At 37.7% G+C, this 57671-nt stretch carries 59 protein-coding genes (2 of these 59 running past the window's edge); 45 read left to right on the top strand and 14 right to left on the bottom strand.

Going from position 1 to position 57671, the window contains the following annotated elements:
* Nucleotides 1–195 carry the 3' portion of a YidB family protein gene (locus tag RMA95_RS13390; RefSeq protein ID WP_311071231.1) on the top strand. It extends 396 nt beyond the left edge of the window, so the window shows 195 of its 591 coding nt (coding positions 397–591); the start codon falls outside the window, past its left edge; the stop codon is at nucleotides 193–195.
* A 109-nt stretch (nucleotides 196–304) separates the two neighbouring features.
* Here the strand turns inward: RMA95_RS13390 and RMA95_RS13385 are convergent, their stop codons facing one another.
* From RMA95_RS13385 to RMA95_RS13375, 3 genes are all read right to left on the bottom strand, one after another.
* Nucleotides 305–1411 (bottom strand): porin, encoded by a 1107-nt coding sequence (locus RMA95_RS13385; RefSeq protein WP_311071229.1) that lies wholly within the window; start codon nucleotides 1409–1411, stop codon nucleotides 305–307.
* A gap of 254 nt (nucleotides 1412–1665) precedes the next feature.
* Complete coding sequence (locus RMA95_RS13380; protein ID WP_000312749.1) at nucleotides 1666–2079, bottom strand: HIT family protein; 414 nt, start codon at nucleotides 2077–2079, stop codon at nucleotides 1666–1668.
* 18 nt (nucleotides 2080–2097) lie between these two features.
* Nucleotides 2098–2367, bottom strand: coding sequence for a YARHG domain-containing protein (locus RMA95_RS13375; protein WP_002049864.1), 270 nt, complete (start codon nucleotides 2365–2367; stop codon nucleotides 2098–2100).
* A gap of 264 nt (nucleotides 2368–2631) precedes the next feature.
* On the opposite strand from RMA95_RS13375, the gene RMA95_RS13370 reads away from it, so the two are divergent.
* The 6 genes from RMA95_RS13370 to RMA95_RS13345 all read left to right on the top strand — a co-directional run bounded on the left by RMA95_RS13370 (nucleotide 2632) and on the right by RMA95_RS13345 (nucleotide 6364).
* Nucleotides 2632–3057 (top strand): GFA family protein, encoded by a 426-nt coding sequence (locus RMA95_RS13370; RefSeq protein WP_311071225.1) that lies wholly within the window; start codon nucleotides 2632–2634, stop codon nucleotides 3055–3057.
* A gap of 131 nt (nucleotides 3058–3188) precedes the next feature.
* A complete protein-coding gene (locus tag RMA95_RS13365) occupies nucleotides 3189–3389 on the top strand; it encodes a hypothetical protein (RefSeq protein ID WP_002049802.1) in 201 nt (66 codons plus the stop codon).
* A gap of 503 nt (nucleotides 3390–3892) precedes the next feature.
* Complete coding sequence (locus RMA95_RS13360; RefSeq protein ID WP_311071222.1) at nucleotides 3893–4117, top strand: hypothetical protein; 225 nt, start codon at nucleotides 3893–3895, stop codon at nucleotides 4115–4117.
* 177 nt (nucleotides 4118–4294) lie between these two features.
* Nucleotides 4295–4669 carry a TonB C-terminal domain-containing protein gene (locus tag RMA95_RS13355; protein ID WP_311071221.1) on the top strand — a complete coding sequence of 125 codons (375 nt, stop codon included), beginning with the start codon at nucleotides 4295–4297 and terminating at the stop codon, nucleotides 4667–4669.
* Between the two features lie 234 nt (nucleotides 4670–4903).
* Nucleotides 4904–5671, top strand: coding sequence for a class I SAM-dependent methyltransferase (locus RMA95_RS13350; protein WP_311071219.1), 768 nt, complete (start codon nucleotides 4904–4906; stop codon nucleotides 5669–5671).
* Nucleotides 5672–5791: 120 nt separating this feature from the next.
* The gene (locus tag RMA95_RS13345) at nucleotides 5792–6364 is read left to right on the top strand and encodes an isochorismatase family protein (protein WP_311072279.1); all 573 of its coding nucleotides are present in this window, start codon (nucleotides 5792–5794) and stop codon (nucleotides 6362–6364) included.
* A gap of 34 nt (nucleotides 6365–6398) precedes the next feature.
* Here the strand turns inward: RMA95_RS13345 and RMA95_RS13340 are convergent, their stop codons facing one another.
* Nucleotides 6399–7484, bottom strand: coding sequence for an alpha/beta fold hydrolase (locus tag RMA95_RS13340; RefSeq protein ID WP_311071217.1), 1086 nt, complete (start codon nucleotides 7482–7484; stop codon nucleotides 6399–6401).
* Between the two features lie 135 nt (nucleotides 7485–7619).
* Here RMA95_RS13340 and RMA95_RS13335 point away from each other — a divergent pair, with 135 nt between their 5' ends.
* The 7 genes from RMA95_RS13335 (at nucleotide 7620) to RMA95_RS13305 (ending at nucleotide 13083) form a co-directional block, all read left to right on the top strand.
* A complete protein-coding gene (locus RMA95_RS13335; protein ID WP_311071215.1) occupies nucleotides 7620–8807 on the top strand; it encodes an O-succinylhomoserine sulfhydrylase in 1188 nt (395 codons plus the stop codon).
* Between the two features lie 178 nt (nucleotides 8808–8985).
* Nucleotides 8986–9222, top strand: a complete 237-nt coding sequence (locus RMA95_RS13330; RefSeq protein ID WP_004887361.1) for a hypothetical protein — start codon at nucleotides 8986–8988, stop codon at nucleotides 9220–9222.
* Between the two features lie 256 nt (nucleotides 9223–9478).
* On the top strand, nucleotides 9479–9808 hold the full coding sequence (locus RMA95_RS13325) for a YbaB/EbfC family nucleoid-associated protein (protein WP_001024697.1): 330 nt from the start codon (nucleotides 9479–9481) through the stop codon (nucleotides 9806–9808).
* Between the two features lie 9 nt (nucleotides 9809–9817).
* Complete coding sequence (gene recR, locus RMA95_RS13320; RefSeq protein WP_000490551.1) at nucleotides 9818–10414, top strand: recombination mediator RecR; 597 nt, start codon at nucleotides 9818–9820, stop codon at nucleotides 10412–10414.
* A gap of 309 nt (nucleotides 10415–10723) precedes the next feature.
* The gene (locus RMA95_RS13315; protein WP_311071212.1) at nucleotides 10724–11848 is read left to right on the top strand and encodes an HRDC domain-containing protein; all 1125 of its coding nucleotides are present in this window, start codon (nucleotides 10724–10726) and stop codon (nucleotides 11846–11848) included.
* A 497-nt stretch (nucleotides 11849–12345) separates the two neighbouring features.
* Nucleotides 12346–12612, top strand: a complete 267-nt coding sequence (locus tag RMA95_RS13310) for a hypothetical protein (RefSeq protein WP_263613656.1) — start codon at nucleotides 12346–12348, stop codon at nucleotides 12610–12612.
* 135 nt (nucleotides 12613–12747) lie between these two features.
* Nucleotides 12748–13083, top strand: coding sequence for a hypothetical protein (locus tag RMA95_RS13305; protein WP_311071209.1), 336 nt, complete (start codon nucleotides 12748–12750; stop codon nucleotides 13081–13083).
* Between the two features lie 73 nt (nucleotides 13084–13156).
* On the opposite strand, the gene RMA95_RS13300 is transcribed toward RMA95_RS13305, so the two are convergent.
* Nucleotides 13157–13321, bottom strand: a complete 165-nt coding sequence (locus RMA95_RS13300; RefSeq protein ID WP_000086294.1) for a hypothetical protein — start codon at nucleotides 13319–13321, stop codon at nucleotides 13157–13159.
* Between the two features lie 442 nt (nucleotides 13322–13763).
* Here RMA95_RS13300 and RMA95_RS13295 point away from each other — a divergent pair, with 442 nt between their 5' ends.
* The 7 genes from RMA95_RS13295 to aroC all read left to right on the top strand — a co-directional run bounded on the left by RMA95_RS13295 (nucleotide 13764) and on the right by aroC (nucleotide 20120).
* Nucleotides 13764–14069 (top strand): YcgL domain-containing protein, encoded by a 306-nt coding sequence (locus tag RMA95_RS13295; protein ID WP_004701812.1) that lies wholly within the window; start codon nucleotides 13764–13766, stop codon nucleotides 14067–14069.
* Complete coding sequence (locus RMA95_RS13290; RefSeq protein ID WP_249668227.1) at nucleotides 14062–14448, top strand: hypothetical protein; 387 nt, start codon at nucleotides 14062–14064, stop codon at nucleotides 14446–14448. The genes RMA95_RS13295 and RMA95_RS13290 overlap by 8 nt, the downstream gene beginning before the upstream one ends.
* A 29-nt stretch (nucleotides 14449–14477) precedes the next feature.
* Complete coding sequence (locus tag RMA95_RS13285) at nucleotides 14478–15329, top strand: MoxR family ATPase (protein ID WP_001271636.1); 852 nt, start codon at nucleotides 14478–14480, stop codon at nucleotides 15327–15329.
* Between the two features lie 15 nt (nucleotides 15330–15344).
* The gene (locus tag RMA95_RS13280; RefSeq protein WP_000498060.1) at nucleotides 15345–16532 is read left to right on the top strand and encodes a VWA domain-containing protein; all 1188 of its coding nucleotides are present in this window, start codon (nucleotides 15345–15347) and stop codon (nucleotides 16530–16532) included.
* Between the two features lie 36 nt (nucleotides 16533–16568).
* Nucleotides 16569–17774 carry a tryptophan synthase subunit beta gene (gene trpB / locus RMA95_RS13275; RefSeq protein WP_311071202.1) on the top strand — a complete coding sequence of 402 codons (1206 nt, stop codon included), beginning with the start codon at nucleotides 16569–16571 and terminating at the stop codon, nucleotides 17772–17774.
* A gap of 237 nt (nucleotides 17775–18011) precedes the next feature.
* The gene (prmB, locus tag RMA95_RS13270; protein ID WP_311071201.1) at nucleotides 18012–19016 is read left to right on the top strand and encodes a 50S ribosomal protein L3 N(5)-glutamine methyltransferase; all 1005 of its coding nucleotides are present in this window, start codon (nucleotides 18012–18014) and stop codon (nucleotides 19014–19016) included.
* 12 nt (nucleotides 19017–19028) lie between these two features.
* Nucleotides 19029–20120, top strand: a complete 1092-nt coding sequence (gene aroC, locus RMA95_RS13265; protein WP_263613660.1) for a chorismate synthase — start codon at nucleotides 19029–19031, stop codon at nucleotides 20118–20120.
* A 96-nt stretch (nucleotides 20121–20216) separates the two neighbouring features.
* On the opposite strand, the gene RMA95_RS13260 is transcribed toward aroC, so the two are convergent.
* Nucleotides 20217–21446, bottom strand: a complete 1230-nt coding sequence (locus RMA95_RS13260) for a GGDEF domain-containing protein (RefSeq protein ID WP_311071200.1) — start codon at nucleotides 21444–21446, stop codon at nucleotides 20217–20219.
* A 320-nt stretch (nucleotides 21447–21766) separates the two neighbouring features.
* On the opposite strand from RMA95_RS13260, the gene RMA95_RS13255 reads away from it, so the two are divergent.
* Nucleotides 21767–22519, top strand: a complete 753-nt coding sequence (locus tag RMA95_RS13255) for an iron-containing redox enzyme family protein (RefSeq protein WP_311071198.1) — start codon at nucleotides 21767–21769, stop codon at nucleotides 22517–22519.
* A gap of 46 nt (nucleotides 22520–22565) precedes the next feature.
* Here RMA95_RS13255 and RMA95_RS13250 read toward each other — a convergent pair whose 3' ends face one another.
* On the bottom strand, nucleotides 22566–23705 hold the full coding sequence (locus RMA95_RS13250; protein ID WP_000367581.1) for a helix-turn-helix domain-containing protein: 1140 nt from the start codon (nucleotides 23703–23705) through the stop codon (nucleotides 22566–22568).
* Between the two features lie 157 nt (nucleotides 23706–23862).
* Nucleotides 23863–24849 carry a lipoyl synthase gene (gene lipA / locus RMA95_RS13245; protein ID WP_311071195.1) on the bottom strand — a complete coding sequence of 329 codons (987 nt, stop codon included), beginning with the start codon at nucleotides 24847–24849 and terminating at the stop codon, nucleotides 23863–23865.
* A 363-nt stretch (nucleotides 24850–25212) separates the two neighbouring features.
* Here lipA and RMA95_RS13240 point away from each other — a divergent pair, with 363 nt between their 5' ends.
* From RMA95_RS13240 to RMA95_RS13215, 6 genes are read left to right on the top strand one after another with little or no spacing between them, the layout of a single operon-like run.
* Nucleotides 25213–26175 carry a thiamine pyrophosphate-dependent dehydrogenase E1 component subunit alpha gene (locus RMA95_RS13240; RefSeq protein ID WP_191000137.1) on the top strand — a complete coding sequence of 321 codons (963 nt, stop codon included), beginning with the start codon at nucleotides 25213–25215 and terminating at the stop codon, nucleotides 26173–26175.
* Between the two features lie 13 nt (nucleotides 26176–26188).
* Nucleotides 26189–27208, top strand: coding sequence for an alpha-ketoacid dehydrogenase subunit beta (locus tag RMA95_RS13235; RefSeq protein WP_001133054.1), 1020 nt, complete (start codon nucleotides 26189–26191; stop codon nucleotides 27206–27208).
* A gap of 1 nt (nucleotide 27209) precedes the next feature.
* The gene (locus RMA95_RS13230; protein WP_311071191.1) at nucleotides 27210–28745 is read left to right on the top strand and encodes a 2-oxo acid dehydrogenase subunit E2; all 1536 of its coding nucleotides are present in this window, start codon (nucleotides 27210–27212) and stop codon (nucleotides 28743–28745) included.
* A gap of 10 nt (nucleotides 28746–28755) precedes the next feature.
* Nucleotides 28756–30159 (top strand): dihydrolipoyl dehydrogenase, encoded by a 1404-nt coding sequence (lpdA, locus tag RMA95_RS13225; protein ID WP_311071189.1) that lies wholly within the window; start codon nucleotides 28756–28758, stop codon nucleotides 30157–30159.
* A 26-nt stretch (nucleotides 30160–30185) separates the two neighbouring features.
* Nucleotides 30186–30971, top strand: a complete 786-nt coding sequence (locus tag RMA95_RS13220) for an acetoin reductase (RefSeq protein ID WP_311071186.1) — start codon at nucleotides 30186–30188, stop codon at nucleotides 30969–30971.
* 29 nt (nucleotides 30972–31000) lie between these two features.
* Entirely contained in the window at nucleotides 31001–32059 is a 1059-nt protein-coding gene (locus RMA95_RS13215; protein WP_311071184.1) for a 2,3-butanediol dehydrogenase, read from the top strand.
* 47 nt (nucleotides 32060–32106) lie between these two features.
* Here the strand turns inward: RMA95_RS13215 and RMA95_RS13210 are convergent, their stop codons facing one another.
* On the bottom strand, nucleotides 32107–33018 hold the full coding sequence (locus tag RMA95_RS13210) for a bestrophin family protein (RefSeq protein WP_311071182.1): 912 nt from the start codon (nucleotides 33016–33018) through the stop codon (nucleotides 32107–32109).
* 70 nt (nucleotides 33019–33088) lie between these two features.
* Complete coding sequence (locus RMA95_RS13205) at nucleotides 33089–34360, bottom strand: sigma-54 dependent transcriptional regulator (protein WP_311071180.1); 1272 nt, start codon at nucleotides 34358–34360, stop codon at nucleotides 33089–33091.
* 191 nt (nucleotides 34361–34551) lie between these two features.
* Between RMA95_RS13205 and RMA95_RS13200 the strand changes: the two genes are divergently transcribed.
* From RMA95_RS13200 to RMA95_RS13180, 4 genes are all read left to right on the top strand, one after another.
* Complete coding sequence (locus tag RMA95_RS13200) at nucleotides 34552–35247, top strand: MBL fold metallo-hydrolase (RefSeq protein ID WP_311071178.1); 696 nt, start codon at nucleotides 34552–34554, stop codon at nucleotides 35245–35247.
* 9 nt (nucleotides 35248–35256) lie between these two features.
* Nucleotides 35257–36912: a TIGR01244 family sulfur transferase gene (locus RMA95_RS13190; RefSeq protein ID WP_409187561.1), complete on the top strand. Its 1656-nt coding sequence runs from the start codon at nucleotides 35257–35259 to the stop codon at nucleotides 36910–36912.
* A 254-nt stretch (nucleotides 36913–37166) separates the two neighbouring features.
* Nucleotides 37167–37958, top strand: a complete 792-nt coding sequence (locus tag RMA95_RS13185; protein WP_311071176.1) for a sulfite exporter TauE/SafE family protein — start codon at nucleotides 37167–37169, stop codon at nucleotides 37956–37958.
* A gap of 109 nt (nucleotides 37959–38067) precedes the next feature.
* On the top strand, nucleotides 38068–39072 hold the full coding sequence (locus tag RMA95_RS13180; protein WP_311071174.1) for a homoserine dehydrogenase: 1005 nt from the start codon (nucleotides 38068–38070) through the stop codon (nucleotides 39070–39072).
* Between the two features lie 32 nt (nucleotides 39073–39104).
* On the opposite strand, the gene RMA95_RS13175 is transcribed toward RMA95_RS13180, so the two are convergent.
* Entirely contained in the window at nucleotides 39105–40022 is a 918-nt protein-coding gene (locus tag RMA95_RS13175) for an EamA family transporter (RefSeq protein ID WP_311071172.1), read from the bottom strand.
* Nucleotides 40023–40188: 166 nt separating this feature from the next.
* Between RMA95_RS13175 and RMA95_RS13170 the strand changes: the two genes are divergently transcribed.
* A complete protein-coding gene (locus RMA95_RS13170) occupies nucleotides 40189–41043 on the top strand; it encodes an AraC family transcriptional regulator (RefSeq protein ID WP_005305027.1) in 855 nt (284 codons plus the stop codon).
* An 18-nt stretch (nucleotides 41044–41061) separates the two neighbouring features.
* On the opposite strand, the gene chrA is transcribed toward RMA95_RS13170, so the two are convergent.
* The gene (chrA, locus tag RMA95_RS13165; protein ID WP_311071170.1) at nucleotides 41062–42411 is read right to left on the bottom strand and encodes a chromate efflux transporter; all 1350 of its coding nucleotides are present in this window, start codon (nucleotides 42409–42411) and stop codon (nucleotides 41062–41064) included.
* 241 nt (nucleotides 42412–42652) lie between these two features.
* Between chrA and RMA95_RS13160 the strand changes: the two genes are divergently transcribed.
* Genes RMA95_RS13160 through RMA95_RS13125 form a run of 8 tightly spaced genes read left to right on the top strand, consistent with a single transcriptional unit; the run spans nucleotide 42653 to nucleotide 49864 of the window.
* Complete coding sequence (locus RMA95_RS13160; protein ID WP_000080816.1) at nucleotides 42653–43396, top strand: GntR family transcriptional regulator; 744 nt, start codon at nucleotides 42653–42655, stop codon at nucleotides 43394–43396.
* A gap of 28 nt (nucleotides 43397–43424) precedes the next feature.
* Nucleotides 43425–45158: a fumarate reductase/succinate dehydrogenase flavoprotein subunit gene (locus RMA95_RS13155; protein ID WP_311071168.1), complete on the top strand. Its 1734-nt coding sequence runs from the start codon at nucleotides 43425–43427 to the stop codon at nucleotides 45156–45158.
* Nucleotides 45159–45178: 20 nt separating this feature from the next.
* Nucleotides 45179–45424, top strand: a complete 246-nt coding sequence (locus RMA95_RS13150) for a ferredoxin family protein (RefSeq protein WP_000864074.1) — start codon at nucleotides 45179–45181, stop codon at nucleotides 45422–45424.
* 19 nt (nucleotides 45425–45443) lie between these two features.
* The gene (locus RMA95_RS13145) at nucleotides 45444–46874 is read left to right on the top strand and encodes an ABC transporter substrate-binding protein (protein ID WP_311071166.1); all 1431 of its coding nucleotides are present in this window, start codon (nucleotides 45444–45446) and stop codon (nucleotides 46872–46874) included.
* 34 nt (nucleotides 46875–46908) lie between these two features.
* Entirely contained in the window at nucleotides 46909–47763 is an 855-nt protein-coding gene (locus tag RMA95_RS13140) for an ABC transporter permease (protein WP_311071164.1), read from the top strand.
* 1 nt (nucleotide 47764) lies between these two features.
* Nucleotides 47765–48604 carry an ABC transporter ATP-binding protein gene (locus RMA95_RS13135; RefSeq protein ID WP_311071162.1) on the top strand — a complete coding sequence of 280 codons (840 nt, stop codon included), beginning with the start codon at nucleotides 47765–47767 and terminating at the stop codon, nucleotides 48602–48604.
* A complete protein-coding gene (locus tag RMA95_RS13130) occupies nucleotides 48601–49599 on the top strand; it encodes a HEAT repeat domain-containing protein (protein ID WP_311071160.1) in 999 nt (332 codons plus the stop codon). The genes RMA95_RS13135 and RMA95_RS13130 overlap by 4 nt, the downstream gene beginning before the upstream one ends.
* On the top strand, nucleotides 49583–49864 hold the full coding sequence (locus RMA95_RS13125) for a gamma-butyrobetaine hydroxylase-like domain-containing protein (protein WP_311071158.1): 282 nt from the start codon (nucleotides 49583–49585) through the stop codon (nucleotides 49862–49864). The genes RMA95_RS13130 and RMA95_RS13125 overlap by 17 nt, the downstream gene beginning before the upstream one ends.
* A 39-nt stretch (nucleotides 49865–49903) precedes the next feature.
* On the opposite strand, the gene RMA95_RS13120 is transcribed toward RMA95_RS13125, so the two are convergent.
* Nucleotides 49904–51190 carry an MFS transporter gene (locus RMA95_RS13120; protein ID WP_017481182.1) on the bottom strand — a complete coding sequence of 429 codons (1287 nt, stop codon included), beginning with the start codon at nucleotides 51188–51190 and terminating at the stop codon, nucleotides 49904–49906.
* Nucleotides 51191–51705: 515 nt separating this feature from the next.
* Here RMA95_RS13120 and RMA95_RS13115 point away from each other — a divergent pair.
* Nucleotides 51706–53910: a TonB-dependent siderophore receptor gene (locus tag RMA95_RS13115; protein WP_311071156.1), complete on the top strand. Its 2205-nt coding sequence runs from the start codon at nucleotides 51706–51708 to the stop codon at nucleotides 53908–53910.
* Nucleotides 53911–53965: 55 nt separating this feature from the next.
* Here RMA95_RS13115 and RMA95_RS13110 read toward each other — a convergent pair whose 3' ends face one another.
* Nucleotides 53966–55384, bottom strand: coding sequence for an aspartate ammonia-lyase (locus RMA95_RS13110; protein ID WP_311071154.1), 1419 nt, complete (start codon nucleotides 55382–55384; stop codon nucleotides 53966–53968).
* 415 nt (nucleotides 55385–55799) lie between these two features.
* Between RMA95_RS13110 and RMA95_RS13105 the strand changes: the two genes are divergently transcribed.
* The 3 genes from RMA95_RS13105 to RMA95_RS13095 form a co-directional block, all read left to right on the top strand.
* Entirely contained in the window at nucleotides 55800–55985 is a 186-nt protein-coding gene (locus RMA95_RS13105) for a hypothetical protein (RefSeq protein WP_263613685.1), read from the top strand.
* Between the two features lie 90 nt (nucleotides 55986–56075).
* Entirely contained in the window at nucleotides 56076–56297 is a 222-nt protein-coding gene (locus RMA95_RS13100) for a hypothetical protein (RefSeq protein ID WP_000668585.1), read from the top strand.
* A gap of 775 nt (nucleotides 56298–57072) precedes the next feature.
* A protein-coding gene (locus RMA95_RS13095) for a LysR substrate-binding domain-containing protein (RefSeq protein ID WP_019459097.1) crosses the window boundary here: on the top strand, nucleotides 57073–57671 show its 5' portion. Its footprint extends 298 nt past the window's final position; the window shows 599 of its 897 coding nt (coding positions 1–599); the start codon lies at nucleotides 57073–57075; its stop codon lies beyond the right edge, outside the window.

The raw sequence follows: 57671 nt of genomic DNA, 5'->3' as shown, positions 1-57671 counted from the left end.
TTATTTAACCCAGCAGATATTGAACAAGTTGCCCAGCAGGCCCAAGCGCCAAAAGAACAAGTTTATGGTGCGATTGCTTCTGTCTTACCGCAGGTTATTGATTCTTTAACACCTCAGGGTGACAGTACAGACCACCAGGAAGCTAATCAAGACATTCAAAATGTGATGAATCTGGTAAGTGGTTTCTTAAAATAAGATATAAATTTATAAAAGCCGATAATTTTTATATCGGCTTTTTTAGTCGGAACAATAAAATAAAAGGGCAGAAGCCCTTTTATTTTATATATGAACTGAATGTAACTGATTAGAAGTTATATTCGATACCAGTACCAACAACCGTTTGTTTGTCGTTATCACTCAACCAATCACGTTTTTGTTGAGCAACAATGCCGTAGAAACGAGCTTGTTTGTTGATTTGGTAGTCAAGACCTACACCGTATAAGTCAATTTTACGATCTGCTAAACCACTTACTTGTGTTTCAGCAGAAGAATATTCTGCTTTTACTTTAAGTTTAGTATTCGGGATTTTATAAGCAGCTGTGATTGAATAAGCTTCTTCTTGTAAATCACGGTAAGCTTTACCAGCTTTGTCAACTGATCCATCTGCTTTGTATGTTTGACCATATGCGGTCAATTCATCAGTAGGTTCAGCATGTTGCCATAAAGCGCCAATTACTAGACCTGTTTTTGCGATGTCATAAGAGCCTGTTACACGGTAAGCATCTGTATAAATATCTTTCAGACCATAAGCCGCATATTTACCTTTAATACCAAAGTCACCTGCAGCCGCAATTGCTAAGCCAAGGTCTTTGTTTTCATAACCAAGCGCAGTTGATACAGAGTCAAAACTATTATTTTTGCTGTCTTTACCAGTTTCACCTGGTTTATTATCACTAGTACTTTCACCAGTTTGAGCCATGATGTTGAAAGTTATACCAGCTAATAATTTAGGATCTAATTCAAAACCAATTACGTTATCTAAACGGTTTTCACCATACATGATATTAGTAATATCTAAACGTGTATCGTCATTAAAGATATCTTGGTTATTACCAGCAGCAGTTTTAAAGTAAGAATCGTATTTACCTACTTTTAATGTACCAACACCATCAGTTTTTAAACCGATATAACGGTTACGAGCGCTAAGATCACTATCAGAACCTGAACCATCAGTAGAGATTGCCCACTCAGCTAAATAAACAGCAGATAGCTTGTCAGTTAATTTTTCTTCGCCTTTCACCCCAATGCGAGAAGCGTTTGAGTTAATTTCAGTAACGTCACTTTTCCCATCGAAATTTTTATTGTCAACTTGGTTAATAGAAACATTCAGTTTGCCATACAAAGTTGGCGCTGCTTGCACCGCGTTTACGCTCAAAGTTGCAACTGCGGCAGCGAGTAGCAATTTCTTCATTGAGATTTCTCCAAAAAGTATTTTAAAAATGGCACATGCCTGTTAACTAATTATTTTGTAGTTGACTTGTGTACAAAAAGTTACAGAAGCTCACCAACTTGCTAAGAAGTATCTGTAAACTTTGTGACAGTGGAGTGAAGAGGAAATGACAGTTTTATGACAATTAAAAATTAGAAATATTTTATTTTCTTTTGATTTTATTACACTTTTTAAATAAAAAAGCGGAGCCGAAGCTCCGCTTTTAAGGCTTTAAATCAAAGAGCTGCTTTAATTTTTTCAGCTAAAGCCTTGATTTTATCTTGATCTCCTAATTGTGCAGCATGTTTACCAAGTTGGTGAACATTTGTCGGAATTAGGTGAAAATGAACATGAGGGACAGTTTGTCCAGCAGCAGCACCTGATAATTGCATGAGTACAATTCCATCAAGATTCAGTGCGGTTTCCATTGCTTTCGCAATTTTTTGCACGATCTGAATGGTATAGGCTGCCGCTTCAGGCGGTAAATCAAGTAAAGTTACTGCAGGAGTTTTTGGAATAACTAATGCATGACCATCGGCTTGGGGCATAATATCCATAAAAGCTAGAACTTGATCATCTTCATAGAGTTTTATCGCAGGAAGTTCACCACGTAAAATTTTTGCGAAGATATTTTGATCATCATATGCCATGTATTATTCCTTTAAATACTATTTACACTTCAATTCTTTTTGACGTTCTTTAATTGCGTCTAGACGTTGCTGCTCTTTATCAGAGAATTTTGGCTTAGTCGTATGACAGTTTTCATTACCATATTTTTCTTTAGCATCTTGGTCTTTAAAACAAAAGCCTTTTGATGCATAAATCAAATTGTAATCATCTTGCAATTTTTGACATTCTTGCTCAGGTGTTGCAGCTTGAGCACTGAAACCGGCAAGGGTTACCATTCCAGTGAATACTGCAACCAATAATTTATTCATGAGCTTTTCCTCAGTTAAAGGTATGAACCTGTACTCAATATAAGGTTTATTCCCAATATTTCAATGACTATTAATTACTCAAGTGTTATTAAAAATCATATTTGATCTTATAATACAAAAAAGCTTTACATATCAATATCTTTTTTTAAATTTATTTTAAATCAAGTGTTTAGGTCTTATTTTATATTAAACAATAAAAATATATACATAATAAATATTTAACGTCATTATTGAAATTTCATAGTGATGAATTAAATACATTATATGAGTAACATCGGTTCTTGTTTATGTAATCAAGTAAAGTTTTCTATATCCCGTGAAATAAAAACGGTTTATCACTGTCATTGCAGTTTATGCCGAAAACAAACGGGTACAGGAGCGAATGCGGCTACTTTGGTGAAAGAAAGCCAATTTAACTGGTTGGCTGGAAGTGAATATGTCGCTACCTATAAAAAGGAGACTGGTTTTACCTCGTCGTTTTGTAATCAGTGTGGTTCGCCAGTACCTAATAAAATTAATGGTACAAACTATATATGGATACCATTAGGGCTTTTGGAACAATCATTTAATCCGGACTTAAAGCTTAATTTTTGTATAGAGTCAAAACATGAATGGGTGGTGTTAGCGAACGCTCATAAAAGTTTTGACCATTTGCCTGTTATTGAGGAATTCTTAAAGTACTTCGAATAACATTATTCTTTAAATTTTATATCTTTTAATACTTCTTAAGTGTTCGTTACATAAATGATGTGTGTTCACTGTTGAATATATCTGACATTTAATTGAGCATAAAATCACATAACTTAAAAAGGATGGTTCACATGATAGATGAAGAAAAGCCTTTAAATTTTGAAGATGATGACGAGCCTCTTGATTTTGAAGATGAAGAATTCACAGATGATAAAAAAGAGGATGAAATGTATAACTCGATCACTAAGGATGGATCTAGTGTTGACCCCGCCGATGATGGCACACGACATATTCGTCCAGAAGACGGAGATCCTATAGAACTTGATGAGTAAGTACATCAGTTTAAAAAAGATTAGTCTTTTTAATATTTAAGTATAAGTGTAATATCCGAGCGCTGTCACAAACAGCAAAAAGTCCTGAATGATCAGCGCAAAAAATCAAAAGGGTAAAGCCTGCTTACAAAGCGGGCTTTTTTATTTTTATAAAATTATAGATTACGAGAATTAATTTATTGTGCCTGTAAAAGCGTATTATTTTTTAAAAAAATAGTTGGACACCCTAGATGAAAGGCTAATCGATGCTCCTATTGTTTGTAATGAGCATTTAAAAGAAGCACGAATGTAAATAATAAAAATAAAAAAAGTAGAAAGGCCATGAGTTAAAACATATCGTTAAATTATTTAGGTATTTTACACAATTTAACATTTTATGCAAATTAGTTTACATTCAATTAAGATTTGTTAAAGGATTGATCTGAGATTAATCGTTTTAAATATGTGACAATCAGAGCATAATTTGTTAGATTGTTTGATTTTTATAACAACCGGTGAGCCGAATGAAGAAATTATTATTTGTCGTTATTGCTGGGTGTGGGCTAGAAGGTTGTGCGTCACTGACGGAAAAAGCTGATGAAAATTATATTAGCAAGTCACCAATTACCCCAGTCAATACTGCATTTAATGGTACGAAAGTACTTGAGCATGGAATTTTTACTGAGCAGGATATTGCTGATATGCCTGAGCATTCAAATATTAATTCACGTTATAAAATATCATTTTAAGTCAATACTTAAAATTAAAATTGAATAGTTAAACTAAATAATCCAGTAAATTAGCAGAAATTTAAAATTTACTAAAATTGCATTTAGTAATAGCTATTAAGTATAAAACCACCGGTCTGGTGGTTTTTAAAACGATAAAATGTTAAATTTTAATCATTGAAAAAATTGGTTTTATAAATGAAAAGAGTCATTATTTTAACTTCTATCTTGTTATTAACTGGGTGTGCAATTAACTCGAAGACATTATCACCGACTAAAAGTAGCGATGATAAAATTATTTTAGAGGCTGAAAAATATAAGCAACAATATCAAAAAAAGATATTTAAAATTTGGGATATTCCACCGTCTTCAGTAGGCATGAGTGCCAGTGTTAAAGTCTTTTTAAATGATAGTGGTGAGATTGAGCAAATTATTTTTCTAGATAAAGAAGATCCAAAGTTTAAATCGAGTATTGAAAAAGCAATATGGCGTGCAAGTCCTTTTATTTTACCTTCTAATCCTGATGTAAGAAAACAGGTAAGAAAGTTCAACATCAAATTTATGGCAAAGTAAATTTTAAATATGAACTTCGCCTTTTATTTGTAGAAACCACCGAGAGGTGGTTTTCTATATTTAAAATTAGAAATAAAAAATATATAGAAAAACTTTTAAACCTCATTATGTCATTCTTGTAACTGCATAAGTAACCAAGCTATAACTTTATTTTATTAATTATTTAAAAACTAATCATTATTTTTTATCTACTTTTTCTTTTATGGTTAACCCATCGAAGAAGAGGAATAAGCCATGTTGAATCAACATGAGATAAATTTAAAACAGTACCAAAATAAATCTTTAAGTTATTTGAATAGCACAGCTCATTCTGAAGGAGTTGAGTTTGATAAGTTTATTAAAGAGATTGATAAATATTCAAATGCTGTGGTTTTAGATTTAGGCTGTGGTGGTGGTCATGTGGCTTATAACGTTGCTCACCATGCCGATCTGGTTTTTGCTTATGATTTATCTCATGAAATGCTTGATACTGTTTCAAAAGCTGCCAATGCTCGGAAAATAAAAAATATTTTCGTACAACAGGGCATAGCTGAAGATATGCCTTTTACTAATGAACAGTTTGATGTAGTGATTAGCCGATATTCTGCTCATCACTGGCAGCATGTACCAACGGCCATGAAAGAAATAAACCGTGTTTTAAAACCAAATGGTACTGTTATTTTTGTTGATATTATCAGCTCAAGTTTTCCCATTTTAGATACGTTTTTACAGACTATAGAGGTGATTCGGGACCCAAGTCATGTAAGAAATTACAGTATTAAAGAATGGGTTTACTTTATAGAAGATGCTGGTTTTGAATTAACTGCCTTAGATAAACAATCACTCATGCTAGATTTTAATAGTTGGGTACAGCGTATGAAAACTCCTGAAGATCAGATAAAAACGCTTAAGTATCTACAAGAGAATGCATCAGATGTAGTCAAAAAATATTTTAATATTCAAAAAGACGGAAGTTTCGAAAGTAAGGTAGGGTACTTTGTATTTAAAAAGATACCCTTCTAGTTTAATTTTAGCTTGAGAGTTATGAAATACGAAAAAGTTTTAAAACTTTGAGGCCTATGAAATAAAATGCTCATATCATTATAAAAGTTATGTGAAATTGGCTATTGAAGTCGATAGGAGATAAAGATTTTAATCCAGAATAATTCGGTTAATGCATTAATTGTAGTAGATGTACAAAACGCTTTTGTATTAGGCAATGAGGCTGTTCCAGCCGCAGAGCAACTTCTTTCTTCAATTAATATTTTACTTTCGAAAGCGCGCTTAGCTCGAGCACCTGTCATTTTTCTGCAAAATGACGGCGCTTTAGATACTGTAGATGAACCATTTCAATGGGGATGGGAACTATTTTTTCCTCCTCAAGAAGGTGAAATTGTATTAAGAAAAGTCAATGACAATGGGTTTGATGGTACGCCACTTCAGCAAATTCTAAATGAAAGCAGAGTACAAACCTTTGCAATTTGTGGGGTACTATCCGAAATGTGTGTAGCGGCTACTGCTCGTGCTGCACTAGAGTTAGGTTATGGGGTGCTTTTACCTCATGATGCACATGCAACTTATAATGTACCCGCAGGACCCGGCTCAGAAGAAGTACCTGCAGCAATGGCGGCCCGAGCTGCTGAGTGGTCTCTTGGCGATGAAATTGTCATCTGTGCTTCATCTCATGAAGTGAATTTCATAGAAAGCGTTAAATAGAAGCCCTTACTTGAAGGGCTTTTTATATCTATATTTAAACTTTTGTTGAACGATCACTTAGCCATGCTGCTAGCTTTGGCCAGAATTCCTGAGCACTTGCTTGGCTTGACATGAGTCCCAAATGTCCGCCAGGAATAAGCGTAAACGTCACATCTTTGCTGCTGGTTAATTCGCTTAATGGTTGAGCAGCATCCGCCGTAACCAATTGATCGCTACGACCAGCGCCAACTAAAAGAGAACAATCGATATTTTTTAACTCGATTTTTTTATCTTTTAATAGAATAGAACCTTGCTTCAACGGATTTTGTAGCCATACGTTGAATAACATGTCCTGATTAATACCACCAGGATAATCAATCATATTGTTTAAAAAACTACTTAATGTGGCATGTTCTTGTACAAACTGCAGATCATCAAGGTTTTTAAGTAATTGAATATGACCCTCGTACCAGCCTTTAGGGTCAAGAATTTTAAATCCTAGAGAATTTAAAATACCTGGAGTATGAATCAAACGCTTTGGTAAACCTGAGTAGATACGTGCCTGAAGTTTTTTATTACGACCAATAATATTATTTATGGTTCGGTAGAGTTTTCCAATATAGCCAGAAGCATAGCTATCGATTGGGCTACCTAACACTATAAGATTTTTGACATAATTTGGATGGTTATGCGCTGTATACAAAGTAACGAATATGCCTGCCATACTCCACCCATGTAGAGAAATTTGATCACTTCCTGAATGAGTGCGGACAAGCCCTATAGCTTTAGGAATAAAATCTTCAATAAATGATAAAAAGTTAAGATGTCTATCTTTAAACCCTAAACGGCCCCAATCGACAAGGTACACGTCAAATCCTGTATTTTGGAAATGCTTAATAAGAGAACGATAAGGATATAAATCATAGATCGCCATATTAATTGCTAGAGGTGCAACAAATACTAATGGTTCTTTAAAACGCTTTTGAACAGCCGCATAGTAACGAATACGAGTTTCATTAAATTGACCGATGACTTCATAAGGTGTGCTTTGTGACAACACCAGTGTTTCTGGTTGAAATAGTCGAGTAGAGAGGTGTTTGATTTGCCTTTGCTCAGAGACAATGGACTTTAAGCGTTTCATCTTACTTTGCCAACTATTTACTAAAATTAAATAAAGTCTAAGCGATAATTTTCAGGTTTACCTTGACCTTAAATACCTTAGACACTCAAAATGATGATAGTTTTTTAGTACATGACCAGTAAAGGCGAACATTTAATGAACCAGTCTGATGATTTAGAATACCAACTTGATACTTTAGCCATTCGTACCGGACATACTCGTAGTTTTGAAGGTGAGCATGGCGAACCGATTTTTTTGACTTCATCTTTTGTGTATGAAAACGCTGCTGAAGCAGCTGCAAAATTTTCTGGTCAAGTTCAAGGAAATATCTATTCACGTTTTACCAATCCGACTGTATCGATGTTCGAAAAACGCTTAGCAGCTTTAGATGGTGCTGAACGTGCTGTTGCGACAAGTTCTGGAATGGGCGCGATTTTGTCAGTTGCTATGGCATATTTAAAAGCGGGTGATCATGTTATTTGCTCAAGAGCAGTTTTTGGTTCAGTTGTTGCTTTGTTTGAGAAATATATTGCCAAGTTTGGTGTAGACATTACATTTGTCGATTTATGTGATTTGGACGATTGGAAAAACGCGGTACGTCCAGAAACTAAACTTTTATTTGTTGAGTCACCATCGAATCCTTTAGCTGAGATTGCAGATATTCAAGCACTTGCAGATATTGCACATTCGAATGGTGCATTACTTGCAGTTGATAACAGTTTCTGTACACCTGTTTTGCAGCAACCATTAAAATTTGGTGCAGACCTTGTGATTTACTCGGCAACTAAATATTTAGATGGGCAAGGGCGCGCATTAGGCGGTGCTGTTGTCGGTAATCATCAGTTGTTAGAAGAAGTTTTTGGTGTCGTCCGTACACTTGGGCCATCAATGAGCCCATTTAATGCATGGGTTTTCTTAAAAGGTCTAGAAACTTTACGCTTACGTATGAAAGCACACTGTGAGAGTGCTCAAATTCTTGCCGAATGGTTATCTACCCATGACAAAGTAGAAAAAGTTTACTACGCAGGCCTACCAACTCATGAAGGGCACGAACTTGCTGCAAAACAGCAAAATGGTTTTGGTGGGATTGTTTCTTTCGTTGTTAAAGGCGAACGTGAAGGTGCTTGGAAGGTGATTGATAACACCAAATTTATTTCAATTACTGGTAATTTAGGTGATGTGAAGTCAACAATTACCCATCCTGCGACAACAACACACGGCAAACTTTCTGCTGAAGCCAAACAAGCAGCAGGAATTCAAGAAGGTTTAATCCGTGTTTCAGTTGGTTTAGAAGATATTAACGATATTATTGGTGATATCTCACGTGGATTAGATTTAATCTAATTAATTTATATATTTAAGAGTAAACCACACTTATTTTAGTGTGGTTTTTTATTAATGAAGTTGTTACTCACACACAACGAAAGAAATAAAAAGACTACATTTTGTTATAAATGACTCTAAAATCACAACGTATAAAAGTTCTAAATTTAATAAAAATAACAAAGTGAGTGTTTGAACCATGCTTAAACCTATAATTATATTAGTCGCTATAGGGGCAATTGGTTTGGTTGGATACAGAGTATTTGCCCAAAAAGACGAGCCGACTCAGATTAGCGAAACTGTATTGTTAATTAATGATGCGAACAAATCAGTTGAAGATGCAGATCACTCCATAGAAAAGGCAAATGCCTCTTTTCAGAAAATGCCTTTAAATGAATACAAACCGGATAATAAAAACCTTCAAGCCTCACAATAGTTGCACTTAAATTTTAGAACTGGTTCTAAGAGTGAAAAGTTTTACACAGAAAGTTTTAAACTCATGAGTTAGCGAAAATAGTTTCATAGATACCAATAGAAAACATTAATTTATTGTGTCAGAATTACAGATTAATTTTGATTTAAACGTAATGACCTCAATGCTCTTTATGATGGGTTGAGGGACTAAAAGAGTTTAAGTTCTGAAGTGTTATGTGACTATCAATTATATTTGATAGAGATACGGAGTTAGGTTTATGAATATCAATATGCTCATGCAGCAAGCGCAGCGCATGCAAAAAGATATGGAATCAAATATAAAAAAGGCCAAAGAAGAGCTTGCTCAAACTGAAGTACACGCTGAAGCGGGTGGTGGTTTAGTTAAAGTAACCATGACTGGTCGTTATATCGTAAAACGTATCGAAATTAATCCAGAATTGCTTCAAGATGAACCAGACATGATTGAAGACTTAATCGCAGCTGCTGTTAATGATGCTGTGCGTCAAGCAGAAGTCGTTTCTGAAGAAAAAATGCAAAAAGCTAACTCTGGCATGGGTTTACCTCCTGGCTTAGCGGGCATGTTCTAAGGAAATTCAGTGTTTAGTGATAGATTTGAACAACTCGTTCAAGCTTTACGTATTTTGCCTAGCGTTGGACCGAAGTCGGCTCAACGTATGGCTTTACATCTGTTGATGAAAAATCGAGAAGGTGCATTTGCTTTAGCACATGCTCTACATGAAGCATCAAGTTATATCCACGAATGTAGTGTTTGCCACTCTTTAACAGAGCACGAAATTTGTGATATTTGCGCTTCAACAGAAAGAGATGATCAACTGCTCTGTGTGGTTGAATCTCCGGCAGATGTGATGGCAATTGAGCAAAGTGGTAGTTTCCGTGGTAAATACCATGTGTTGGGTGGGCATCTTTCTCCATTAGATGGAATTGGGCCAGAAGAAATAGGTATTCCTTACCTCATTCAACGTTTAAGCCAAGGTACTATCGAAGAAGTCATTTTGGCAACTAACGCTACTGTAGAAGGTCAGGCGACAGCGCATTATTTGGTTGAAGCGACGAAGCATTTACCTATTCACATGACACGTATTGCTCAAGGTGTACCACAAGGTGGTGAGCTTGAATATGTTGATAGTCATACATTAAGTCAGGCGGTGCATAACCGTATGCGTATGAAATAAGTACCTCGGTGCTTATTTCAAAGATTTTTTTTTAAAATATAAGTTTTATTATTAAAGAAATCTTTTTAAAAGACAAAAACATATTTTTAAAATGGCTTAATGAATATATAAATTAAAAAAGCTGTTTGTAAAAAATAAATTTTTATAAGGATCTTAAATTGAAAAATTTAAAATAATGATCAAAAAATTATCTCTTTTTTGGAAAATTGTTCAAAAATAGATTATTCATCATGGATTCAGTAGCATTTTTCTATTGCTATGTTATATATACCAGAGTTTAAAGCACTCTTTGCATTTACTTGAGAAAGCATGTTTCAGTTTATCCAACAGCAAACCGAATTGGTTGATGTTCTTCAACAAATGGATCAATGTTCAACGTATGGACTTGATACAGAATTTATTAAGGTTGATACCCTTTGGCCTAAACTTGGAGTATGTCAAGTCAATGTCAACGGAAACGTATATTTGCTGGATGGCGTGTCGCTAGACTTAAGTGAGTTTTGGAAAAAAATCTTTGTTGCTCAACAAAATATTTTTCACGCATGTGGTGAAGATATCGATTTAATCTATCACTATGCTGATGAACAAAACCTATTAAATGTTTTTGATACTCAAGTTGGACTTTCCTTTTTAGGGCATGGTTTACAAGTAAGCTATCAAGGTGCTTTAAAGCTTTGTTTAGAGATTGACATTGAAAAAGACCAAACTCGATCTGACTGGTTAGCAAGACCTTTGTCTCCTCAACAGTTATGCTACGCAGCAAATGATGTTTTATACCTTATGCAGTTGGCTAACCATATTAAGGATCAGCTTAAGCAAAAAGGGCTTTATGAATATGTTCTTGAAGACTGTAGTAGTCTAACCAAAGAAATTATTAGGGAAACACCAACGTCATTACTCTATACAGATGTAGGCAACTATCGACATTCACGCCGTCAATTAATGCAATTGCAGAATTTAAGTGAATGGCGCGAACATATAGTTAAAGCAACCAATCAGCCACGTAGTTTTATCCTTAGAAATTCGACAATGATTGATTTGGTCGAAAAAAATCCACGTAATAATTTTCAATTATCTCAAGTAAGGGATATCCGTCCAAATGTTGTCCGTGAATATGGCAAAATTATTCTGGATCTTTTAAAGGATTTGCCAGTAGAAGGGCAATGGCCGACTAAAATTGCTAAACCTTTTAAAATTACGTCAAGAGAAACTCTAGATAAAATGGATGCGTTAATTGCAAATGCTATAGAGCAAACCTCCATTCCGAAAGAAGTTTTACTGCGTAAGAAATGGTTAAATGCAATTCATCAGCATGTACTTTCTAAAGGTGATGAACAAGATTTACCCGATTACTTGCTCGGTTGGCGCTACGAATTGCTCACCAAACCACTTATTCAACTATTTACAGAAGAGAAAGCAACTCTGTTATTTTAAATTTACCAATGTGTTTTCAGTTCAAATGAGCACTTTGTATTTAAAAATAAGTTATTTGATTAATATTTGCTCAAATAATAGTGGTTAATTTTACTTTAAAATAAAGCCTTTTTATAAGTCTATCTTTATAAATTTAATCTTTTATTTAGTTGTACTTTATATTCTTAGGTTTTTTTAAAGTTTAAATACTATAAATATGAGTTAATCTTAATTTCATATGATTATGCTGAATTAAATTAACTTTATTCGTGAGAAAAATTCAATTGCGTATATATACAGGTCTGTATATTCTTGGCATCAAGAAAAACAATTTCAAAATAAACAATATATAACTATAAGTTTGTTTCGGTGCAGAAATATAGAGGCCTTCTCGGGGAGAGGAGGCCTCTAATTTTATTTGTACAGCCGTAAAAAGTTTTTAAAATCAATAATAAGTTAATATTGAGATTAATTTTTTATGCTATAAATGAAAGTTACTAATAACTAGAGAGATAAACATGACTAATAATTTTAATGCTGAACAGGCAAGAAAAAATGCTAAAGATGTCAAAATAGATCAAGCAATATTGTTGGAAAAAATCTTAACTGGAACTGAGGAAATCTCGAAAGAAGGTAAACGTCGAGCAGTGTTTCAATTTCCAATAGATGCTTTGCATCCTGAACATATTACACAGGTAGAGGAAGAGCTAAAGACGCGAGGTTTCAATGTTTCAACCAATATTGAACAGTCTGGTACAACGGTCAATATTGAAGTTAGTTTCTAAACTTTTGTGCAATCAAACGCCCATACTTTAGGGCGTTTCTTATAATTTTTTACAATCTAAATTTATAAAAATCAATATATTGTTTGACAGGTTTATGCTTCTTCTGTAGCTTTACTTTTTGAGTGGAATATGGATATGAACTTCCAAACAATACTTTCATCTTTCAAAAATCAATCTACTGGTACAGATGCATTTAAAAACTTAAAAAATGTGTGTGAGCAGTATCTCAAGCAATCTTCAGATTTAAATGAAAAAGCAGCAACTTATCTCATTTATGGGTTTGCTCGTAGTTATGTCATCTTATATGAAGATGAAGCAGTGACTACCGAGTTTGCGCAAGCTTCTAAAGAAACGTTAATGAATTACATGAGTCATTTAAATAAAGCCTTACTTACTCAAGATGACAGCATAATTTTGAGTGCTTTAAATCAGGTGAGTAATGACTATATGCAGAGTGCAAGAGTCTTTTAAAATCTTTGTTTAGCTTATTAGTAGGATACTTCTTTAGTCATCAAGTTAACCAAAGAAGTATCCAGTAGTAATTTTAATGTGTTTTTTTCTTGCCACCGCCATCTTGTTTATTGACAGTAGACCATGCAATACGTTCAGCTTCTTCTTGAGAATGACCTCTATCTACCTCACTCTCAACAATATGTTTAGCCTGACGCTTTTGCTTTGCTGTATAAGATGATTTATCGCCACGAGACATAGCATAGACCTCCGTATTTTGTTTTAAGATCTTCTACTATTGAAACACATTCGAATTTAAAATCGGTTAAATAATGTCTTATCCTGTATGCATAAGTTGAATCTTATTTAGAACTTATTTTAAATTTTAGTTAAATTAAATTTATTATTTTCAATAAATTAAGCTGAGTTCAATCTGTTTTGAGCTGAGTTTTATTGTTTTTAAAATGTAATTTTTTCATTTTATAAAAGTAAATAAAAAGATTTTTTATGTAAAATTAACAGCTTAATAAAGGTTGAAAAATTTAAAACTTTAGAAAATTAAAAGTTATTTATCGACCTTGATGATTGTTGTGGGTTAATATTTCGCAAGAAAAGAAAAAACGACTGATGCGTAAACAAACCTGCGTGTGTCTGTTGTTTTTTTTCATGTATGCTGTCCTTAGTTCAAGAGTTGATTTGAAATGCACTGTGATATTTATAGATCGAGCAAAAAAGATGAAATGTACATTTATATTGCTCGTCCAAACTATCCTGATGATACGGAGCAAACTGATCCGTTTGAAAAAGTTCCAGAAGCTGTTTTACAAGCATTTGGTCGTGCAACGTTTGTCATGCATTTAGAATTAGCTCCAACACGTAAATTAGCGCGTGTAAATGTTTTACATGTTCTAGACTCATTACAAACAAAAGGTTTCTTTATTCAGATGCCGCCAGAAGGGCTAATTAACCCAAATGCAGTTGAACCAGAGGGCTTACGTGGTGCGTGAAGATCAAGCTGGAGTTTTAAATCAATTACTTTCTTCTCTCGATGCAATTCCTGAAGAGATCATTGCTTTAACAGCTTATGGCGTTGGCGCTATTATTGCCTTGTGGTGTTGGTGGCGTTTAATGCGCCGCTTACCTGCTACTTTTGGTGCAATAAGCTGGTTAGTTGTTTTTGCTATTTTGGTGACGCCAACCGTTTCGGAAGGGCCGAATGCATCTGTAGCACCAGCTATTTTTGGACTACTGTTTGGTGTTTTAACGAAAGACAGTCCTTTAATCTGGTCAAATTTATCCTTAATTCTATTTGTAATCGGTCTAGGTTTGGTTATTGGCTATTGTTGGTCAAAATATACAACAAACAAAAGCATGCGTTCCATCTAACCATTGAAATAGAAAAATAAGGTCTCTACATGTCTGCTGATACCCAACATTTTACCGGTACAGATCAATATATCGCGACTGATAGTCTTAAACTTGCTGTAAAAGCAGCTCGTGCTTTGCAAAAGCCTTTATTGGTTAAAGGCGAGCCGGGTACAGGTAAAACTTTACTTGCTGAGCAAGTGGCAGAAAGCCTCGGTTTAAAACTCATCACTTGGCACATTAAGTCAACAACTAAGGCACAGCAAGGCTTATATGAATACGATGCTGTGTCTCGCTTGCGTGATAGCCAATTGGGTGATGATCGTGTTTACGATATTAAGAACTATATTAAGCCCGGTAAACTGTGGGAAGCTTTCACCAGTGAAGAGCGTTGTGTGCTTTTAATTGATGAAATTGATAAGGCGGACATCGAGTTTCCAAATGACTTGTTACATGAACTTGATAAAATGTCTTTTTATGTTTATGAAACAGGCGAAACGATTACGGCTACTCAACGTCCAATCGTAATTATTACTTCAAATAATGAAAAAGAATTACCAGATGCGTTCCTGCGTCGTTGCTTCTTCCACTACATTGAGTTTCCAGACGAAGCAACTATGCGTGAAATTATCTCGGTACATTTCCCAAATATCTCTGCGACTTTGGTAAATGAAGCGCTTCAAGTTTTCTTCAAGCTCCGTGAAATTCCTAACTTGAAGAAACCACCATCTACATCTGAACTGATCGATTGGTTAAGTCTGCTTATGGCAGATGATATGCCAGAAGATGTACTACGTAATCGAGATACATCAAAAGCTATTCCACCTTTGTATGGCGCACTCATTAAAAACGAACAAGATGTGCAACTGCTTGAGCGTTTGGCTTTCATGTCACGACGTTAAAGGAGGGAATAACCCATGTTTGTGCGGTTATTTTACACCTTACGAAAATATGGTGTTCCAGTTACAACTCGTGAACTCATTGACTTAAATCGTGCGGTGAGTGAAGGCTTAGTTTTTGCCGATCAGGAAGAGTTCTATCAACTTGCTAAAACAATTTTAGTTAAAGATGAACGCTTTTTTGATAAGTTCGATCGTGCCATGAAAGATTACTTTGATGGCATAGAAACCTTTGATATCGATGAGTTACTCAAGCAAGTCCATAAACTACCAAAAGACTGGTTTGATTTAGAACTTCTCGAAAAGCATTTAACACCAGAGCAAAGAGCTGAACTTCAAAAAGCAGGTTCTTTAGAAGAACTGATGAAAATGCTAGAGGAACGTCTACGCGAGCAGCATAAAAAACACCAAGGTGGTAACCGTATGGTGGGCACAGGTGGAACTTCACCCTTTGGCGCTTTTGGTGACCATCCAGAAGGCGTCAGAATTGGTGGGCCGGGTCGTAAGCGTTCGGCGGTTAAAGTCTGGGAGCAGCGTAAATACCAAAACCTAGATGATGACCAAGTCCTTGGTACTCGTCAGATGCAAATTGCTTTGCGACGGTTACGCAAATTTGCTCGCCAAGGTGCAGCTGAAGAGCTAGATGTTGACGGAACAATTCGGGAAACAGCCAAGCAAGGTATCTTGGATGTTCAAATGGTGCCAGAGCGTCGTAATCGAATCAAAGTACTCATGTTGTTTGATGTTGGCGGTTCGATGGATGCACACATTGCCCAATGTGAAAAGTTATTCAGCGCAGCTAAAACAGAATTCAAAACACTTGAATACTTTTATTTTCATAACTGTCTTTATGACTATGTTTGGAAAGATAACTACCGAAGAACAGCAACCCGCATGAATACGTGGGACTTGTTCCATACTTATGGACGCGACTATCGTGTAATTGTGGTGGGAGATGCCAGTATGGCACCGTATGAGCTGAAATCGGTAGGTGGCTCGGTTGAATATATGAATGATGAAACAGGTGAGGTTTGGTTACGTCGCCTACGTCAACATTTTGATAAAACAGCATGGTTAAATCCTGAAACAGAAGGGTATTGGCATTACACTCAAACGATTGGTTGGATTAAAGAGATTTTTGAAAACCATATGTACCCAATGACCCTAAAAGGCATTGAGGATCTGACGCGTTACCTTTCTCGATAAACTTGATAACTTTAATAATTTAAAAAGAGGGATGATATGCAACATCAAATTAATGGTATTGCTTTGCCGAATGAACAAGGATTTTTTGGTGAGTATGGAGGTCAATTTATTCCTCCGCATTTAAAAGAAGCAATGGATGAAATTAATGTTGCTTATGAAGAAATTCGCCATACATCAGAATTTCAAAATGAATTATCAGACCTCTTTGCAAATTATGTAGGACGTCCAAGTCCTTTATTTCATGCAAAACGTCTTTCTGAGCAGTTAGGTGGCGCGCAAATTTATTTAAAGCGTGAAGACTTAAATCATACCGGTGCCCATAAAATCAATCACTGTTTAGGTGAGGCTCTACTTGCTAAGTATATGGGCAAAAAGAAAGTCATTGCCGAGACGGGTGCGGGTCAACATGGGGTGGCTTTAGCAACGGCTTGTGCTCTAGTGGGTATTCCATGTGAAATTCATATGGGGCAAGTTGATATTGAAAAAGAACATCCAAACGTGGTCAAAATGAAAATTTTGGGTGCTCATTTAGTTTCAGTCACTCGTGGTACAGCAACCTTAAAAGATGCTGTAGATAGTGCGTTTGAAGAATATTTAAAAGACCCTAAAAACTTTATTTATGCAATTGGTTCTGTGGTTGGTCCTCATCCATTTCCTAAAATGGTTCGAGATTTTCAATCAATTATTGGCAATGAAATTAAAGATCAGACACATCAGCGCTTTGGAAAAAATCCAGATTATGTGGTGGCATGTGTTGGTGGTGGTTCAAATGCGATTGGTGCCTTTACCGCATTTTTAAATGATTCAGATGTAAAACTGGTTGGGGTGGAACCCGCTGGACATGGGTTAGACACCAATATGCACTCAGCAACTCTAACATTAGGTAAACCAAGTCAAATTCATGGTATGGCATGTTACGTGCTTGAAAATGAAGCTGGTGAACCGTTACCCGTACATTCTATTGCTTCAGGATTGGACTATCCTGGTGTTGGTCCTCAGCATAGTTTCTTAAAAGATTTAGGCCGTGTGGAATATAGCACTGCAACTGACCAAGAATGTTTGGATGCTTTTATGACCTTATCTCGTGTAGAAGGAATTGTTCCTGCGCTTGAAAGCTCACACGCTGTGGCATGGGCAATTCGTGAAGCACCAAAGCTACCGAAAGAAACCATGATTGTGGTGAATCTGTCGGGTCGTGGTGATAAAGATTCTGACTATGTTGCAGAAAAGCTTAAGCTTTAAGCCAACTAGAGTTGATAAGCGGTCAGTATTTAAAGGCCGCTTTTTTGTTTCAGAGACTACATATTGCGCTACTTATAAAGTTCATTATTTCTTAATTAAAACAAAGTATTCTGATTTTAAGCTGAGATTGTTAGAGATAGGTGTGTAAAACACTGCTTCACAAGGCAAAGCGTTGCGTTGCTTTGTCTCACTCAGTAGAATAGTCACTTTGCAAAATTTGCCTTTGGAGACGCCTAAGTGGAGCGACCGACGATTAGCCCTGAACATTTACAGGAAGCTGCTGAAAATTTATCTACAATTCGAGATTTTATTCGTTTTGGGGTATCAGCATTACGTCAACATGATGCACATTTAGGACAAGGTACTGAAGATTATTTTGCAGAAAGTTCTGCATTAGTTTTACAAACCTTATCTCTTGAATGGTCAGCAGACGCAGAGATTTTAGATGCTAAACTTTTACCAAGTGAAAAAGCAGAATTCTTAAGTTTGTTAGAACGTCGTATTAATGACCGTATTCCAACTTCTTATTTATTAAATTTAGCTTACTTCTTTAATAAGCCATTTTATGTAGATGAACGTGTACTTATTCCGCGTTCACCAATCGCAGAGTTAATTGAGCAACGTTTTGCACCATATTGTTTAGATGAAAATGGTCAAATGCGTGAAGCACTCAACAACCTACCAGAAAATACCAAGCCTAAGACACCACAACGTATTTTAGATATGTGTACAGGTTCTGGCTGTATTGCAGTGGCTTTAGCTTATGCTTATCCAGACGCAGAAGTAGATGCAACAGACATTTCTAAAGAAGCTTTAGAAGTAGCATCGATTAATGTTGAACATCACAATAAGCAATATCAAGTTGCATTACTTGAATCTGACTTGTTTGCCAAGATTCCAGCTGAAAACCAGTACGATTTAATTGTAAGTAATCCTCCGTACGTTGATGCCGAAGATATGGCTGACTTACCAGAAGAGTTTTTGCACGAACCTGAGCTTGCATTGGCAGCAGGCCAAGATGGTTTAGACCTCGTGCGTAAAATGCTTGCTCAAGCAGCAGATTATTTAACTGAAGATGGTTTAATTGTCATTGAAGTGGGTAACTCTGAATGGGCTATGCGTCAGAACTTCAATACTGTTGAGTTTAACTGGCTTACTTTCCAAAAAGGTGGTTCAGGTATTTTTGCTTTGACTGCTGAACAATGTCGTCGTTATAGAAAATTATTTGCAGAACAAGCTTAAGGAGTTGTACGTATGGCAGGGAACACTATTGGACAACTCTTTCGTGTAACCACATGCGGTGAATCGCATGGTGTTGGTTTAATGGCAATTGTTGATGGAGTGCCACCAGGCCTTGCATTAACAGCAGAAGATCTGCAAATAGATTTGGACCGCCGTAAGCCTGGTACATCGAAATTTGCTACCCAGCGTAAAGAACCTGATCAAGTTGAAATCATTTCAGGGGTATTTGAGGGTAAAACCACAGGTACACCAATTGGTTTACTCATTCGTAATACTGACCAAAAATCGAAAGATTATGGGAATATTGCGCAAACCTTTAGACCGGGTCACGCGGATTATACTTATACACAAAAGTATGGTTTCCGTGATTATCGTGGTGGTGGCCGTTCAAGTGCTCGTGAAACTGCTATGCGTGTTGCAGCTGGTGCTATTGCGAAGAAATATTTAGCAGAAAAATTTGGTGTCTTGATTCGTGGTCATGTCACTCAAATTGGTAACGAAGTTGCCGAAAAACTCGATTGGAATGAAGTTCCAAATAATCCGTTTTTCTGTGGCGATGCAGACGCTGTTCCTCGTTTTGAAGCATTGGTTACGTCTTTACGTGAACAAGGCACCAGCTGTGGCGCTAAGCTAGAAATCTTAGCTGAGAAAGTTCCTGTAGGTTGGGGTGAGCCTGTTTTTGACCGTTTAGATGCTGATATCGCACATGCCATGATGAGTATTAATGCGGTTAAAGGTGTTGAAATTGGTGATGGTTTTGCTGTAGCAGGTCAGTTTGGTCATGAAACACGTGATGAATTGACGAGTCAGGGCTTCTTGGCGAATCATGCTGGTGGTATTTTGGGCGGTATCTCAAGTGGCCAGACTATTCGTGTGGCGATTGCACTAAAACCGACTGCAAGTATTACTACTCCAGGTAAAACGATTAATTTAAATCGTGAAGATACTGATGTGTTAACTAAAGGCCGTCATGATCCGTGCGTGGGCGTTCGAGCAACTCCAATTGCTGAAGCAATGTTAGCAATAGTTTTAATGGACCATTTCTTGCGAAATCGTGCTCAAAATGCAGATGTTGTTCCTCCATTTGCACCTATTGAACCATAGAGACTTGGTTGACGTAAAAAAGCCACATAACTCAAAGTATGTGGCTTTTTTATTGTTATTGAGCGCAATTTTTTAATTAAATAGACCCATGAATAATTAAGTTAAATCTACAATTTGTTCTTGATTTACAGCAATTTGATACTGATTGCGACCATTTGTTTTTGCTTGATAGAGTGCATGATCTGCACGGCTAACAAAGGCAGAAATTGAATCATTTAAACGTGGAATTGTGGTTGCCACACCCACACTAATGGTTACGTATGGTGAAACGCTACTACATGGATGAACAATGGCAATTTTTTTAATTGCGTTCATTAATCTTTCGACTTGAATCTGAGCTTGCTGAGCATTGGTCATGGGGAAGAGAAGTAAAAATTCTTCACCACCATAACGGGCAACTAAATCTCCACTACGAGCAGCAATTGAAGAAATTGCGGTCGCAATATCTTTTAAGCACTGATCACCTTTAAGATGTCCTAAGGTATCGTTATAGGGTTTAAAGAAGTCGATATCCAACATCATAATAGTCAGTGGTGTTTCATGGCGCAGTGCACGACGCCATTCATTGTCCAGTGTTTCATCAAGATAACGTCGGTTAGCAAGCCCAGTTAAAGCATCTTGCTGTGAAAGCAAAGACAACTGCTGCGCTTGTTGCATGAGTTCAATACGGTTGAGCTCAATCATACAGTTTTGTAAATAGTTTTCTCGGTGTTGACGGTCTGTAGCATACGCAAGCGTCATTCCTAAGAAACTACTAAACGTATATGTGCGATTCAAAAAGGTCCAATCTATGTCGCCTTTCACATAAGTACTGACTAAAATACCAACTAAACCACCGACCCATCCTGCAATGATCGCAGTATAAAAGCGCATACCTACCGCACCATAGATAATCACAATCGCATACATCATTGCTGCATGAAAAAGTACATTATCTTGGCCATTTTCTAAAACGTTAATTAAAATAAAGGTGATAGCGACAGCGGAAGCAGAGCCAATTCCGACATAATAATCAAACCACTGATTTAATTTTTTAATAAACGATAAAATCCATGCAATTAAAACAATTATACCTACCCAAGAATAATAGCTTAACCAGGATAAAACTTGGTCGGTTGGTAAGACTTGGTATATACCAAAGCTTAAAAATAAATATAATATTAAAATAATAGGTGCTCTATAGCGAAACTCATAGGCCGCACCATTTTGATATTGAAAACGATAGATCGTTTCAAGTTGCTTTGGAAACCATACGAAATTTAATCCGCGTGTGGTTAATAAATCTATTTGTTCCTGTCCCAATATATTGGAACCTTGCAACTTCATAATTAATGCTCTCTATATTGGAAGTTGGCATAAAATGCGACTTGTTTTATTAAAGTTCCATCTAAAAATATTGGTTATATATTGTGTGGTTTATTCAAAATAATAATACAGATTTTTTAAAAAAGTAATGATTTTTATAGGCCCTTATTGTGATAAAAATCACGACATTTCAATGATTAGCGTCACAATTATCTAAAGATTCAAAACCTTTGAGAAAAAATTACTAATGGTCGATTAAAGATTGTATCTTTATCATTTTCGGATAGACTTATAGCCGTGAAGTACAGATGATTGCTGTCATATAAATAGGAAAATTAGCAATGACTGCTTTAAATCAATATGGAATGAGTTTAGAAATTACAGCGCATAATGAATGGTCTCAGCGGTTTTGGGATGATCTTTTACCGGTTAAGGAGCGGGTGAGTAAACATCCGTTTTTTACTGAAATGGCCAATGGGGGATTGAGCCTAGAAAGTTTCCGTTATGCTTTACTTAATTTCTATCCACTGGTAGCACATTTCCCGTCATATATGGCTGGTGCGTTAGCTAAGGCGACTGCTTTTGCTGAACCGGGTGTAACAGAAACACGAGATTGGTTAATTCAAAATATTAAGGTCGAAGAGCGCCATTTACAGTGGTATCGGGATTGGGCTAGAGGTTTTGGATTAACGGTAGAACAACTCGATAGTGTTCGCCCACCAGCTTCGATGAATGCGGTGAATCATTTTCTTTGGAATATGAGTCATCGTGGCAACTTGGCTGAATGTCTGGCAGCGACCAATTTAGCAATTGAATGGGCGACAGGTGACTGGTCTATTCAAGTCTATAAAGGCATACACGCTTATACGGATCATCCGGAAGTTACCATTGATAAGCGTTCTTTAGCCTGGTTACGTGCACATGCTCATTATGATGATTTACATCCTTATGAAGCCATGGAGCTGATTAAACGTTTGTGTAATGAACGTCCTGATTGGCAGCAAAAAGCATTTCATGCGGCGGAAGAAGGGCTGCGGTATTATGAATTAGCTTTAGACGATTGCTATAGAGTACAGCTTCAAGCCTCTGCTTGATCTCATCTTAAAAAGGGAGAATATTCTACATATTCTCCCTTTTATTTTATTCAAGCAATTTTAAGAGCTTTGCCCGATAAGGTGTTTCTTCAGGCAGAAGCTCAAGTAAGCGTTCAACGGCATCAACACGGTCGGGAACACGGCTAACCACACGTAATAGTTGGTCTACATCATCAATTTGATAAATCACATGACTCAAGCGGGCATCAAAGCAATCTCTCCAAGCACACAAAAATGGACTTTCTGACTTGGCTAAAAAACTACCTCTATACAGTGTTAAAGTGGTTGCAGTAAAACCTAAGTTTAGTGCTTGCTCAGCCATGAGAAAGTCACATTGAATTTCACAGTTAAGTCTATATGGTCGTGACTCGATCACATCGGGAATCAGGTTTCGAAGCTGTGAGAGCTCAGCTTTTAGTGTAGTGGTACTCACTGGTCGATCGCCATATAAGGCATAGTGAAGCTCTTCTAAGTTTATGCCTTCCGGACATAAAGCAAGAATACATAAAATTTCGATTTGGCGCTGCGTGAGTGTCAAGCCATGTTGATTGTATTGAACCTTAGGCGTGCCTAGCGCCTTAATATATAAAATGTTCTTTTGATGAAGTTGAATGGCTTGTTTTACAATATCGGCGCAGCGTTCAACAGCTAAAATTCCAAGTGAGTTATGCTTTTGATATTTAGTTGATAAGTTCATAATGCCATAAAACTGGCCTGTATTTGCGTCAGTGATTGGGGCTGCATAACATACCCAGTCTCTAACGCTGTTCATCTGGTTTTCATGTGAATAAACACAGCTTGCAGAATGCGTATTTAGGGCAAGACCAATTGCATTTTGACCAACCGCTTGAGTTGACCATTGCCCACCTTCAACAAAATGGACTTGTTCAGCAGATGAACGCATAGGTGTACTACTCCATGTCCAGAGTAAAGTACCGTGAGGGTCAGTCACCCCAATTGCCATATCTGCATCTTCAGCAATGTGCATCAAATTTCTATGGCACTCTTGGATTGAACGACCAAACAAGGAATGTTGCCATTCATGATCTAGATCAAATATAGGAGCCGCATCTAGATCGAGTGACGGCTTTTTTCCTAAACAAGGGGTTTCAGAGATTGTTTCCGGTCTAAAGAAAGACGGAAGGTTGTCTGTAGAAGGCAATAATAATTGTTTTGACATATCCATATCGAAGTTCCTTTATCGTTGAAATGGCGTATCCGTGGCCGCTCAACAGGTTTAGCTTTCTTATTGTGACTATTTCCTCGTTATTTCATTTACCTTAAATAATTTTAAACGGTTTGACTATTATCCTATTGGGTAAGTTTTGTTATTTCGCCTCGCCCTATGACAAAACATCCTCTCTTGAAAATGGCTTTGGGGCAGGTTCTCCGAAATATTGCCGATCGGCAAAATAGCTAGAACGGACCATCGGCGCACTCCAGATATTTTTAAAGCCTAAACGCTGACCATGCTGAGTGTATCTTTCAAATTCTTGTAAATTCACAAACCGGTGAATAGGGGCATGTGATTTAGAGGGCTGTAAATATTGTCCAATAGTCACTAAATCTACATCATGATCTTTTAAATCGTTGAGTAGAGCAATAACCTCAGCTTCAATTTCTCCTAGCCCTACCATTAGACCGCATTTAGTTTTGATATCAGGACAGTATTTTTTTAAACGTTTTAATAAATTTAATGAATGCTGATAGTCAGAACCGGGACGCATTGCTTTATATAAACGCGGTACTGTCTCAATATTATGATTAAATACATCGGGTGGTGATAAGCTTAATGTAGAGAGTGCTGTTTCTAAACGGCCACGAAAGTCCGGAACTAAAATTTCAATTAGCGTATCTGGACAACGGTTTCTGATTTCTTCAATACACTTCACAAAATGTGCTGCACCACCATCGTGTAGATCATCACGGTCTACAGAGGTAATGACTACATATTTTAAGTTTAGGTTAGCGACCGTCTCAGCTAGATGTTTAGGTTCATTTTCATCTAAAGGCATTGGACGACCATGTGCTACATCGCAGAAAGGGCAACGTCTTGTACAAATATCTCCCATAATCATAAATGTTGCCGTACCACCACCAAAACATTCAGGTAGATTTGGACATGCGGCTTCTTCACAAACACTATGTAGCTTTTGTTGGCGTAATAAATTTTTGATACGTTGAATTTCTTCGAAATCAGTTATTTTTGCTCGAATCCATTCAGGTTTTTTAGGTAGTTCTTCGGTAGGTAAAATTTTAATAGGAATACGAGAAACTTTATCTATTCCTCTTAACTTAATACCTGTCTCTATTTGCCTTTTTAAGTCCATATATAAAATTCCATTTTATATTAAATTAATTTGCAACTTGACTGGTTATAATAAAAACCTTATTTCTATAAATAAGAAATAAAGAATTTATTAATGCGTATAGTGCACAGCAAATATTATAAATTAATAAAGGTTGGTTAAAGGTTTGTTTTACAAGTGTATGAAATTAATTAAAATTTTTTAATTTTATTTTTTCGGTGTAAGTTTGTGATAAATAAAAATTAATAGCCATAAAAACCATTTAAAACTTTTTAGTCTAATAGCATGTTAAATTAAATTGAGCTTTATTATTTATAGCGAAATATATAACTCTCGCTGAAACTTGGTTGATTTTTAATAATCAAGATAATAAAGGAAAAGGATATGCAATTAACGGAAGAGCAATTACTCGCAGCATATAAACGCATGCGCGATATTCGTGAATTTGAGGATCGACTTCACGAAGAAAATACCAATGGTGATATTCCTGGCTTTATTCACTTATACAGTGGTGAAGAAGCTGTAGCAGTCGGGATTTGCGAAAATTTAACCGACAAAGACTATATCACTTCAACACACCGTGGACATGGACACTGTATTGCAAAAGGCTGTGACATTCACGGCATGATGCTGGAAATTTTTGGTAAAGATGACGGACTCTGCCGTGGAAAAGGCGGTTCTATGCATATTGCCGATTTAGATAAAGGTATGCTCGGTGCCAACGGGATTGTGGGCGGTGGGCCTCCTTTAGCAATTGGTGCAGCGTTGACAGCGAAAACCTTAAAGACTGGCGGTGTCGGACTGTCTTTTACAGGTGATGGTGGCTCAAACCAAGGCCTTACTTTTGAAGCGATGAACATGGCTGTTGTTCTTAAACTTCCTGTGATTTTCGTTTTTGAAAATAACGGCTTTGGTGAGGGGACTGGTCATGATTACGCAGTAGGAAGCAAAGACATAGCTGGTCGTGCAGCTGGGTTCGGTTTACCGGCAGTTAAAGTTGATGGTACAGACTTCTTTGCCGTTTATGAAGCCGCTCAAACTGCCATTGAACGTGCACGTCGTGGTGAAGGTCCAAGCGTGATTGAAACCATCACAAACCGTTTTTATGGCCACTTCGAAGGTGACCCTGGCTTGATTCGTTCTAAAGAAGAAGTCGAGTTCATCAAAGAAAATAAAGATCCTTTAAAAATTTTCCGTGAGAAAGTCAAAGGCAAAATTGATGAAGCCAAACTAGACGAGATTGATGCAGCTTCAAAGGCAAATGTTGATGATGCCGTTGCAAAAGCTCGTGCTGCGGCATATCCGAAACCAGAACAACTCCTTACTGACGTCTATGTCTCTTACTAAAGGAATAGTAAAGATGCCAAATAAAAGTTTTCGTAATGCAATTAAAGAAGCCATTGAATCAGAAATGCGCCGTGATCCAACCGTATTTGTTGTTGGTGAAGATGTCCGCGGTGGGCACGGCGGTAAAAACACTGAAGAAAACCAATTAGAAGGTTTCGGTGGTGTATTGGGCGTAACCAAAGGTTTATGGACAGAGTTTGGTTCGGAACGTGTTATTGATACGCCAATTACCGAGTCTGCAATTATTGGTATGGCCGCTGGTGCTGCTGCAACAGGTTTACGTCCTGTTGCCGATTTAATGTTTATGGATTTCTACGGCGTGTGTCATGACATGCTCTATAACCAAGCCGCTAAATTCCGTTATATGTTTGGTGGAAAAGCAAAAGCACCCATGGTTGTACGTGGCATGATTGGTGCAGGTTTTTCTGCGGCAGCCCAGCATTCTCAGTCACCATATAACGTATTTGCCGCGGTTCCGGGCTTAAAAGTTGTGGTTCCATCTAGCCCATATGATGTGAAAGGGCTATTAATTCAGGCTATTCGTGATGATGACCCTGTAGTGTTCTGTGAACATAAAATGCTTTATGACATTAAAGGTGAAGTTCCAGATGATGCTTATACCATTCCTTTTGGTGTAGCAAATTACACCCGCGAAGGCACAGACGTGACCATTATTGCTTTAGGCCTGATGGTACACCGCGCCAATGAAGTAGCAGACAAACTGGCAAAAGATGGTATTTCAGTTGAAGTAGTAGACCCTCGTACGATTTCCCCTCTGGATGAAGAAGGAATTTTAGAGTCTGTTGCATCGACTGGGCGTGTAGTTATTGTGGATGAATCAGCGGCACGCTGTGGCTTTGGGCATGATGTTGCCGCACTGGTCGCACAAAAAGGTTTCCACTATTTGAAAGCACCTGTTGAACTCGTAACGCCACCACATACGCCTGTTCCATTCTCTCCAGTTTTAGAAAAAGAATGGATTCCAAGTGTAGAGCGTATTGAGCAAGCTGTGCGAAAAACATTGGAGGCTTAGGATGAGCGAAATTAAAACGCTGGAGATCCCGAAATGGGGATTATCCATGGAAGAAGGCACGATCGCCCAATGGTTGATTAAAGAGGGTGATAGCTTTAATAAGGGCGATGAAATTTGTGAAATTGAAACCACAAAAATCGTCAATGTGTTAGAAGCGCCTTTTGCTGGAACGCTCCGTAAAATTTTAGCAAAAGATGGTGATACTTTACCTGTTGGTGGGCTTATTGCTGTATGTGCTGAAAGTGAAATTTCTGATGCAGAAGTTGAAAAGTTTATCGCATCACTAGGTGGTTCAGCACCTAAAGCCCCGGAAGCACCTTCGGAGCAAAGTAAGGCGGAAACATCTGCACCTGTTGTTGAAAAAACAGAACAACCACTGTCTGTAGCTGCAAGTGCTTCAGCTCCAGTAAAGGCTACTAAAGGTGACTACGCTGTATCAGAGCCATTACAAGGCTATCAAACATCTGATGAGTTCTTTGCCACACCGCATGCGTTAAAGCTTGCAGAAAAGCACAATGTGAACTTGGCAAAAGTCACAGGTTCTGGTCGTGAAGGACGTATTAGTGTTCAAGACATCCAGAAAGCTGTACAAGCTGCTGGTGGTCAGTGGCCTAATGTTAAGCAGCAAACTCAAGTTAAAGTAGTTAAATCTACTGCCGACGATAGTCAAGTTTCAGCGACACCTGTAGCACGCCGTTTAGCAAAGCAATGGGGCATTAACCTAAATGATTGCCGCGTTTCAGGTACTCGTGGTCGTGTCTGTAAAGAAGACGTTGAAGCGGTTTATTACCGTAGCAATCCAACATCGTTAGATGAACAACCTGTGCAATGTGCTGCTCAACCACAATCGACAATTACAACAGTCGCGATGAATGGTATGCGTAAAGCGATTGCTTCACGGTTACAGGCTGCTAAACGTAATGCACCGCATTTCCGCTTAGTGGTCGATCTAAACGTGGAAGCTTTGCAAAATTTACGAAAGCAAATTAATGAGACTGTTCCACAAGTCAAACTTTCTATTAATGACATGTTAATTAAAGCGGCGGCGGCGGCACTGATTAAAGTACCTGAGGTGAATGTTCAGTTTGATGAGGCGACTCAATCAATTTTACAGTTCTCTCAAGCGGATATTTCGGTGGCTGTAGCGATTCCAAATGGTTTAATTACACCAATTGTAAAAGCAGCAAATCAGAAGTCTTTAGCACAAATTTCTGATGACATGCGTGATTTGGCAACGCGTGCCAAGACTGGCAAGTTACAACCTGATGAGTTTCAGGGCGGCAGCTTTAGCATTTCAAATTTAGGAATGTTAGGCATTAAACAGTTCGATGCCATTATTAATCCACCGCAAGGTGCAATTATGGCATTAGGTGCTTCTGAATTTCGCGCTGTTGTCGAAAATGGCAATGTAGTGGTTCGTGAGATTGTCACAGCGACGTTGTCATGCGATCACCGAGTCATTGATGGTGCAGTTGGGGCGAAATTCTTGGCCAGCTTTAAGCAGTTTGTTGAAAACCCTGCTTTAATTTTGGTGTAGGAGAACCCGCATGTCAGAAGCTCAATTTGATTTAATTGTGATTGGCGCGGGACCGGGTGGGTATGTGGCTGCAATTCGCGCAGCCCAGCTCGGCTTAAAAACCGCAATTGTAGAAGAGCAACATTTAGGCGGAATTTGTCTAAATTGGGGCTGTATTCCAACTAAAGCTTTGCTTGCAGGGGCAGAGCTTGCAAACCAGTTTAAACATGCTGGACAGTTTGGTTTTCAGGTATCTCAACTTGATTTTGATATTCAAAAGCTTGTGCAACATAGCCGCCAAGTGTCAGCTCAGTTAGTACAAGGCATCGATTATTTACTTAAAAAGAATCAGGTGACAGTGTTTAATGGTCGTGCTCAGCTTACGGCTAAAGAAAAAATTGAAGTGACCGATGCTCAAGGTAACAGTCAAGCTTTAAGTGCGCCACACATCATTTTGGCAACAGGAGCTAAAGCTCGACATGTTCCTCAGCTGCCTGTCGATGGAACGTACGTCTGGAGCTATAAAGAAGCGCTTGTACCAGAGCAATTACCAAAAAGTTTACTCGTTGTGGGCTCGGGTGCGATTGGTAGTGAGTTTGCTAGTCTTTATCAAGACTTGGGGTGTCAGGTCACGCTTATTGATTTAGCCAAGCAAATTTTACCAACTGAAGATGGGGAAGTTGCTCAATTTGTCAGAAAGCAATTTGAACAAAAAGGAATGAAGGTCTTAACCGATGCTGTTGTTCAAAGTATTCAAATTGAAAATGATCAAGTCCACTGTGTAATTGAAACGGCAAATGACGTTCAAACGATTATTTTCGACCGTGTGCTTTCGGCAATTGGTGTACAGCCGAATACCACAGGGTTAGGACTAGAACGTTTAGGTGTAGAACTAAATCCACAAGGTTTTGTGGCAATTGATGAATATTGTAAAACCAATGTAGCAGGGCTTTATGCGATTGGTGACGTGGCTGGAGCACCGTGTCTTGCCCATAAAGCAAGCCATGAAGCCATGATATGTGTCGAGAAAATTGCTGGTGTAGCAAACGTACATTCACTCGATCGTAGCCAGATTCCGGGTTGTATTTTTACTCATCCACAAGTGGCGAGTATTGGTTTAACGGAAAACGTAGCAAAAGCTCGGAATTTACCTGTACGAATCGGCAAGTTTTCTTTAACTGCAAATGGTAAAGCTTTGGCAATTGGAGATGCGTCAGGTTTTGTGAAAACTATTATTCATTCAGAAACGGGCGAACTGCTTGGTGCACATATGGTAGGCCATGAAGTAACCGAACATATCCAAGGATTTGCTATTGCCAAATACCTAGAAGCAACTGATGAAAGTTTAGCTCAGGTGATTTTTCCGCATCCAACCTTATCAGAAGCTATGCATGAATCCATTCTAGCTTCAATGCAACGAGCGATTCATATGTAGAAATTCTGCATTTACAGGAGTTGAACATGGTTAAGGGATTAAAAAATAAAGTCGTTTTAGTGACGGGGGCAGCTCAAGGCATTGGCCGTGGGATTGCCCTGCGCTTGGCGCAAGAAGGGGCACATATTGCATTAGTGGATATGAAACAAGATCGACTGAACGATGTGCAGCAGGAAATTCAGGCTTTAGGTGTAAATGCGAGCACATTTATTGCTGATGTAAGTGACCGAGAGCAAGTGTATGCCGCTATAAATCATGCTGAGCAGACACTTGGCGGGTTTGATGTCATGATTAATAATGCTGGAATTGCACAGGTTCAGGCGATTGCGGATATCACACCTGATGAATTTCAAAAAATTGTTGATATCAATATTGGTGGCGTACTGTGGGGAATACAGGCTGCTGCTGCAAAATTTAAGCATCGCCAACATAAAGGTAAAATCATTAATGCCTGTTCAATTGCAGGCCACGACGGATTTGCTTTACTCGGTATTTACTCGGCAACCAAGTTTGCGGTACGAGCACTTACCCAAGCTGCGGCAAAAGAATATGCCAGTCATGGTATTACGGTAAATGGATATTGCCCCGGAATTGTCGGAACTGACATGTGGGTTGAAATTGATAAACGTTTTGCTGAAATTACTGGTGCTACTATAGGTGAAACTTATAAAAAGTATGTAGAAGGCATTGCTTTAGGTAGAGCCCAAACACCAGATGATGTAGCTGCATTAGTTGCTTTTCTGGCAAGTGAAGATTCGGACTATATTACGGGTCAATCTATTTTAACGGATGGTGGAATAGTCTATCGCTAAAACAACATCCTGATTTGAGGGAGATAATAATGAAAGCAGCGCGTTTTTATGACAGAGGCGATATTCGTATTGAAGATATCCCTGAACCAGAAGTCACTCCCGGCACTGTAGGCATTAAGGTAGCTTGGTGTGGAATCTGTGGTACAGATTTACACGAATTTATGGAAGGACCAATTTTTATTCCACCATGTGGACATCCACATCCTATTTCAGGTGAATCTGCACCGATTACCATGGGCCATGAGTTTTCAGGTGTTGTCTATGCTGTAGGTGAAGGTGTTGATGACATTGAAATTGGTCAGCATGTGGTGGTAGAGCCTTATATTGTGGCCGATGATGTACCGACTGGACCGAGTGATAATTATCATCTTTCCAAAAATATGAACTTTATTGGTTTAGGTGGTCATGGTGGTGGTTTGTCGGAAAAAATTGCGGTTAAACGCCGTTGGGTGCACCCAATTTCCAATAAAATTCCACTAGATCAAGCAGCCTTAATTGAACCCTTATCGGTGGGGCATCATGCTTTCGTACGTAGTGGTGCAAAAGCTGGTGATATTGCACTGGTTGGCGGTGCGGGCCCAATTGGTTTATTGCTTTCGGCAATTTTAAAAGCGAAAGGGCTTAAGGTCATCATTACTGAGCTAAGTGCAAAACGTAAAGAAAAAGCCAAAGAGTCGGGAGTCGCAGATTATATTTTAGACCCATCAGAAGTTGATGTTGTTTCTGAGGTCATGAAAATCACTAATGGCAATGGTGTTGATGTCGCGTTTGAATGTAGTAGCGTTAACAAGGTATTAGATACTTTGGTTGCGGCAGTGAAACCAACAGGCGTGATCGTTATTGTTTCGATTTGGAGCCATCCAGCATCAATTAATGTGCATAGTGTAGTAATGAAAGAGCTTGATGTACGAGGCACAATTGCCTATGTAAATGACCATCAAGAAACCATTAAATTGGTTGAAGAAGGTAAAATAAATCTTGAACCTTTTATTACGCAGCGTATTCAACTGGATGATTTGATTTCACAAGGTTTTGAAACCTTAATTCACAACAATGAGTCAGCCGTTAAGATTATTGTACAACCCTAAATAGACACTTAAACCTATAAAAAAGAGCGAATCATCGCTCTTTTTTATTAAAGTAAATTGTTGTTTTTGGCTTCAATAATAGGAGGTAATGGCTGTCCTAAAGAGCTTAGAGACTCACGTTCAATCAAACGTACAATAGAATCGAGCGGTAAATCATTTTCTTGCAAACCAAAAGGTTCTTCAATTTGAGCACTTAAGGCATCTAGCCCTAAAAACATATACGCGATTAAGCCAACAATAAGCGGTGTCCAAATACCTAAAGCTGCTTCAAGGCTAAACGGTAATATGAAACAGAAACAATAAACAGCGCGATGTAAAAGTACAGAATAAGAGTAGGGTAAAGGTGTACCGGCAATACGGTCACAACCTGCTTGAATATTGCCTAACTCAATAATATGTCGATTTAGCGTGCTATAGATAATGTCACTAATTTCACCGTCCTTTAGTATTTTAACTAAATCTTTTTGAATGTTTTCGAGTACAAACTGAGGCGCATTAATATGTTCATTTAAATAATCAAGTGAAGAGTTATTTAAATACGCATGTTCAAGAAATTTGGTCGGTTCAGCAGTTTGCTGGCGCAGTCGATCACGTAGTAAATTACTAAAAATTAAGACCTGATGAATTAAATGTTCACGTTGTTCATTGGTGAGAATATGGCTGTCTCTAACAATATGTCTGGCATTAGCAATTAATGCACCCCAAAGTTTGCGGCCTTCCCACCAACGGTCATAACAGGCGTTATTTCTAAAGCCAGTACAAATAGAAAGAATTACACCAAAAATAGTAAATCCAATCGCGGGTACGGTAGGGATTTGAATCCAATGATAATAAGAAAGCCAAACTACACATGCTGAAATAAATACAACAAAACTTAATGCTGGCAAGACCTTGGGTAGAACAGTTCCTTTCCATGCAAATAAGAGTTTAAAAACGTTGCTTTTATCGCGAACAATCATAGAAAGCCTTTGAATTTAATGGATCTAACCAACTGCAATATGATACGCCTTAGATCTAACAAATACCTAGCTAAAGCTTATGTTTTTGTCTATAACGCCAAAGCGTTGTACGGCTAATACCAAAAATATTAGCAACCATATTCAGGTTATGGTCATATTTTTCTAAAGCAGCTTGCACATTTTCTGGACTAAGCTCGGTATTTGTCTCAGGCAATTTAACGTAATCGTCAGCATTTAAAAGCTCATTTGGTAAGTCTTCAACTTCAATCTCATCCTTACCATTTGCCATCGTTAACGCATAAAGTAGGGTGTTTTTAAGCTCACGAACATTTCCGGGCCAGTCATAATTTAAAAGAACTTGCATGGCTTTTTGATTGACATGACGAGGCATGGTGTCGAGTTGAGTTGAGCTTTCTTTTAAAATCTGATCGACAATGAGTGGAATATCGACTTTTCGTTCTCTGAGTGGAGGTATAAAAATTGGAATTACGCGTAAACGGTAGAGTAAATCATGACGGAACCGTCCGGCTTTAGCTTCTTCGCGTAAAGCTTTATGTGTTGCAGTAATAATTCGGACATTGGCTTGAATCGGTTTTTCACCACCTACAGGCGTAAATTCACCTGTTTCTAACACTCGTAATAATTTAGCTTGAAGCTCTAAAGGAATCTCGGCAATTTCATCCAGAAACAGTGTTCCACCAGCGGCACGTTCAAACACGCCTTTATGGTCACGAATTGCTCCTGTGAAAGCACCTTTAACATGTCCAAACAGCTCACTTTCTAAAATATTGGCATTGAGAGCAGCACAGTTAATCGCTACAAAAATTTTGTTTTTGCGCTGGCTATAATCGTGAATGGCTTTTGCTACCAATTCTTTACCACTGCCAGATTCACCGCGGACAAGCACTGGAAACTCAGTAATAGCTACTCTTTGAATAATCGAAAACATACGAGCCATTTCTGGTGAGCAGCTATTAAAAACTTCGGCTAAGTCTTTCAATTGCTCTGTTATTTCTAACGGTTCTGTAATGTCATTTTCATTGCTTATCGGCTGTAAAATATGTAGCTTCCCAATAATCCGATGCTCGGCAATATAAATATCATGTTCTTGATAGATAAATCGCTTTCTCATTTTAGGAGTATTGATTTCGAGATATTGATTGTGATGATCTTGAGTAAGCGCTGCCATGCTCTCAACAGAAATGTCATCTGTGTTAAATTTATAGTGAATTGCGTGAGTCGTTGTGTCTGCTAAAAACAGACTCGCATTTGGGAATAAAGCCTTAAGTTGCTCAAATAAAATATAAAAATCTTGTTCTGACTCAAAATTTAGCTTTGCCATTTTATATGTTTCACAATCGTTTCATTGAAACATACTTGAGTTTCAATGAAACATCAAGAAAAGTTTATATTCTCATTTAAATTTTAAATTTTAAATTAACTATATGATTTTTAAACTTATTATTTAAATAAAAATAATTGGCATTGTATTTGCAAAATATAGGATAGAAATAAATTATCGGGGTATAAATCATGTTCTTTAAGCAATTTTTTGAACAAGAAAGTTCGACTTATACATATATGCTTGGATGTGAAGAAACACGAGAGGCTGTTTTAATTGACCCAGTTGCATCAGATATAGAAATCTATGCAAAAGAATTAGAAAAGCATCAATTTACGCTCATCTATACCTTAGATACACATGTTCATGCAGATCATATTACTGCTGCAAATTTACTGCGTGAACATTTCCATTGCAAATCAGTTTTACATCGAAACTCAGAAGTAAGTTGCGGAGATATTTTAATTACAGATGGTTGTACGCTGAAACTAGGCAACCTTAGTATTGAAGCACGTTATACACCAGGTCATACCAATGCTTGTACGAGTTATTTGGTTGAAAACATGGTTTTCACTGGTGATGCATTATTAATTGATGGATGTGGTCGAACTGACTTCCAACAAGGTAATGCAGGCACACTTTATGACAGTATTCATAAGCAACTTTTCAGCCTACCTGACGACACTATTGTGTATCCGGGACACGACTATAAGGGTCGTTTGTCTTCAACGATTGGTTATGAACGTTTAAAAAATTCACGTTTAGGTCAGAATCGCTCACGAGAAGATTTTATTAAATTGATGAATAATTTAAATCTGCCATATCCAAAACAAATCGATAAAGCGCTACCTGCCAATCAGGCTTGTGGCTCAACTTCACAATCATAAGGTGGCGATATGGAACTTAAACGAGTTAATCAAGAATTTTATGTTGCTGACCAGATTACTGCCGATGATATTGCGAAAATTACTGATCAGGGAGTAAAAACTCTGATATGTAACCGCCCGGATGGAGAAGGTGCAGACCAACCCAATGTGATTGAAATTGAAGAAGCAGCTCAGCGACATGGCCTAAAGGTAATTTATCAACCTGTTAGCAGTGGCAAAATTACCGATCAACAAGTTGCCGAGTTTAAACAGCTTTATAAGAATGCCCAAAAACCTGTTTTAGCGTATTGCCGTTCTGGTATGCGTGCAATCAGTTTGTGGGCTTTGGCTGAAGTTGTTCCACAAGATGCAGCGCTGTTAGTTGAATCAGGTAACAAACTTGGATTTAACTTAAAAGGTTTAGTGCCACGTATTTTAAAACGTGACCATGAATCAGCGACAATTCCTTGTTATAGCGTTGTGATTGTGGGCGCTGGAGCAGCAGGAATTTCTGTAGCGTCTAGTCTTTTATGTCGTGAACCTAATTTAGATATTGTCATTATTGATCCGGCAGATACCCATTATTATCAACCGGGTTGGACCATGGTTGGTGGCGGTATTTTCAAACCAGAAATAACCGCACGCTCAATGGCAAGTGTGATTCCTGCAAAAGTGAAATGGATGAGAGCTGCTGTTGCCGGATTCGACCCTGAGCATAATCAGGTTATTTTGGAAGGATGCCAGCCCATTCAATATAAAGCTTTAGTCGTCTGTCCCGGTTTAAAACTGAACTGGCATGGCATTGAAGGTTTAGTCGAAACCTTAGGTAAAAATGGGGTAACGTCTAACTATCGTTATGATCTAGCGCCGTATACATGGGAACTGGCGCAACACCTAAATGCTGGAAAGGCTATCTTTACTCAACCGCCTATGCCGATTAAATGTGCTGGTGCTCCTCAAAAAGCAATGTACCTTTCAGCCGACTACTGGTTAAAGCAAGGCAAACTAAAAGATATCTCTATACATTTTTATAACACCGGCGGTGTTTTATTTGGCGTGAAAGAATATGTGCCTGCACTCATGCAATATGTCGAAAAATATGGTTCAGAACTGCACTTTAACCATCAACTGGTCAAAGTAGATGGGCCTGCAAAAAAAGCATGGTTTAAGGTAGTGAATGATGAAAATGCAGCATTGGTCGAGACTGATTTCGATATGTTGCATGTTGTTCCACCACAACAAGCCCCAGATTTTATTCGTGCAAGTACTCTCACTGATGATGCAGGATGGGTGAGTGTGAATCCTCAGACTTTACAACACACACAGCATGCCAATATTTTCGCTTTAGGTGATGTGATGAATGCGCCTAATGCCAAAACGGCTGCTGCTGCACGCGCACAAGCTCCGATCGTCGCTGTGAATGTGATAACGCAGCTCAAGGGTGAACAAAACTTCTGTGAATACAATGGGTATGGCTCATGTCCACTCACAGTAGAGCGTGGAAAAATCGTTCTAGCCGAGTTTGGTTACGGCGGTAAATTACTTCCTAGTTTTCCAAAATGGGTGATTGATGGACAAAAACCATCTCGTTTGGCTTGGTTGCTTAAAGAACAGATTTTGCCACCGATTTACTGGCAAGGCATGCTCAAAGGCCGTGAGTGGATGGTCAAACCTGAGCGAGGATAAGTAAAGCAACGCTTTACCCGAGCGCAAGACGAGAGCTGTGCTCGAGTGGAAGAGGATAAACAAAGCAAAGCTTTGTCCTGAGAAGCGGCTAAAGTTTCGCAAGAAGACGAGAACTATGTTCGAGTTAAGAGGATAAACAAAGCAGCGCCTTACCCTGTGAAGCGACTGAAGCTTCGCAAGAAGATGAGAAATTGCTCACTCATCAAATGGCAGTCCACAGCAAATGAAATATATGCAATTTTAGGCTTTTTGATATGTTACTACTTGTCGTTGAAGGCATTGTGATTGGCTTTTTACTTGGTCTTACTGGTGCGGGTGGTGGTATTCTCGCTGTACCCGCACTCATGACAAGTCAAGGCTGGACAGTGGCTCAAGCAGCGCCTATTGGTTTGCTGGCTGTCGCGCTATCTACCCTGATTGGAACCATTGAAGGGCTATTTAAAAAGATTGTGCGCTATCGCGCTGCAATCTGGATAGCAATTATTGGTACTCCAATGGCCCATATTGGAATCTTAATATCCAATACGATTTCACCTGTCTGGCTCATGTTAATGTTTAGCTTGGTTATGTTTACAGTGGGTTATCGACTCATCAGTAACCGAGTCTCAGATTTCCAAAACCCGCCGTGTCAGGTCAACCCAAGTACAGGGCGATTTATCTGGAATTTTAAAACAGGCGGTGTACTTGCTGGCATTGGAATTATTGCGGGGCTTTTAACTGGTATGTTAGGGGTTGGTGGTGGATTTGTAATTGTACCAGCGCTTAGAAAAGTCACGAATTTGGATATGCATAGCATTGTTGCAACCTCACTTATGATTATTTTTCTCATTAGTGGCATAAGTATTGTGATGCATATTGCAGAGGGTTTTCATTATCCAGTCGCCATTACTAGTGCGTTTGCTCTTGCATGTGTAGCAGGCATGTTATTAGGTCGTCGAGCTATTCGCTTTATTCCACCTGCGATTGTACAAAAAGTCTTTGCTTTAATGGTTTTTGCTGTTGCAATTTATATGGTCATTAAGATTGTTAATTTAACGAATATCTAAGAGATATAGTATTTTAACCATCCTTATAAATACTAAATTTCCAGAGATAAGATGTTAAAATTATCTTGGGAAAATTGATTTAAACCATTTAAATTTTTGAGAAAGCGAAATGAAGCGAGTTAACGTGGCAATTTGTGGTTTTGGACGGATTGGGCAACAAATTGCAGAGCTTCTTTTAAATCGATCGGCATACTATCAACAAAAATATCAAATTGATGCCCGTTTAGTGGGTGTCTGTAAATCATCATCAGGTTTAATTGATCAAGAAGGTTTACAAGCTGCAAAGTGGTTAGATAAAACACAATATCAAGCAGGCTTAACTGAGCAAAAGTTTTTACAACAGATTCAGGCGGATGTCATTATTGAGACTGGCCCAAGTGATTATGTGACAGGTGGAAAAGGCCTATTTTATTTAGATTATGCTTTAACACATAGCATGAATGCGATTGCGGTATCTAAAGGTGCTTTAGTCGTAGATGGTAAAAAATTAGTTAACTTGGCACATCAGCACAATAAAAAACTATTTTTTAGCGGTGCGACAGCTGCTGCCTTACCAACTGTTGATTTGTTTGAATATAACTTAGCTGGCTGCCAAATTTTAGAAATAGAAGGTGTGTTTACAGGCACCACGAATTTTATTTTGAATGATATGTTGCAACATGAATGTGCGTTTGCAGAATCTCTTGAAAAAGCTCAAGCAAAAGGTATTGCAGAACCTGACAGCTCTTTCGATGTAGATGGATGGGATACTGCTGCCAAAATTACGATACTAGCCAATACTGTTTTGGGAGCTGATATAAAAATTCAAGATATTCCAAGACAAGGAATCAGTCATGTCACAGCCGATCATATTCGTGGTTGGAAAAAAGAAAATGTAATTCCTCGTCTGGTCGGTTTTATTCATATTAAGAATCAGCAAATTCAAACAGGTGTTGAATTAAGATTAGTTCCAGCAAATCATCCGTTTGCTCATCTGCAAGGTTCCAATAAATGCATTCGGGTGTTAACTCAAGAAATGGGGGAACTTGTTGTAAGTGGAGGAGCATCTGCGCCTTTAGCTACGGCAGCTGCGGCTTTGAAAGATTTTGAGCTGATGCTAAAAACGTACTGCTAGAGATGAATTATTACTTATAAAAAAGCAGGCTTTTATGCCTGCTTCTCACAATTTTTTTGACTGCTAAATAACTTCTTTCCAATTTCAAACTTACTGAACATTAGGTAGTTACCAAGTAAGATGAGTAAAATTCCAAATACAGCATTTAAAGTCCACTCATATCCTTCAAAGAAAGTCGAAACTGTTAGAGCGACTAAAGGGAAGAGTAATGTGCTATAGGCTGCTTTAGCTGCACCAATTCGACCGACTAAAGAAAAATAAGCCGAGAACCCAATAACCGTACCAAATACAGCCAAGTAAAGTACCGAACTTAAAAATGGGAAATTCATTGGAGGCATTAGATCTTGGCCTGTAAATAAAGCTAGACTTAACATCACCAGTGCACCATAAGTCATAGCATAACAATTTGTTGAAAAGATATTTAGACCACGTTTTTGGTGTCTAACACTAATCATATTCCCTAAAGAAAAACCGTAAGTGCCTACTGCACATAACCCAATACCCATCAATAACTGTGCATTAAACTGACTATTAATCAGGTCATGCCAAAACAGTAAAACAATACCACTTAGGCCCAAAAGTGCAGCTGGTGTAAAGTTTGGCGATGGTTTTTGCTTAAAAAAGATAAGCGCATTAATGGCATTAAAGAAAACAGCCATCGAAAAAATAACGGACTCTAAACCGCTATTTACATATTTAACAGCAGTATAAAAACAAATAAAGTTTAGACCAAAAACGCAAAGGCCTTGCAGCATACAAAACAAGTGATCTTTTAAAGCAATTCGCTGTAATTTTCCTGAAAATAATAAAACAACCCACAGTAATAAGGCTGAAATGGCAAAACGCCATAAAATTGCGACAACGGGTGTTGCATAGTGGCTTTGAACGGCAATTCCAATCCATGTTGTCCCCCAAATCAACACCACCGCAACATAGAGTAAAATATTCATAAGTTCATCCTCGATTACCAAGCTTAAGTATCTAGGAATGCTTCATTTTTCACGTATATATTCTTGTGTAGTACATGCAAGATCTTGCGTTTTTTATATGACTGAACTAGCTGAATTTTGCTGAATATGGTTAACTTAAGCTCAATGATATTCGTTTTAATTTTGCATGGCCTATCAAACTTTAGAACAGCTACAGCAATCTAAAGCCAAGCTTCACGAAACTGTGGTGCTTGATGAAAATATGCAACTTGCATTTTGGTCTAATGAGCAAGATCGTGTAAGTGTCTGTAGCGATCACCATACTTTAAGTCTTTATATTCAAGATGGCTATGAAAGCTATCAAAAAACACCTGCTGGCTGGAAAAATGGCGGTGGACCGGGTCGTTTTTGTTTGTTGCCTGAACATCAGGAGTCTACTTGGGATATACGAGGTGGGCTTAAATTCGTTCACTTGTATTATACCGATCAACATTTGCGTGATGTTGCTGAAAAAATATGGGACAAAGAACCCAATCAAATTGAACTAAATGAAGTTGTCTTTAATGATGACGAAAAGATTCGTGCGCTATATCAGTTTTTCTTGTTAGATTGTGATTGGAATGATTCATCAAACCATTTACAAATGAGTACAACTGCCAGTTTATTATTGAATCATTTAATTCGAAGATATAGCAATGTTAAGTGGCAGCAGCCAGTCATTAAAGGAGGCCTCGCGCCTCATAAACTCAAGTATATTCAAGACTGGATTGAAGGGCATCTAGACCAAGCACTGACTTTGTCTGACTTGGCAAATGTTGTGAATTTAAGCGAATATCATTTTGCTCATATGTTTAAACAGTCCATGAATATGGCGCCTCACCAATATGTCATGCAAAGACGCTTAACTAAGGCAAAGGGGCTAATTCAGTCATCTCAGCTTTCTTTGCAAGATATTGCTTTGGTATGTGGTTTTAGTTCAGCAAGCCATTTAAGCCATCGCTTTAAACAATTTTATGGTATGAGTCCTTCGCAGTTACGTTAAAGGACTCATGGCTCATTTTTATAAAAGATAAATACCTAAACCAATTAGTGCTGATGCAAAAATGACATAGAGTACATTAATGTTAAAGTGGAATAAGGCAATAAATGCAGCCACAGTAATGATCGCCGAGATAACATCAAAGTGACCGGAAAAACCGTGCGGCCATAGCACGTGATAACTAAAAAATAATGCTAGATTTAAAATGACACCGACCACAGCCGCGGTAATCGCAGTGAGTGGTGCGGTAAATTTAATTTCATTGTGTGTAGATTCAATAAAAGGACCACCTGCAAAAATAAAGACAAATGAAAAGAGAAAGGTAAACCAAGTCACAATGACAGCACCGAGTGCTCCAGAGAAAAATAGATGTTCAGGCCCAGATAATGAATGATTAACACCTCCTAAAAAACCAACAAAGGCAACGACCATAATCAGTGGCCCGGGTGTAGTTTCCCCAAGTGCCAATCCATCTATCATTTGCGTAGGTGAAAGCCATCCAAAATGATTGACTGCTCCTTGATAGACGTAAGGTAAAACTGCGTAAGCGCCCCCAAAAGTGAGCAAAGCAGCTTTAGTAAAAAACCACGCCATTTGGGTATAAGAATGATGCCATCCAAAATATGCGCCTAAAGCTAAAATTGGCAATAACCATAAAACGATTGCCACAAAAATTAGTCTGACTAACCGTGACCAATGGAATTTAGCATGCTCTGGTGTCGGGGTATCATCATCAATAAATGCTGGGCCATAATCTTTTTGACTAGCTTTATGACCAGCCGCTGAGGAAAGTAGCTCAGGGTACTTTTTACTTACTAAATAACCTGCAATGCCTGCTGATAAAACAATAAGCGGGAAAGGAAGCTTTAAGACAAAAATGGCAAGAAACGCTGCAATTGCCACGAACCATAAAAATTTATTTTTAAGCGAACGGCTACCTATACGGTACGTTGCATGAAAGACAATTGCGGTAACAGCAGGCTTGATCCCGTAGAAAATGCCTGCGATAACGGGAACATCTCCAAATTTTATGTAGACCCAAGACAGCCCAATTAAAATAAATAAAGACGGTAGTACAAATAGAATGCCTGCGACTAGTCCTCCAGCGGTTCTATGCATAAGCCACCCAATGTAGGTTGCTAATTGCTGTGCTTCAGGGCCGGGTAACAACATGCAGTAGTTCAGGGCATGCAAAAATCTTTTTTCAGATATCCAGCGCTTTTGTTCAACGAGTTCCTGATGCATTACAGCGATTTGTCCAGCTGGCCCCCCAAAGCTAATAAAGCCGAGCTTGAGCCAAAATAAAAAGGCTTGCCAGAAGGTGACCTTTCCCACTGAATCATCAGGGGTATTTTGTTGTTTTTGTTGCATATTATCCCCTAAAAAATAATATTAATTTTTACGTTTATGGCATAACGGAGTATGTTTTATAGCATAACAAACACAAATGTATTTTTTATGATAAAAATTCAACTTTTATAGATAACTATTTATTAATTTATTGATATTAAATGAAATTATTTTTTTAACTAAAGTTATCGCTTTAAATTATTTCCAAAGCTGAAACATTTTAAACATTATTTGCTCAAGTTGTTATAACAGGTTGTGAGCCGTGAGCCAGCTACCCCAAGATCCCAAAAATCATAAGCCTCTTTACGATCAGTTAAGGGAACTCATCCTTAACAAAATTGTAAATGGTGAATATGCCGTGTTGAGTCAAATTCCATCTGAAAACGAATTTGCTGAACAGTTTGGTGTAAGCCGAATCACAGTTCGCCAAGCACTCAACCAATTACAGTTGGAAGGTTATATTTTTAAGGTGCCAGGTAAAGGGACCTTTGTAAGTAAGCCAAAAACATTCCAGAACATTTCAAGTTTGCAAGGTTTTGCAGAAGCAATGTCATCTGCTGGTCACGAAATTTTAAACCGTGTCATCTCGGCCGAGCTTAAGCAGATCCCAATGCACGTTGTACCCAAATTAAAGTTACCTGTTAAAGCTAATGTGTATGAAATTCAACGTGTCCGTTTACTCAACCGTCAGCCTGTGTCTTATGAGTTGACTTATTTGCCAGAACATATTGGTTTGAAGCTTAAAGAAAAAGCGATTGATTTACGTACAACCGATATTTTCAAGGCATTAGAACAAGAGTGTGACATCCCTTTGGGACATGCGGATTTAAGCATTGATGCCACGGTGGCGGATGAAGAATTGGCGGCTTTGCTGCAAGTCGAAATCGGAACTCCTGTATTACGGGTTGAACGTTTAACTCATGACGCAAATGGCCAGCCGATTGACTATGAATATCTCTATTTCTCAGGCGATACCTTCCAGTACCGTTTACGTATTCATCGTTAATAGCTCAAATAAAAATAAGGAATATTCAATGGAAACTAAATATCTTGAGTTCGATATTGTGGTGATTGGTGGTGGAACTGCTGGACCAATGGCTGCGATTAAAGCAAAACAAGAAAACCCGAATTTAAAAGTCTTGCTCATTGAAAAAGCGAATGTAAAACGCAGTGGGGCGATTTCAATGGGAATGGACGGGCTGAATAATGCTGTCATTCCGGGCTACGCAACACCTGAGCAATACACCAAAGAAATTACCATTGCTAATGATGGGGTAGTTAACCAAACCACTGTATATGCATATGCAAAGCATAGTTTCAAAACCATTCAACAGCTCGATCAATGGGGTATTAAGTTTGAAAAAGATGAGACTGGTGAATTTGCAGTAAAAAAAGTACATCACATGGGGGCATATGTTTTACCAATGCCCGAAGGTCATGACGTTAAAAAAGTTTTATATCGTCAATTAAAGCGTGCTCAAGTCAAAATTAATAATCGGATTGTCACCACAAAGCTTTTAAAAAATGAGCAAGGTGCAATCAATGGTGTACTTGGTTTTGACTGTCGTAGTGGTGACTTTTATGTCATTAAAACGAAAGCTGCCATTTTATGTTGTGGTGCGGCAGGACGTTTAGGTTTGCCAGCTTCAGGCTACTTGATGGGCACTTATGAAAACCCAACCAATGCAGGTGACGGCTATGCAATGGCATACCATGCAGGTGCTGAGCTTGCTAACTTAGAATGCTTCCAGATTAATCCTCTAATTAAAGACTATAACGGTCCGGCTTGTGCCTATGTGACGGGTCCTTTAGGAGGTTATACGGCCAATAGTAAAGGTGAACGTTTCATTGAATGTGACTACTGGAGTGGTCAAATGATGTGGGAGTTTTACCAAGAACTGGAAAGTGGTAATGGTCCTGTTTATTTAAAAGTAGATCATCTGGCCGAAGAAACCATTCAAACCATCGAAGAAATCTTGCATACCAATGAGCGCCCAAGCCGTGGACGTTTTCATGAGGGCCGAGGAACCAATTACCGTCAAGATATGGTGGAAATGCATATTTCAGAAATTGGTTTTTGTAGTGGACACAGTGCTTCTGGCGTATGGGTCAATGAAAAAGCTGAGACTTCGGTTAAGGGATTATATAGCGCTGGCGATATGGCGGCTGTACCTCATAACTATATGCTTGGTGCATTTACCTACGGGTGGTTTGCAGGTGTAAATGCCGCCCAATACGTGAATGTAGTTGAAGATAGTGAATTAAACCAAAGCGAAATAGAAGCAGAAAAAGCTCGAATATTTGCGCCACTGAATTGCTCAGAAGGTTTACCTCCAGAGCAAGTGGAATATAAGCTGCGCCGTTTTGTAAATGACTATTTGCAGCCCCCTAAAACTCGCCAAAAAATGGAAATTGGGCTCAAGCGTTTTGAAGAAATCAAACAAGATATTAAGCGAATTTCTGCAAGAAACCCACATGAGCTGATGCGTGCTGCTGAAGTTTCTTTTATTCGAGACTGTGCTGAAATGGCAGCCAGAGCCTCACTGTTTAGAGAAGAAAGCCGCTGGGGACTGTACCACTATAGAGCAGATTTCCCTCAAAAAAATAACTCGGATTGGTTCTTTCACGCGCATTTGAAAAAAGATGAACACGGCAACATGGTCAGTTTCAAAAAGCCAATCGAGCCTTATGTGGTTCCGATTAATCAAGATGAAGCTGTGTCGTATGACCGTTTACGCATTCAAAAAGATGTTGCTCTAGCAGACTAAATAAATCAGGAATTCAAATCATGGCTTTTATTTTTAAAGAAGTACAGCACCGTACTGTGGCACCCGTCATTATCGATGAAGATAAATGTATTGCTGATAAAGGATGCACTGTCTGTGTAGATGTTTGTCCAATGGACTTATTAGCAATCGATCCAACAACCCAAAAAGCTTATATGCAATTTGATGAATGTTGGTATTGCATGCCTTGTGAAAAAGACTGCCCAACAGATGCAGTCAAAGTAAATATCCCATACCTACTCAAATAATTAATTTGGAATACTCAACATGAGAAAAAATAAATTGATCAATAAAAAACTATTACTCAGTAGCTTAATTGGTGCGATTGTACTTGGCACTTTGGGGTGCAGTAGTAAAACAGAAACTGTTCGTGTAGCGATTGGCACACAAGACACGACTATTAACTGCGCAACAGGTGGGTTGCTCATTCGTGAATTGAATTTATTACCAAAATATTTGCCTAAAGATGGTAAATACAAACACGTTAAATATGACATTCAATGGAAAAACTTTACCTCTGGTGCACCACTTACCAGTGAGATGGTGGCTGGGCGTTTAGATTTGGGAGCAATGGCCGACTTTCCTGCGGTTAATAATTTAGCGGCATTTAAAAAGGCTGGAAAAGAAAGCATATTTTTAGCGCCATTGTCAGGCAGTGTTAATGGTAGCGGTAATGCGATTGTTGTTCCAATTGACTCAAAAGTGACCTCACTGAAAGAACTAAAAGGACAAACCATTTCCGTACCTTTTGCCTCAACTGCTCATGGACTGTTGCTACGAGCGATTCAAGCTGAAGGCTGGCAACTTGATAAAGATATTAAAGTGATTGCTCAGGCGCCAGAGGTGGCAGGGCCTGCGTTAAAAAGTCATAAGATTGCTGCGCATGCTGACTTCGTACCATTTGGAGAGTTATTTGCTTACCAAGGTTTTGCTAAAAAAATCTATGATGGTTCACAAGCAAAATCACCCACATTTCATGGTTCGCTTGCGAGCAAGAATTATGCACAGCAGCATCCAGAAGTCATAAAAGCTTATTTACAGGCAACTATTGAAGCGAATCGTCTGATTCGAGAACAACCTGAAAAATATAGTGAACTTATTGCTGAAAAAACAGGTATTCCTGCCGAAGTGGTCTATCTGTTTCATGGTCCACTAGGTCTGCAAACTCGTGACTTAACTTGGAAACCTGAATATCGAAAAGCGACTCAAACTGCGATAGACACATTAAAAGTTTTAGGCAAAAACGACGGTACGCTTGATGTAAATAAATTTATTGATGATCAATATATTAAGGATGCATTTCAGGCATCTGGACTTAATTACAGCCAGCAATTGGTTGACTATGCAAAATCACCTTTAGTTGCCAATGACGCTTTAACGGGACAACCCATCAAGACATTTGATCGGGTGACTCAAATTTGGGTAAAGAGTGAAGAAAAAGTGCGTAGCTATGAAACGCCTGAGCATGCTTTTTCTGATTTAAAGAAAATACAAGCCGCAGGAAAAACGGTGCGTGTGGTTTATAGCCAAGATCATCAGTCCGACATTAAGTTACTTGCCAATCTGGCATGGTATGCCACAGATAAAGCAGGACAAATTCAGGCCTTTTTATTAAAAGATGATGCTGAAAAATGGGCTAAACAACAAGGCGGAAAAGTATATGACTTTAAAGCTATTCAGCTTGTAACACAGAGCTGATGTGTTGTCTTACCTAATGAGCAGGAGATGACGAATGAGTAGTTTAGTCCAAACAAAAGCTAAAAACCAAAGTACATTTTTGGTTAAATTTTTCCAACAATTGAGGTTATATCCGGCGCATTTAAAGAACTATGCCATTGCTTTTACATCTATAGCTTTTTGGATAGTCATTTGGCAAGGACTTGCTCAGTTTAAAATAAATTTAGGTATTGTGAACTTTAGCAATGTCCCGACACTATTAGATGTCATTCATGCGCTATGGGCTTTCTTTCAACTCAGCACTGCATTTGAACATGTTGAATCGAGTGTGTTTCGAGTAGTGGTTGGTTTTGTGCTCGCGGCTTTAATTGGTGTAGGTATTGGTTTGTTGGCAGGACGTTATCAAAAACTTGCTGCATTTCTAATGCCACCATTAGAAGTATTACGTCCAATTCCAGCAGTTGCATGGATTCCTTTAGCGATTCTGATTTTTCCCTCCTCAGAAGCTTCTATGATTTTTATCACTTTTATCGGGGCTTTATTTCCAATTTTATTAAACACTGTACATGGCGTTGGTGCAGTTGACCCAAGACTCGTTGCGTCAGCGAAAAGCTTAGGTGCTTCTGATCTCGCCATCATTCATGAAGTCATTATTCCGGGTGCATTACCGAATATTATTACTGGTTTATCTATTGGAATGGGTACTTGTTGGTTCTGTTTAGTGACTGCGGAAATGATTTCGGGTCAACACGGAATTGGATACTTCACATGGGAATCTTTCACCTTGCAAAACTATAGCAATATTGTGGTTGGCATGGTGCTCATAGGAGCATTGGGTATGTTTAGCAGTACATTGGTACGTGTGATTGGAAACCGATTTACCCCATGGTATCAACTGAGGAAATCATAAAATGTCAATTACACAAGGCCATGTGCGTATTCAAAATCTATCGCTACATTTAGGGCAAGCTAAAAATCGTTTTCAGGCACTAGATCGGGTTAATTTCGAAATACAACCGGGCGAGTTCATATGTCTACTTGGCCCGTCGGGTTGCGGTAAATCTACATTATTAGGTGCTTTGGCAGGACACTTACCGATTAGTTCAGGGACTTTAACGGTCGATAATGAATCTATACTTGAACCACATCCAGACAGAGGTTTGGTGTTCCAGCAACATACTTTATTTCCATGGAAAAGCGTGCTTGAAAATATTGCCTTTGGTTTAAAAATGAAAGGCATCTCCAAAAAAAAGCGTATTGAACAAGCTCAGAAAATGATTGATCTGGTCGGGCTTAAAGGTTTTGAGCATAAATTTCCAGCTGAACTTTCTGGTGGCATGCAGCAACGGGTTGAAATTGCGAGAGTACTGATTAATCAACCTCGCATTTTATTAATGGATGAGCCTTTTGGTGCGTTAGATGCGCAAACTCGTTTAAAAATGCAAATGCTATTACTCGAAATTTGGCAAGAAATCCAAACGTCGGTTTTATTTATTACCCACGATATTGATGAGGCACTTTTTTTAGCTGACCGAGTGTTGATTATGAGCCATAGACCAGGGCGAATTATTGAAGAAATTCCGCTTAAGTTTGAACGTCCAAGAGACGTTGAGCTTGTAACAAGTAGTGAATTTACAGCCATTAAAAAACATTGCATCCAGACTTTAAAAGAAGCTACTCAACAAGAAGAGTTAAGCCGTTTAAATCCATTAGGGCTTGGAAAGAAATCACAAATTAAGGAATACGAATGAGTTTTTATTATCAAGCTTTAGATGACCTCGATGAATATAATCAGGAATTTCTTGCGCAGCTCAATCATGCAGATGAAAAGATACGCTTTGTCGCTTTAATGAATATTGGTGATGAAGAAAATCCGGATTTACTTCCGTGGTTGCATGCAGCACTACAACACGACTCTTCAGCTTTAGTTCGTGAAGAAGCGGCAAAAAACTTAGAAAGCTGGGAAGACCCAACCAGTTTGCAAGTATTGGCGCAAGCCTTATTTGATGTTGATCTGAATGTTAGACAAGCTGCCAGCCAAAGTTTAAGTGAAGTCAAAAATCCGGCATCGGCCCAGATACTGGCACCGTATTTAAAGCATACGGATACTTTTGCTCTTGGTGCAATTCTGCGTGCTTTAAAAACTTTACGACCACAGCAATTATTTGAAGAGATATCTGCTTTGGTACACCACGAAGATGCATTTGTACGCCGTGAGGCAGTCAGTGCATTAAGTTGGTTACAACAAGACCAAGCAATTACGATATTGGCAAAAATTGCCGAAACAGATACAGATGATGAAGTCCGCCGTATTGCAACAGGTGGTTTAGCTTATGGTCAGAGTATATCTGCAGAGGTAATCCAAGCACTTCAACATTCTTTAACTTCGGAAAGTTGGCAACTAAGAGTTGAAGCTGCACTTACGATTGGAAAATTACATATCGTTCAGCTTGAAACTCCCTTAATTCATGCTTTATCTGACTTATATTGGCAAGTACGTATTGCTGCAGTTCGAAGCTTAGGATTACTCAAGTCGCGTCTGGCAGTAGCTCATTTGACTGATAACTTTAAACATGAAATTAGTAACTTGCGTAAAGAAGTCGCTTTAGCACTCGGTGAAATTGGCACATCAGAAGCTCAGAATCTATTAGAACAACATCAAAATGACTCCGACCCAGAAGTACGAAAAGCGATTCGTATTGGATTAAATCAAATTGGTGAGGTGAAGTATGCAAATCAGACCTGATATCCGTGTCGACACTATAAATAAGCAGGTTCACTTTATATGGACCGATGGTTTAAATGTATCTTTGAGCCATCAAAATTTAAGGGAAATTTGCCCATGTGGCTTTTGCCGAGCGAAGCGGATTAAGCAAATTAAAATAGAACACCAAAATGTTGAAGTAACCGCTATGTTTGATCAAGGTTATGGTGCCCAAATTTGCTTTAGTGATGGGCATGATAAAGGGATTTTCCCGTGGGTTTTTTTAAAAGAATTTGCTAAAAGCTAAAAAATGCCTTCTGCTTGGGACAGAAGGCATCTTATTTAATTAATGATCATGTTCTAAATAATCTGGTTTTTTCGGAAGCGCAAGGCTACACAAGAAACAGATAATCAGCATGACAATGACATATATAAAGAAAGTATTTTCAATTCCGGCAGCTTTAAACTGTAAGGCAACCGAAGGCGCAGAACCACCAAACAGCGCATTACCTACTGCATAAGAGAAACCTACACCTAAAGCTCGCACGTGAGGTGGGAACATTTCAGCTTTTACCAAACCACTAATGGAAGTATAGAAGCTGAGTAACATCATCATAAAGATGAGTAGCAATGTAATGATGATCGGAGAATCTATATAGGCACGCATCCCGATCACCATGACGGGATAAATAAAAATGGCGGACAATAAGCTAAATGCCAACATTGAAGAGCGTCGTCCAATACGGTCCGAAATTGCACCAAATACAGGTTGAGCACACATATAGACAAATAGGGCGAAGGTCATGATATAACCAACGGTTTTTCCATCCATCCCTAAGTTGGTTAAATAGGTCTTTGAATAAACAGTCTCTACATAAAACGTTAATGAACCGGCAGAGGTGTATCCGACCACCAATAAAAAGGTTTTCCAGTGTTTCTTAAAGAGTTCTCTTAAGCTACCAGACTCTTTACGTTCGCTGTCTTGATGAGAAAGCGTTTCTTCTAAACGACTACGAGCAAGTAAAGATAAAATTGCCGCGATACCACCAATCACAAACGGAATACGCCAACCGCCGTCATGTAATTGTTGCTCACTTAAGAACGTTAATAAAATTACACCAAGTAAGCTTGCGAGTAACTGACCACCAGAGAGGGTGACATATTGGAAAGACGAGTAAAAACCACGTTGGCCTTTTAAACCCAATTCACTCATATATGTTGCTACTGCACCATATTCACCACCAACCGATAAGCCTTGAAGTAAGCGCACTACCAGTAAAAGAAAAGGGGCAAATAAGCCAACTTGGTCATAAGTAGGTAGGGCTGCAAATAGAAAAGAACTCAAAGCCATCAGACAAATTGAGATGACCATCGACTTTTTTCGACCATGCCGGTCTGCAATTCGTCCAAATACCCAACTACCAATAGGACGCATAAAAAAGCTTGCAGCGAATACGCCCCAAACATAGATAGATTTAGTCGTACTATCCATATCAGGTGCTGTTAATGCTTGAGTAAAGTAGGCAGCAAATACTGCATAGATATAAAAGTCGAACCATTCAACTAAATTACCAGAGGCTGCGCCTACAATCCCACGTATTCTGCTACGTTTTTCTTCCTGAGTGTATGTCATATTTCTTCCATCATTTTGCAGACAAAAATGAGGAATTTTTAGATATGCTAGATAGAAAATAGAATGAAACTTTAAATATCACTCAATCCTGAGCACTTCCTTAAATTCCTAACCATTCATTTTTTCTAATTTTAAAATTCGTTTCTAGTAAGATTACGTCCTTTTGTTCGATTTAAAGATAATTTTACCAATGATCGAACACTTCCTTTCATTTAACTTAATAATTAATTCTATTTAAAATCAGTGAGCTAATTTACAACGGTACTTTTCTATTTTATTTCTCCTTTTAAGTTTCATTTCGAGCTTAAGTTTATTTTGAATATTTGGTAATACTTAAAAAGTTATAGCGTCAATTCCTAATAAAATAAATGAAATTTATATAATGATAAGTTCATAAAATTTGTATCAAATACACTTAATCGAAAAAGTACAGAATGTATTGTTTCTCAATATATGTGGCTGTATTCTTGCGTGGCTGAAAATAGGGTAGACAACCATTTTTAGCCCTATAAATTATGCTCGCTATGGCAGGTAACTATTCAATGGAAAGACGTTCGTTAAATCTTCACTTCATGACATGCTCTAAAACAGCATTAGCTTCATCTATTGCACTCATAACATCTGTCGTCTATGCAAATGAAGCGGAGGTTTCACAGCTCCCAACCATTACAGTGAACGCTACACAAAATAATGATGCACTATATACGTCTAAAAAAGTTAATTTATCTGGTTTTCAAACTGGTGATGTAAAGAAAGTCCCTGCATCTATTACCACCATTACCTCTGAGTGCATAGCAGACCAACACGCAAAAACACTGACCGATGTGATTAAAAATGATTCATCGTTAGGCGATGGCTACGCTGCTATTGGCTACTATCCAAACTTTGTAGCACGTGGTTTTGCCCTCGACTTAGGTTCAAGTTATCTCATTAATGGCCATAGTATACGTGGTGAGCAAAATATTGCTTTAGAAAATAAAGAGCAAGTTGAAATCTTAAAAGGTATTTCTGCGATTCAAAGTGGAATGTCGACGCCCGGTGGTGTGGTTAACTATGTAACCAAAAGACCTGCCGATATTAAAACAATTACAGTCGATGCAAATTCAGAAGGTGGCTATACACTGGCAACAGATGTAGGCGGCTTTTTAAATGATAATTTTGGCTATCGAATAAATTTAGCGCATGAAAGTATCCACCCAAATGTTGATCACGCAAATGGTAAGCGTGAGTTTGGTTCAGTAGCTTTAGACTGGAAAATTAATGAGCGTTCTAAATTATTGTTTGATATTGAAGCTCAGCATCAAAGTCAACGTTCAGTACCCGGTTATCAACTGCTTGATGGGCAAGAAGTACCAACAAATGTAGATCAAGACCGTTTATTGGGTTATCAGTCGTGGAGTAAACCGGTTGTAAATAACAGTGTAAATGCGAGTTTGAAATATCAATATGCATTTAACGATCAATGGAATGGTAGCTTAAGTGCGTCTCAAAGCCGTGTTGTGATTGATGATAATAGTGCTTTCCCATGGGGATGTTATAGCAGCATTTGTGAAGTTACCGGCTTGGGCAATACTTTTGATAAACACGGTAATTATGATATTTACGATTTTCGTAGTCCAGATGACACACGCATTACTAACCAGTTTGCAGCTGGGTTAAATGGTGAATTCAACACTGGTAACATTCAGCATCAAGTAGCTTTCGAATTACAACGTACTTATAAAACCTTAAAGCACCATACACCTCTGAATGTAGCGGTAGGAACAGGCAATATCTATGAAGATACGGTCGACTACAGTCCATCATCAGAAAGTCCAGGAGATCGTTACAAAGCTCTAGAGAGTGATCAGACTGCATTTACTGTATCTGACCGAGTTCAATTTAACGATCAGTGGTCAACTTTATTGGGTGGGAAACTTATTCATCTTGATGAGCAAGCTTATAATTCAAATGGGCAGCAAAGCCGTGATACGGATTTAAACAAGTTCTTGCCACAATTAGCGCTCATGTATAGCCCAACTACTACAACTAATCTGTATGCTTCATATGCTAAAGGTTTATCAGATGGTGGTGAAGCACCATGGTTTGCTAATAATGCTCTAGAAGTTTTATCACCTAAAAATTCTGAACAATATGAACTTGGTGTTAAGCAACAAATACGCAACTTCTTATTAACAGCAGCTATTTTTGATTTAAAACAAGACAATCAATACAGCAAGATTAATATTGATAGTCCTCCAGATTTTATTGAGCAAGGTGAACAACACAATCAAGGTATTGAATTAGGTTTAACAGGCGCCTTAACAGATACACTCGATGTAAGTTCAGGTGTTACCTATGCCAAATCTCGTCTTGTTGATATTGATAATGACAGCTACAAAGGCCATCAAACTCAAAATGTACCGAAAGTACGCGCAACTGCACAGTTATCTTATAAAGTACCTTCCGTTGAAGGGTTAAGATTACTCAGTGGTATGCAATACAGTAGCAGTAAATATGCAAACAAAGAGGGTACTGCAAAAGTATGTGGCTATAGCGTCTTTAATATTGGTGCTGCGTATAAAACAAATTTTGCTGGGCATGACACGACCTTTAGATTCAATATTGATAACTTATTTAATAAGACATATTGGCGTGATGTAGGGGCATTTATGGGGGATGACTATTTATTCTTAGGTAATCCACGTACAGCCCAGTTCTCTACAACTTTCAGTTTTTAAAATATAGAACAAATAAAAAAGGAGCTTATAAAAGCTCCTTTTTTATTTTCAGGAATTAAGCCGACATTTTTGGTTTAACCATATTATTAATCGACAAGATATCATCAAGCACTTGTGCTGATAATAAGCCTTCGTTCTGAACGAGTGCTAATACACTTTGTCCAGTTTCGTTTGCAGTTTTAGCAATACGAGTTGTAGTTTCATAACCTAGGTATGGGTTAAGTGCAGTCACAATACCAATTGAGTTTTCAACTAAAGCCTTACAATGTTCAGGGTTCGCCGTAATCGTATCAATACATTTACTTTGGAACATCGCCATTGCTTTACCGAGCAAGTCCATCGATTCAAATAGTTTGAATGCAATAAGTGGTTCCATTGCATTTAACTGTAATTGGCCCGCTTCAGCAGCTAAAGTTACAGCCAAATCATTTGCAATAATTTGGAAGCAAGCAAGGTTCATCGCTTCAGGAATAACTGGGTTTACTTTACCAGGCATAATCGAACTACCCGGTTGACGAGCTTCTAAGTTAATTTCATTAATGCCAGTACGTGGACCACTTGAAAGTAAACGCAAGTCATTGGCAATTTTTGAAAGTTTAGTTGCAGTACGCTTTAATAAACCAGATAAAAGAACAAAGTCACCCATATCTGAAGTTGCTTCGATTAGATCAGGAGCAGACTTAATTTTCTTACCAGAGATTTTTCCAAGTGCTTGAATCGCAAGTTCACGGTAACTATATTCAGTGGTAATTCCTGTACCAATCGCCGTACCACCAAGGTTCATATAAGCTAAAACATTTGGGATAAGCGTATTAATTTGCTCAAGGTCTTTTTGCAGAGTTACCGCAAAAGCACCAAACTCTTGACCTAATGTCATAGGCACAGCATCTTGTAACTGAGTACGGCCCATTTTTAAAATGTGCGCAAACTCTTGAGACTTGTTCAAGAAGCTAAGAATCAAATTGTTAAATGGAAGGTTTAACTCATCTAGGCTAAGTAACAAACCTAAGCGAATCGCAGTAGGGTACACGTCATTTGTTGACTGCGACATATTAATGTCGTTATTTGGATGCAAGTATTGATATTGACCTTTATAATGGCCCATATATTCCAAAGCAACGTTTGCTAATACTTCATTTGCATTCATATTAGTTGAAGTACCAGCACCGCCTTGCATCATGTCAATTGGGAACTGGTCATGGAAATTACCACGAATAAGCTGATTACAGCTGTATTCAATCGCATCAAATTTAGTTTGATCTAAGCTTTTAAGATTATAATTTGCTTCAGCACAAGCTAGTTTAACCATAGCTAATGCTTTAATTAAATTAGGGAAATTTCCAACTTTGCTATTTGTTAAGTTGAAATTTTCTAAAGCACGTAATGTTTGAACTCCGTAATAATGGTCATTGTTGATTTCTCGATGACCAATAAGATCCTTCTCAATACGGGTAGTAATATCAGCGTTCATCATTAAACTTCGAATTAGTTAAGATGATTCATCTTAGAATTCGAAATGCTTCACTTCTAATGCATTTATTAAAGCAATTATGCATTTTTTGCATAATAAGAATTGAGCTCTACTAAAATGAATAGGGAATAGTTGAGAATTTCTAGAAAATAAAATTTTAATAAAATTAAATATATTCAATAATTTATATTGTTTTTTTTAATGAAAGATAAGTCGCTAAAGATCAGAAAAATTAAAAATTCTGCAGCGAGCTAAACAATGATTTCTATATACAAAGGCCATTAAATTATTTGAATTTTCATGTGAATATTAATTTTAATAAATAAATAATGAGCTATGTTTAATAAATTTTAATAAAATTGTGATGCATTTCACATAAAAATACATATAATACAGAAAATTTTGATTTATTAAGTTTATGTTAAAAGTAACTGCTGCTTTATTAATATTGGGAAGTTTTGCTTGCTATCTCCTGTTGGGAAATGAAGAAAAAACTGAGACCAAAAGTTCACACATGCTTAAAGAAGCTCAGCAATCGATTAAGAATGCTGAACTATCTATTCAAAAAGCAAAACGAAATATTCCCACTGCATCGTATCAATAACTGAGGCAATAAAGATTATTGTTTATTAAATAATCTTTTGACTGAAATTTTATTAAGATGTAAGCGCTGTAAAGAGACAAATGCATGAGAATGAAGTTTATTGCATATGACCCTAACTCTGGTGAAAAACTAAGCTTGAAAGAGCATATTCATCACATGGATAAATACACAACTTATGTTTTTTTTAGTGATGAAAAAGACAACATGGTATTTAACCCGCAGAAAAAACAAATATTTGAAATCAGTCAATATACTTCAAACATGATGGTTGAAATTTCAAGAAAGTTATACTACTTAATTGGTGAATATTAGTTCATCTTTTATAGATCAGCACGAATATAAGTCATCGTTCTTAGTGATGATTTAATGCACTATGTGTCCGTCTATAGATACTTTAGTATAATAGTCGGAATTATCTTTTTATCTTATACTCTTCTTAAATATTGTATGAAATACAATTAATTATTATTACTGCTTAAATCCTGAAATGAGGTAAGGTAATCATTTACTCATCAATTATTACCTTACCGATCTATTGCAAGATTAAATAATAATTCTCTTGTTTTTGTGATTAGGCAGAGTAGACGAGATATAAAATTAGATTTTTTAATACTTTTTATAGTGGAATAGTATATTAATTTAAGAGTCTAAAAAATTTAATCAATAACCTAGGGATTGGTTATTGAAACAGTTCACAGTCCGCATTCTTCCCCAAGGTGCGGACTTTTTTTATCCATGAAATGATTAAATAAAGACCTATACTTATTTCTAAAACTTATCTTATTCAAATACTTTATTTATTTTTATGATGATTTTTTATGTATTGATTTCAAATATTTTTTTAGTTGAGTCGAACTTATGTTCATCTCTTAACGTGTTAAAACAAAACCTATTATTTTCTTATTTTCTTTTCTATGTCAGAATTATTAAATACTTCATTTTCATAGTTTGGCTTTGTCCATTCTCTTCTCGCATTTTTGCAGGTACTCCCTATGTTTTACCATTTTTATTCATCACTAGATTTATTCATGCTATTACCCAAAAATATCAATTAATAAAATTATAAATCTAAAAGGGAATAGATAAGATGAATTTAGAAGTGCGTTGGGTAGAGGATCTCCTCACATTAGAACGTGAACGTTCAATCTCAAAAGCAGCAGAGAAAAGATTTATTAGTCAGTCTGCATTTACTCGAAGAATTCAGCAAATTGAAGAAATGATTGGCGCGGAAGTCATCATTAGAAACAACAAGAACAATATCGAATTTACCGACATTGGACGAATTTTGTTGGTAATGTCTAAAAACATTGAGAAGCAGGTAGAGGAGACCGCAAAACTCATTAAAAATATTAAAAATGAAACTGAATCTACCATTCGTTTTTGTGTTGTTCATTCATTAGCTTCTGGTTTTTTAACAACTTTTTTAAAGAAATTTCCTACTCTTATTCGTGATTTAAAAATTGAAATTGTCGCAACGAATAGTGGAGAGGGTCTGTCTTTGTTAAAAGAAGGTGCCTGTGATTTCATGATTTGCTATGCAGATAAAAGCAATATTAGAAAAGTTGGAGATGATATTTTAAGTGGTATTAAAATTGCTGAAACAGTTATTGTTCCTGTTTCTGCTACAGAACCTGACCATAGCCCTAAACATACAATACAAAGTAATTTTGCTTTGCTTGCCTATAG

This window comes from Acinetobacter sp. V110_1 (assembly GCF_031798975.1).
Lineage (GTDB): Bacteria > Pseudomonadota > Gammaproteobacteria > Pseudomonadales > Moraxellaceae > Acinetobacter > Acinetobacter nosocomialis_A.
The sequence above is the reverse complement of the archived record's forward strand: the minus strand, read 5'-3'. Positions and strand labels throughout refer to the sequence as shown.

Excerpts from the sequence above, each read along its gene's own strand:
- RMA95_RS13100 (WP_000668585.1), top strand. The coding sequence starts at position 56,076 with ATGAAGTTTATTGCATATGACCCTAACTCTGGTGAAAAACTAAGCTTG.
- RMA95_RS13375 (WP_002049864.1), bottom strand. The coding sequence starts at position 2,367 with ATGAATAAATTATTGGTTGCAGTATTCACTGGAATGGTAACCCTTGCC.
- RMA95_RS13230 (WP_311071191.1), top strand. The coding sequence starts at position 27,210 with ATGAGCGAAATTAAAACGCTGGAGATCCCGAAATGGGGATTATCCATG.
- RMA95_RS13360 (WP_311071222.1), top strand. The coding sequence starts at position 3,893 with ATGAAGAAATTATTATTTGTCGTTATTGCTGGGTGTGGGCTAGAAGGT.
- RMA95_RS13115 (WP_311071156.1), top strand. The coding sequence starts at position 51,706 with ATGCTCGCTATGGCAGGTAACTATTCAATGGAAAGACGTTCGTTAAAT.
- RMA95_RS13330 (WP_004887361.1), top strand. The coding sequence starts at position 8,986 with ATGCTTAAACCTATAATTATATTAGTCGCTATAGGGGCAATTGGTTTG.
- RMA95_RS13220 (WP_311071186.1), top strand. The coding sequence starts at position 30,186 with ATGGTTAAGGGATTAAAAAATAAAGTCGTTTTAGTGACGGGGGCAGCT.
- chrA (WP_311071170.1), bottom strand. The coding sequence starts at position 42,411 with ATGCAACAAAAACAACAAAATACCCCTGATGATTCAGTGGGAAAGGTC.
- RMA95_RS13125 (WP_311071158.1), top strand. The coding sequence starts at position 49,583 with ATGCAAATCAGACCTGATATCCGTGTCGACACTATAAATAAGCAGGTT.
- RMA95_RS13210 (WP_311071182.1), bottom strand. The coding sequence starts at position 33,018 with ATGATTGTTCGCGATAAAAGCAACGTTTTTAAACTCTTATTTGCATGG.
- RMA95_RS13120 (WP_017481182.1), bottom strand. The coding sequence starts at position 51,190 with ATGACATACACTCAGGAAGAAAAACGTAGCAGAATACGTGGGATTGTA.
- RMA95_RS13170 (WP_005305027.1), top strand. The coding sequence starts at position 40,189 with ATGGCCTATCAAACTTTAGAACAGCTACAGCAATCTAAAGCCAAGCTT.
- RMA95_RS13315 (WP_311071212.1), top strand. The coding sequence starts at position 10,724 with ATGTTTCAGTTTATCCAACAGCAAACCGAATTGGTTGATGTTCTTCAA.
- RMA95_RS13355 (WP_311071221.1), top strand. The coding sequence starts at position 4,295 with ATGAAAAGAGTCATTATTTTAACTTCTATCTTGTTATTAACTGGGTGT.
- RMA95_RS13340 (WP_311071217.1), bottom strand. The coding sequence starts at position 7,484 with ATGAAACGCTTAAAGTCCATTGTCTCTGAGCAAAGGCAAATCAAACAC.
- RMA95_RS13205 (WP_311071180.1), bottom strand. The coding sequence starts at position 34,360 with ATGGCAAAGCTAAATTTTGAGTCAGAACAAGATTTTTATATTTTATTT.
- trpB (WP_311071202.1), top strand. The coding sequence starts at position 16,569 with ATGCAACATCAAATTAATGGTATTGCTTTGCCGAATGAACAAGGATTT.
- RMA95_RS13200 (WP_311071178.1), top strand. The coding sequence starts at position 34,552 with ATGTTCTTTAAGCAATTTTTTGAACAAGAAAGTTCGACTTATACATAT.
- RMA95_RS13370 (WP_311071225.1), top strand. The coding sequence starts at position 2,632 with ATGAGTAACATCGGTTCTTGTTTATGTAATCAAGTAAAGTTTTCTATA.
- RMA95_RS13305 (WP_311071209.1), top strand. The coding sequence starts at position 12,748 with ATGAACTTCCAAACAATACTTTCATCTTTCAAAAATCAATCTACTGGT.
- RMA95_RS13380 (WP_000312749.1), bottom strand. The coding sequence starts at position 2,079 with ATGGCATATGATGATCAAAATATCTTCGCAAAAATTTTACGTGGTGAA.
- RMA95_RS13350 (WP_311071219.1), top strand. The coding sequence starts at position 4,904 with ATGTTGAATCAACATGAGATAAATTTAAAACAGTACCAAAATAAATCT.
- lipA (WP_311071195.1), bottom strand. The coding sequence starts at position 24,849 with ATGGACTTAAAAAGGCAAATAGAGACAGGTATTAAGTTAAGAGGAATA.
- RMA95_RS13365 (WP_002049802.1), top strand. The coding sequence starts at position 3,189 with ATGATAGATGAAGAAAAGCCTTTAAATTTTGAAGATGATGACGAGCCT.
- RMA95_RS13135 (WP_311071162.1), top strand. The coding sequence starts at position 47,765 with ATGTCAATTACACAAGGCCATGTGCGTATTCAAAATCTATCGCTACAT.
- aroC (WP_263613660.1), top strand. The coding sequence starts at position 19,029 with ATGGCAGGGAACACTATTGGACAACTCTTTCGTGTAACCACATGCGGT.
- RMA95_RS13285 (WP_001271636.1), top strand. The coding sequence starts at position 14,478 with ATGTCTGCTGATACCCAACATTTTACCGGTACAGATCAATATATCGCG.
- lpdA (WP_311071189.1), top strand. The coding sequence starts at position 28,756 with ATGTCAGAAGCTCAATTTGATTTAATTGTGATTGGCGCGGGACCGGGT.
- RMA95_RS13250 (WP_000367581.1), bottom strand. The coding sequence starts at position 23,705 with ATGGATATGTCAAAACAATTATTATTGCCTTCTACAGACAACCTTCCG.
- RMA95_RS13295 (WP_004701812.1), top strand. The coding sequence starts at position 13,764 with ATGCACTGTGATATTTATAGATCGAGCAAAAAAGATGAAATGTACATT.
- RMA95_RS13335 (WP_311071215.1), top strand. The coding sequence starts at position 7,620 with ATGAACCAGTCTGATGATTTAGAATACCAACTTGATACTTTAGCCATT.
- RMA95_RS13190 (WP_409187561.1), top strand. The coding sequence starts at position 35,257 with ATGGAACTTAAACGAGTTAATCAAGAATTTTATGTTGCTGACCAGATT.
- RMA95_RS13105 (WP_263613685.1), top strand. The coding sequence starts at position 55,800 with ATGTTAAAAGTAACTGCTGCTTTATTAATATTGGGAAGTTTTGCTTGC.
- RMA95_RS13260 (WP_311071200.1), bottom strand. The coding sequence starts at position 21,446 with ATGAAGTTGCAAGGTTCCAATATATTGGGACAGGAACAAATAGATTTA.
- RMA95_RS13140 (WP_311071164.1), top strand. The coding sequence starts at position 46,909 with ATGAGTAGTTTAGTCCAAACAAAAGCTAAAAACCAAAGTACATTTTTG.
- RMA95_RS13235 (WP_001133054.1), top strand. The coding sequence starts at position 26,189 with ATGCCAAATAAAAGTTTTCGTAATGCAATTAAAGAAGCCATTGAATCA.
- RMA95_RS13310 (WP_263613656.1), top strand. The coding sequence starts at position 12,346 with ATGACTAATAATTTTAATGCTGAACAGGCAAGAAAAAATGCTAAAGAT.
- RMA95_RS13280 (WP_000498060.1), top strand. The coding sequence starts at position 15,345 with ATGTTTGTGCGGTTATTTTACACCTTACGAAAATATGGTGTTCCAGTT.
- RMA95_RS13145 (WP_311071166.1), top strand. The coding sequence starts at position 45,444 with ATGAGAAAAAATAAATTGATCAATAAAAAACTATTACTCAGTAGCTTA.
- RMA95_RS13325 (WP_001024697.1), top strand. The coding sequence starts at position 9,479 with ATGAATATCAATATGCTCATGCAGCAAGCGCAGCGCATGCAAAAAGAT.
- RMA95_RS13215 (WP_311071184.1), top strand. The coding sequence starts at position 31,001 with ATGAAAGCAGCGCGTTTTTATGACAGAGGCGATATTCGTATTGAAGAT.
- RMA95_RS13240 (WP_191000137.1), top strand. The coding sequence starts at position 25,213 with ATGCAATTAACGGAAGAGCAATTACTCGCAGCATATAAACGCATGCGC.
- RMA95_RS13185 (WP_311071176.1), top strand. The coding sequence starts at position 37,167 with ATGTTACTACTTGTCGTTGAAGGCATTGTGATTGGCTTTTTACTTGGT.
- RMA95_RS13130 (WP_311071160.1), top strand. The coding sequence starts at position 48,601 with ATGAGTTTTTATTATCAAGCTTTAGATGACCTCGATGAATATAATCAG.
- RMA95_RS13175 (WP_311071172.1), bottom strand. The coding sequence starts at position 40,022 with ATGAATATTTTACTCTATGTTGCGGTGGTGTTGATTTGGGGGACAACA.
- RMA95_RS13150 (WP_000864074.1), top strand. The coding sequence starts at position 45,179 with ATGGCTTTTATTTTTAAAGAAGTACAGCACCGTACTGTGGCACCCGTC.
- RMA95_RS13385 (WP_311071229.1), bottom strand. The coding sequence starts at position 1,411 with ATGAAGAAATTGCTACTCGCTGCCGCAGTTGCAACTTTGAGCGTAAAC.
- RMA95_RS13255 (WP_311071198.1), top strand. The coding sequence starts at position 21,767 with ATGACTGCTTTAAATCAATATGGAATGAGTTTAGAAATTACAGCGCAT.
- RMA95_RS13110 (WP_311071154.1), bottom strand. The coding sequence starts at position 55,384 with ATGATGAACGCTGATATTACTACCCGTATTGAGAAGGATCTTATTGGT.
- RMA95_RS13155 (WP_311071168.1), top strand. The coding sequence starts at position 43,425 with ATGGAAACTAAATATCTTGAGTTCGATATTGTGGTGATTGGTGGTGGA.
- RMA95_RS13180 (WP_311071174.1), top strand. The coding sequence starts at position 38,068 with ATGAAGCGAGTTAACGTGGCAATTTGTGGTTTTGGACGGATTGGGCAA.
- RMA95_RS13300 (WP_000086294.1), bottom strand. The coding sequence starts at position 13,321 with ATGTCTCGTGGCGATAAATCATCTTATACAGCAAAGCAAAAGCGTCAG.